Source organism: Bacillus sp. AM 13(2015), from assembly GCF_001518755.1.
Classification (GTDB): Bacteria; Bacillota; Bacilli; order Bacillales; family Bacillaceae; genus Bacillus; species Bacillus safensis.
In genome coordinates, this window is sequence record NZ_LKCP01000061.1 from 1 (window position 1) to 56,322 (window position 56,322).

At 41.3% G+C, this 56,322-nt stretch carries 60 protein-coding genes, 4 tRNA genes and 3 rRNA genes (1 of these 67 only partly in view); 45 read left to right on the forward strand and 22 right to left on the reverse strand.

The window, feature by feature from the left end; all coding sequences use genetic code 11:
- Positions 1-765: NAD(P)-dependent alcohol dehydrogenase (locus AOQ70_RS10085; RefSeq protein WP_059376078.1), on the reverse strand; the 765-nt coding region annotated here is incomplete at its 3' end.
- 208 nt (positions 766-973) lie between these two features.
- Here AOQ70_RS10085 and AOQ70_RS10090 point away from each other — a divergent pair.
- Positions 974-1,375: a MerR family transcriptional regulator gene (locus tag AOQ70_RS10090; RefSeq protein ID WP_059376080.1), complete on the forward strand. Its 402-nt coding sequence runs from the start codon at positions 974-976 to the stop codon at positions 1,373-1,375.
- Between the two features lie 43 nt (positions 1,376-1,418).
- Here the strand turns inward: AOQ70_RS10090 and bglS are convergent, their stop codons facing one another.
- Complete coding sequence (bglS, locus tag AOQ70_RS10095) at positions 1,419-2,147, reverse strand: beta-glucanase (RefSeq protein WP_039176748.1); 729 nt, start codon at positions 2,145-2,147, stop codon at positions 1,419-1,421.
- Positions 2,148-2,382: 235 nt separating this feature from the next.
- Between bglS and AOQ70_RS10100 the strand changes: the two genes are divergently transcribed.
- Both AOQ70_RS10100 and AOQ70_RS10105 read left to right on the forward strand, forming a co-directional pair.
- Positions 2,383-2,979: a TetR/AcrR family transcriptional regulator gene (locus tag AOQ70_RS10100; protein ID WP_224930346.1), complete on the forward strand. Its 597-nt coding sequence runs from the start codon at positions 2,383-2,385 to the stop codon at positions 2,977-2,979.
- A gap of 79 nt (positions 2,980-3,058) precedes the next feature.
- Positions 3,059-4,498 (forward strand): DHA2 family efflux MFS transporter permease subunit, encoded by a 1,440-nt coding sequence (locus tag AOQ70_RS10105; RefSeq protein ID WP_059376082.1) that lies wholly within the window; start codon positions 3,059-3,061, stop codon positions 4,496-4,498.
- A gap of 138 nt (positions 4,499-4,636) precedes the next feature.
- On the opposite strand, the gene AOQ70_RS10110 is transcribed toward AOQ70_RS10105, so the two are convergent.
- From AOQ70_RS10110 to AOQ70_RS10120, 3 genes are all read right to left on the reverse strand, one after another.
- Positions 4,637-5,944 (reverse strand): aspartate aminotransferase family protein, encoded by a 1,308-nt coding sequence (locus tag AOQ70_RS10110; protein WP_059376083.1) that lies wholly within the window; start codon positions 5,942-5,944, stop codon positions 4,637-4,639.
- Positions 5,945-6,194: 250 nt separating this feature from the next.
- Positions 6,195-7,328 (reverse strand): aminotransferase, encoded by a 1,134-nt coding sequence (locus AOQ70_RS10115; RefSeq protein ID WP_025093566.1) that lies wholly within the window; start codon positions 7,326-7,328, stop codon positions 6,195-6,197.
- A 100-nt stretch (positions 7,329-7,428) separates the two neighbouring features.
- Positions 7,429-8,484: an ornithine cyclodeaminase family protein gene (locus tag AOQ70_RS10120; protein ID WP_058837397.1), complete on the reverse strand. Its 1,056-nt coding sequence runs from the start codon at positions 8,482-8,484 to the stop codon at positions 7,429-7,431.
- Between the two features lie 366 nt (positions 8,485-8,850).
- Between AOQ70_RS10120 and AOQ70_RS10125 the strand changes: the two genes are divergently transcribed.
- From AOQ70_RS10125 to AOQ70_RS10150, 5 genes are all read left to right on the forward strand, one after another.
- Positions 8,851-9,732 (forward strand): LysR family transcriptional regulator, encoded by an 882-nt coding sequence (locus AOQ70_RS10125; protein ID WP_059376086.1) that lies wholly within the window; start codon positions 8,851-8,853, stop codon positions 9,730-9,732.
- Between the two features lie 306 nt (positions 9,733-10,038).
- Positions 10,039-10,932 carry an alpha/beta hydrolase gene (locus AOQ70_RS10130; protein WP_059376088.1) on the forward strand — a complete coding sequence of 298 codons (894 nt, stop codon included), beginning with the start codon at positions 10,039-10,041 and terminating at the stop codon, positions 10,930-10,932.
- A 140-nt stretch (positions 10,933-11,072) separates the two neighbouring features.
- On the forward strand, positions 11,073-11,450 hold the full coding sequence (locus tag AOQ70_RS10135; RefSeq protein WP_059376195.1) for an MmcQ/YjbR family DNA-binding protein: 378 nt from the start codon (positions 11,073-11,075) through the stop codon (positions 11,448-11,450).
- Positions 11,451-11,562: 112 nt separating this feature from the next.
- Positions 11,563-12,324 (forward strand): SDR family NAD(P)-dependent oxidoreductase, encoded by a 762-nt coding sequence (locus AOQ70_RS10140; RefSeq protein ID WP_059376090.1) that lies wholly within the window; start codon positions 11,563-11,565, stop codon positions 12,322-12,324.
- A 783-nt stretch (positions 12,325-13,107) separates the two neighbouring features.
- Positions 13,108-14,256 carry a type II asparaginase gene (locus AOQ70_RS10150; RefSeq protein WP_058837402.1) on the forward strand — a complete coding sequence of 383 codons (1,149 nt, stop codon included), beginning with the start codon at positions 13,108-13,110 and terminating at the stop codon, positions 14,254-14,256.
- 35 nt (positions 14,257-14,291) lie between these two features.
- On the opposite strand, the gene AOQ70_RS10155 is transcribed toward AOQ70_RS10150, so the two are convergent.
- Together AOQ70_RS10155 and AOQ70_RS10160 are read right to left on the reverse strand one after the other, a co-directional pair.
- A complete protein-coding gene (locus tag AOQ70_RS10155) occupies positions 14,292-15,185 on the reverse strand; it encodes an alpha/beta fold hydrolase (RefSeq protein ID WP_059376094.1) in 894 nt (297 codons plus the stop codon).
- Between the two features lie 56 nt (positions 15,186-15,241).
- A complete protein-coding gene (locus AOQ70_RS10160; RefSeq protein ID WP_059376098.1) occupies positions 15,242-15,694 on the reverse strand; it encodes a MarR family winged helix-turn-helix transcriptional regulator in 453 nt (150 codons plus the stop codon).
- 309 nt (positions 15,695-16,003) lie between these two features.
- Between AOQ70_RS10160 and AOQ70_RS10165 the strand changes: the two genes are divergently transcribed.
- From AOQ70_RS10165 to AOQ70_RS10175, 3 genes are all read left to right on the forward strand, one after another.
- A complete protein-coding gene (locus tag AOQ70_RS10165; protein ID WP_059376099.1) occupies positions 16,004-16,609 on the forward strand; it encodes a TetR/AcrR family transcriptional regulator in 606 nt (201 codons plus the stop codon).
- Between the two features lie 31 nt (positions 16,610-16,640).
- A complete protein-coding gene (locus tag AOQ70_RS10170; protein ID WP_059376102.1) occupies positions 16,641-17,843 on the forward strand; it encodes an MFS transporter in 1,203 nt (400 codons plus the stop codon).
- A gap of 139 nt (positions 17,844-17,982) precedes the next feature.
- On the forward strand, positions 17,983-18,768 hold the full coding sequence (locus AOQ70_RS10175; protein ID WP_059376104.1) for a GNAT family N-acetyltransferase: 786 nt from the start codon (positions 17,983-17,985) through the stop codon (positions 18,766-18,768).
- Here the strand turns inward: AOQ70_RS10175 and AOQ70_RS10180 are convergent.
- Positions 18,763-19,236, reverse strand: a complete 474-nt coding sequence (locus AOQ70_RS10180; RefSeq protein ID WP_039176786.1) for a GNAT family N-acetyltransferase — start codon at positions 19,234-19,236, stop codon at positions 18,763-18,765. The two genes, AOQ70_RS10175 and AOQ70_RS10180, sit on opposite strands and share 6 nt — an antisense overlap.
- 53 nt (positions 19,237-19,289) lie before the next feature.
- On the opposite strand from AOQ70_RS10180, the gene AOQ70_RS10185 reads away from it, so the two are divergent.
- On the forward strand, positions 19,290-19,559 hold the full coding sequence (locus AOQ70_RS10185) for a YesK-like family protein (protein ID WP_039176789.1): 270 nt from the start codon (positions 19,290-19,292) through the stop codon (positions 19,557-19,559).
- Here the strand turns inward: AOQ70_RS10185 and AOQ70_RS10190 are convergent.
- From AOQ70_RS10190 to AOQ70_RS10200, 3 genes are all read right to left on the reverse strand, one after another.
- Positions 19,556-20,095, reverse strand: a complete 540-nt coding sequence (locus AOQ70_RS10190) for a GNAT family N-acetyltransferase (protein ID WP_039176793.1) — start codon at positions 20,093-20,095, stop codon at positions 19,556-19,558. The genes AOQ70_RS10185 and AOQ70_RS10190 overlap by 4 nt on opposite strands.
- Positions 20,092-20,487: a VOC family protein gene (locus AOQ70_RS10195; RefSeq protein ID WP_024425420.1), complete on the reverse strand. Its 396-nt coding sequence runs from the start codon at positions 20,485-20,487 to the stop codon at positions 20,092-20,094. The genes AOQ70_RS10190 and AOQ70_RS10195 overlap by 4 nt, the downstream gene beginning before the upstream one ends.
- 68 nt (positions 20,488-20,555) lie before the next feature.
- Positions 20,556-21,179: a GNAT family N-acetyltransferase gene (locus AOQ70_RS10200; RefSeq protein WP_047204138.1), complete on the reverse strand. Its 624-nt coding sequence runs from the start codon at positions 21,177-21,179 to the stop codon at positions 20,556-20,558.
- 148 nt (positions 21,180-21,327) lie between these two features.
- On the opposite strand from AOQ70_RS10200, the gene AOQ70_RS10205 reads away from it, so the two are divergent.
- The 6 genes from AOQ70_RS10205 (at position 21,328) to AOQ70_RS10230 (ending at position 25,410) form a co-directional block, all read left to right on the forward strand.
- A complete protein-coding gene (locus tag AOQ70_RS10205; protein ID WP_048240359.1) occupies positions 21,328-21,879 on the forward strand; it encodes a TetR/AcrR family transcriptional regulator in 552 nt (183 codons plus the stop codon).
- Between the two features lie 85 nt (positions 21,880-21,964).
- A complete protein-coding gene (locus AOQ70_RS10210; RefSeq protein WP_058837410.1) occupies positions 21,965-22,507 on the forward strand; it encodes a dihydrofolate reductase family protein in 543 nt (180 codons plus the stop codon).
- Between the two features lie 108 nt (positions 22,508-22,615).
- Positions 22,616-23,089 (forward strand): MarR family winged helix-turn-helix transcriptional regulator, encoded by a 474-nt coding sequence (locus AOQ70_RS10215; RefSeq protein WP_059376106.1) that lies wholly within the window; start codon positions 22,616-22,618, stop codon positions 23,087-23,089.
- Positions 23,073-23,696, forward strand: coding sequence for a nitroreductase family protein (locus AOQ70_RS10220; RefSeq protein WP_059376109.1), 624 nt, complete (start codon positions 23,073-23,075; stop codon positions 23,694-23,696). Before AOQ70_RS10215 ends, AOQ70_RS10220 begins: the two co-directional genes overlap by 17 nt.
- 17 nt (positions 23,697-23,713) lie before the next feature.
- Complete coding sequence (locus AOQ70_RS10225) at positions 23,714-24,766, forward strand: LLM class flavin-dependent oxidoreductase (protein WP_059376111.1); 1,053 nt, start codon at positions 23,714-23,716, stop codon at positions 24,764-24,766.
- A 350-nt stretch (positions 24,767-25,116) separates the two neighbouring features.
- A complete protein-coding gene (locus AOQ70_RS10230; protein ID WP_059376112.1) occupies positions 25,117-25,410 on the forward strand; it encodes a hypothetical protein in 294 nt (97 codons plus the stop codon).
- 33 nt (positions 25,411-25,443) lie between these two features.
- Here the strand turns inward: AOQ70_RS10230 and AOQ70_RS10235 are convergent, their stop codons facing one another.
- Positions 25,444-26,007: a helix-turn-helix domain-containing protein gene (locus tag AOQ70_RS10235; RefSeq protein ID WP_059376113.1), complete on the reverse strand. Its 564-nt coding sequence runs from the start codon at positions 26,005-26,007 to the stop codon at positions 25,444-25,446.
- Between the two features lie 119 nt (positions 26,008-26,126).
- Between AOQ70_RS10235 and AOQ70_RS10240 the strand changes: the two genes are divergently transcribed.
- Positions 26,127-26,714, forward strand: coding sequence for a LysE family transporter (locus AOQ70_RS10240; RefSeq protein ID WP_058837416.1), 588 nt, complete (start codon positions 26,127-26,129; stop codon positions 26,712-26,714).
- 4 nt (positions 26,715-26,718) lie between these two features.
- On the opposite strand, the gene AOQ70_RS10245 is transcribed toward AOQ70_RS10240, so the two are convergent.
- Complete coding sequence (locus AOQ70_RS10245) at positions 26,719-27,270, reverse strand: GNAT family N-acetyltransferase (protein WP_059376115.1); 552 nt, start codon at positions 27,268-27,270, stop codon at positions 26,719-26,721.
- A gap of 124 nt (positions 27,271-27,394) precedes the next feature.
- Here AOQ70_RS10245 and AOQ70_RS10250 point away from each other — a divergent pair, with 124 nt between their 5' ends.
- A complete protein-coding gene (locus AOQ70_RS10250) occupies positions 27,395-27,580 on the forward strand; it encodes a CsbD family protein (protein WP_034665964.1) in 186 nt (61 codons plus the stop codon).
- Between the two features lie 148 nt (positions 27,581-27,728).
- On the forward strand, positions 27,729-28,391 hold the full coding sequence (locus tag AOQ70_RS10255; RefSeq protein ID WP_059376117.1) for an O-methyltransferase: 663 nt from the start codon (positions 27,729-27,731) through the stop codon (positions 28,389-28,391).
- Positions 28,392-28,439: 48 nt separating this feature from the next.
- On the opposite strand, the gene AOQ70_RS10260 is transcribed toward AOQ70_RS10255, so the two are convergent.
- Positions 28,440-28,766 (reverse strand): AzlD domain-containing protein, encoded by a 327-nt coding sequence (locus AOQ70_RS10260; protein ID WP_039176830.1) that lies wholly within the window; start codon positions 28,764-28,766, stop codon positions 28,440-28,442.
- Complete coding sequence (locus AOQ70_RS10265; protein WP_058837422.1) at positions 28,763-29,488, reverse strand: AzlC family ABC transporter permease; 726 nt, start codon at positions 29,486-29,488, stop codon at positions 28,763-28,765. The genes AOQ70_RS10260 and AOQ70_RS10265 overlap by 4 nt, the downstream gene beginning before the upstream one ends.
- Before the next feature lie 299 nt (positions 29,489-29,787).
- Here AOQ70_RS10265 and AOQ70_RS10270 point away from each other — a divergent pair, with 299 nt between their 5' ends.
- Complete coding sequence (locus AOQ70_RS10270) at positions 29,788-30,663, forward strand: DMT family transporter (protein ID WP_059376120.1); 876 nt, start codon at positions 29,788-29,790, stop codon at positions 30,661-30,663.
- Between the two features lie 78 nt (positions 30,664-30,741).
- Positions 30,742-31,761, forward strand: coding sequence for a S66 family peptidase (locus tag AOQ70_RS10275; RefSeq protein ID WP_059376122.1), 1,020 nt, complete (start codon positions 30,742-30,744; stop codon positions 31,759-31,761).
- A 35-nt stretch (positions 31,762-31,796) separates the two neighbouring features.
- Here AOQ70_RS10275 and gltP read toward each other — a convergent pair whose 3' ends face one another.
- Positions 31,797-33,047, reverse strand: coding sequence for a glutamate-aspartate/proton symporter GltP (gltP, locus tag AOQ70_RS10280; protein ID WP_039182997.1), 1,251 nt, complete (start codon positions 33,045-33,047; stop codon positions 31,797-31,799).
- Positions 33,048-33,417: 370 nt separating this feature from the next.
- On the opposite strand from gltP, the gene AOQ70_RS10285 reads away from it, so the two are divergent.
- The 12 genes from AOQ70_RS10285 (at position 33,418) to tsaD (ending at position 42,609) form a co-directional block, all read left to right on the forward strand.
- Positions 33,418-33,494 (forward strand) — tRNA-Arg (locus tag AOQ70_RS10285).
- Positions 33,495-33,505: 11 nt separating this feature from the next.
- Positions 33,506-33,579, forward strand: a tRNA-Gly gene (locus AOQ70_RS10290).
- Positions 33,580-33,711: 132 nt separating this feature from the next.
- A 16S ribosomal RNA gene (locus tag AOQ70_RS10295) occupies positions 33,712-35,259 on the forward strand.
- A 181-nt stretch (positions 35,260-35,440) separates the two neighbouring features.
- Positions 35,441-38,370, forward strand: a 23S ribosomal RNA gene (locus AOQ70_RS10300).
- Positions 38,371-38,431: 61 nt separating this feature from the next.
- A 5S ribosomal RNA gene (gene rrf, locus AOQ70_RS10305) occupies positions 38,432-38,547 on the forward strand.
- The 16S, 23S and 5S rRNA genes sit together here with 4 tRNA genes alongside, the layout of an rRNA operon.
- A gap of 18 nt (positions 38,548-38,565) precedes the next feature.
- Positions 38,566-38,642 (forward strand) — tRNA-Met (locus AOQ70_RS10310).
- 4 nt (positions 38,643-38,646) lie between these two features.
- Positions 38,647-38,723: transfer RNA gene (locus tag AOQ70_RS10315), tRNA-Asp, on the forward strand.
- Between the two features lie 273 nt (positions 38,724-38,996).
- Positions 38,997-39,974, forward strand: a complete 978-nt coding sequence (gene thiL, locus AOQ70_RS10320) for a thiamine-phosphate kinase (protein ID WP_059376125.1) — start codon at positions 38,997-38,999, stop codon at positions 39,972-39,974.
- 13 nt (positions 39,975-39,987) lie between these two features.
- Positions 39,988-40,464, forward strand: coding sequence for a tRNA (adenosine(37)-N6)-threonylcarbamoyltransferase complex ATPase subunit type 1 TsaE (gene tsaE, locus AOQ70_RS10325; protein ID WP_059376127.1), 477 nt, complete (start codon positions 39,988-39,990; stop codon positions 40,462-40,464).
- Positions 40,445-41,134 carry a tRNA (adenosine(37)-N6)-threonylcarbamoyltransferase complex dimerization subunit type 1 TsaB gene (tsaB, locus tag AOQ70_RS10330; protein ID WP_059376130.1) on the forward strand — a complete coding sequence of 230 codons (690 nt, stop codon included), beginning with the start codon at positions 40,445-40,447 and terminating at the stop codon, positions 41,132-41,134. Before tsaE ends, tsaB begins: the two co-directional genes overlap by 20 nt.
- Before the next feature lie 25 nt (positions 41,135-41,159).
- Positions 41,160-41,588 carry a ribosomal protein S18-alanine N-acetyltransferase gene (rimI, locus tag AOQ70_RS10335; RefSeq protein ID WP_047202836.1) on the forward strand — a complete coding sequence of 143 codons (429 nt, stop codon included), beginning with the start codon at positions 41,160-41,162 and terminating at the stop codon, positions 41,586-41,588.
- On the forward strand, positions 41,581-42,609 hold the full coding sequence (gene tsaD / locus AOQ70_RS10340) for a tRNA (adenosine(37)-N6)-threonylcarbamoyltransferase complex transferase subunit TsaD (RefSeq protein ID WP_059376131.1): 1,029 nt from the start codon (positions 41,581-41,583) through the stop codon (positions 42,607-42,609). Before rimI ends, tsaD begins: the two co-directional genes overlap by 8 nt.
- Positions 42,610-42,879: 270 nt before the next feature.
- Here tsaD and AOQ70_RS10345 read toward each other — a convergent pair whose 3' ends face one another.
- Positions 42,880-44,802: an ABC-F family ATP-binding cassette domain-containing protein gene (locus AOQ70_RS10345; protein WP_041086992.1), complete on the reverse strand. Its 1,923-nt coding sequence runs from the start codon at positions 44,800-44,802 to the stop codon at positions 42,880-42,882.
- Positions 44,803-44,940: 138 nt separating this feature from the next.
- Between AOQ70_RS10345 and moaC the strand changes: the two genes are divergently transcribed.
- The 4 genes from moaC to tatC are packed head-to-tail and all read left to right on the forward strand — an operon-like array spanning position 44,941 to position 47,073.
- Positions 44,941-45,432 (forward strand): cyclic pyranopterin monophosphate synthase MoaC, encoded by a 492-nt coding sequence (gene moaC / locus AOQ70_RS10350; RefSeq protein WP_039176857.1) that lies wholly within the window; start codon positions 44,941-44,943, stop codon positions 45,430-45,432.
- A 15-nt stretch (positions 45,433-45,447) separates the two neighbouring features.
- A complete protein-coding gene (locus AOQ70_RS10355; RefSeq protein ID WP_008355687.1) occupies positions 45,448-46,101 on the forward strand; it encodes a redox-sensing transcriptional repressor Rex in 654 nt (217 codons plus the stop codon).
- Between the two features lie 27 nt (positions 46,102-46,128).
- Positions 46,129-46,308 carry a twin-arginine translocase TatA/TatE family subunit gene (locus AOQ70_RS10360; RefSeq protein WP_008355689.1) on the forward strand — a complete coding sequence of 60 codons (180 nt, stop codon included), beginning with the start codon at positions 46,129-46,131 and terminating at the stop codon, positions 46,306-46,308.
- Positions 46,309-46,314: 6 nt separating this feature from the next.
- Positions 46,315-47,073: a twin-arginine translocase subunit TatC gene (tatC, locus tag AOQ70_RS10365; protein WP_098676753.1), complete on the forward strand. Its 759-nt coding sequence runs from the start codon at positions 46,315-46,317 to the stop codon at positions 47,071-47,073.
- 39 nt (positions 47,074-47,112) lie between these two features.
- Here the strand turns inward: tatC and AOQ70_RS10370 are convergent, their stop codons facing one another.
- The 3 genes from AOQ70_RS10370 to AOQ70_RS10380 are packed head-to-tail and all read right to left on the reverse strand — an operon-like array spanning position 47,113 to position 48,718.
- Positions 47,113-47,736 carry an NUDIX hydrolase gene (locus AOQ70_RS10370; protein ID WP_059376132.1) on the reverse strand — a complete coding sequence of 208 codons (624 nt, stop codon included), beginning with the start codon at positions 47,734-47,736 and terminating at the stop codon, positions 47,113-47,115.
- 56 nt (positions 47,737-47,792) lie between these two features.
- Positions 47,793-47,987, reverse strand: a complete 195-nt coding sequence (locus tag AOQ70_RS10375) for a YdiK family protein (RefSeq protein WP_003213897.1) — start codon at positions 47,985-47,987, stop codon at positions 47,793-47,795.
- The gene (locus tag AOQ70_RS10380) at positions 47,984-48,718 is read right to left on the reverse strand and encodes a CPBP family intramembrane glutamic endopeptidase (RefSeq protein WP_059376134.1); all 735 of its coding nucleotides are present in this window, start codon (positions 48,716-48,718) and stop codon (positions 47,984-47,986) included. The genes AOQ70_RS10375 and AOQ70_RS10380 overlap by 4 nt, the downstream gene beginning before the upstream one ends.
- A 211-nt stretch (positions 48,719-48,929) precedes the next feature.
- Between AOQ70_RS10380 and groES the strand changes: the two genes are divergently transcribed.
- The 4 genes from groES (at position 48,930) to AOQ70_RS10395 (ending at position 53,436) form a co-directional block, all read left to right on the forward strand.
- Positions 48,930-49,232, forward strand: a complete 303-nt coding sequence (gene groES, locus AOQ70_RS19290; protein ID WP_082700841.1) for a co-chaperone GroES — start codon at positions 48,930-48,932, stop codon at positions 49,230-49,232.
- A gap of 57 nt (positions 49,233-49,289) precedes the next feature.
- Positions 49,290-50,924: a chaperonin GroEL gene (gene groL / locus AOQ70_RS10385; RefSeq protein ID WP_024424467.1), complete on the forward strand. Its 1,635-nt coding sequence runs from the start codon at positions 49,290-49,292 to the stop codon at positions 50,922-50,924.
- A 656-nt stretch (positions 50,925-51,580) separates the two neighbouring features.
- Positions 51,581-52,762, forward strand: a complete 1,182-nt coding sequence (locus AOQ70_RS10390) for a hypothetical protein (RefSeq protein ID WP_059376136.1) — start codon at positions 51,581-51,583, stop codon at positions 52,760-52,762.
- A 374-nt stretch (positions 52,763-53,136) separates the two neighbouring features.
- Positions 53,137-53,436 (forward strand): hypothetical protein, encoded by a 300-nt coding sequence (locus tag AOQ70_RS10395; protein ID WP_231730862.1) that lies wholly within the window; start codon positions 53,137-53,139, stop codon positions 53,434-53,436.
- A gap of 184 nt (positions 53,437-53,620) precedes the next feature.
- Here AOQ70_RS10395 and AOQ70_RS10400 read toward each other — a convergent pair whose 3' ends face one another.
- Positions 53,621-54,088 carry a hypothetical protein gene (locus AOQ70_RS10400; protein ID WP_059376139.1) on the reverse strand — a complete coding sequence of 156 codons (468 nt, stop codon included), beginning with the start codon at positions 54,086-54,088 and terminating at the stop codon, positions 53,621-53,623.
- Between the two features lie 126 nt (positions 54,089-54,214).
- Entirely contained in the window at positions 54,215-54,889 is a 675-nt protein-coding gene (locus AOQ70_RS10405) for a hypothetical protein (RefSeq protein ID WP_059376142.1), read from the reverse strand.
- Positions 54,890-55,098: 209 nt separating this feature from the next.
- Between AOQ70_RS10405 and AOQ70_RS10410 the strand changes: the two genes are divergently transcribed.
- Together AOQ70_RS10410 and AOQ70_RS10415 are read left to right on the forward strand one after the other, a co-directional pair.
- On the forward strand, positions 55,099-55,467 hold the full coding sequence (locus tag AOQ70_RS10410) for an RlpA-like double-psi beta-barrel domain-containing protein (RefSeq protein WP_024424478.1): 369 nt from the start codon (positions 55,099-55,101) through the stop codon (positions 55,465-55,467).
- Positions 55,468-55,540: 73 nt separating this feature from the next.
- Positions 55,541-56,322 carry the 5' portion of a hypothetical protein gene (locus tag AOQ70_RS10415; protein WP_059376145.1) on the forward strand. The gene runs 268 nt beyond the window's last position, so only the first 782 of its 1,050 coding nucleotides appear in the window; its start codon is at positions 55,541-55,543; its stop codon lies off the right edge, out of view.

Here is a 56,322-nt window from a genome sequence, read left to right on the forward strand (position 1 = left end):
ATCCACATTAATGTTGGCAGAGACCGTATTGAGAATGAGGTCATACTGACCGGCTAGTGTCTGAAACGTTTCAGGATCACTTGTAGCAAAATAGTCTTTTGCGCCAAATGATAGTGCTTCTTCTTTTTTATTCAAAGAGCGGCTTAAAACCGTTACTTCAGCACCAAGTGCGCGTGCGAATTGAATGGCAACATGGCCGAGTCCGCCCATTCCGACGATAGCAACCTTTTTGCCAGGGCCTGCCTTCCAGTGCTTTAATGGAGAATAAGTTGTAATGCCAGCACAGAGAAGAGGGCTTGCGGCATCAAGAGGCAGTTGTTCAGGAATGCTGACGACAAATCGTTCAGTCACGACAATTTTTTGACTGTAGCCGCCATAAGTCGGTTCCCCGTCATAGTCACGGCTGTTATACGTTTGGACGACTCCTTTTGTGCAATACTGCTCGTCTCCATTTTGACAATATTCACAGGTGCCGCAGGAATCCACAAAGCAGCCAACACCTACACGGTCACCGATTTGAAACTTCGTCACATCATCCCCTACAGCTGCAACGACCCCAGTAATCTCATGACCAGGAACCATCGGGAAAATACCGCCGCCCCATTCATCAAAAGCGCTGTGGATATCTGAATGACAGATCCCGCTAAATTGAATATCAATTAAAATATCATGTGGACGAAGTGCTCTTCGTTCAATGGTCGTCCGTTCAAAATTCGCTTTTGCGTGTGAAACACTAATAACATTTGATTGGTGCGTCTGACACATTCTTGATCATCCTTTCAAAAATAAGATTCGATTCTTTCTTCTATACTGTACTTCTTAAAGTGAACTATAAGTCAACAGAAAACCTTCTGTAATAACGAATTCAACATTCTTGAATCAAGAATTGAGCCAAAAGCATCTTGCTTTCTTTTTTAAAATGGAGATGATGAGGAAAGGGAGATCGGAAGGTAAGAGAAAGAGGGAGGGCACAATGAAAATAGCACAAGCAGCAAAACAGCTCGATTTATCCACTGCGACACTTAGATATTACGAAAATATTGGTTTGATTAGAGAAATCAAACGTGACGATCATGGGATTCGTGATTATACAGCGGATGATCTTCAATGGATTGAATTTATCAAATGTATGAGAAATGCTGGGCTCTCGATTGATGCGCTTAGAGAATATACAGCCTTATTTTTTGAGGATGATGATCATACGTTATCTTCGCGAAAAAACATTTTGGTCAATGAACGAGAAAGACTCGTCCAAAAACAAAAGGAAATCGAAGAGACCATTAAACGATTGGATTTCAAAATAGAAAGTTATGAAGATATTATCCACAATCATGAGAAAAAACTCGCTCATCAGCTGAAAACTAGTTCAAATTAAACGAAGAAAAACCTGTGACAAGTCACAGGTTTTTTTGATAGAGTTATCTTTTTGTGTAACGCACCCAGTTATAATGTGCGTGGAGTGGTGTAACACCGTTGTAGGAACCAAGCCATTCATCGACACCTGCACCATTCCACAGGTTCATCATAATTTTCCCTGGTGTTTGAGGAATTTGTGTGGTGGCGGTATGCTTTAATTGTCCATCGACATACCATTTGATGGAGTTTGGCTGCCAGTCAAATGCATACGTGTGATAAGAGTTCGCTGCATCGAAACCAAGGTTGACGATCTTTTCATGATTTCCTACACCATTGGTATAGTAGTTAAACTGTACCTTTGTCGTATCTTTTCCTAGAAATTCAATGTCAATCTCATCCCAAGGCGTGCCATCAGTCGGTCCCGTATAAGTGAAGAAAGAAGAGACGATCCCCACATTTTTGGCGGGCTTCATGTTGACTTCATATAGCCCATAGCCGTACGTTTGAACGGAGCGGTTTTCTCCGCAGTCAAACTTGTTATAGGAGGGACTTGTGAGAGATAAACGCATTTCACCTGCTGAGGTCATAGACACATTATTTGCACGCCACGTACAGTTAAACATGTTTCCATTCGAGTATCCATCGGCTTTTTGCCATAACCCCGTATTATAGTTATTAAAAGGTTCATAAAACGATCCACCCGTTTGTGCCGAGGCACCCGCAGTAAATGTGGACAAACTCAAGACTAATCCAGTGACAACCAGCATCAACATTCGTTTCATACGGTACATATTCGCATTCTCCTCTCCTTTTATGGAAGCGCTTTCTTAATTGATCATACATGATTCTTTCAAAAGGGAAAATCGGTCTAAATAATGATAAACTGTGTGCATCATTTAATAGAATTGAAAGAAAAAAATAATGATTGACAATGCGGACAGTTGTCCGTAAGATAATATCGGGACAATTGTCCTAAGAAAAACCTAAAGTGTTTTGATTTAACACATAGAGATGAGTGTCATGTGGATGAAGGTAAAGAAGGTGTGTATGGTGGAAAAGGATATTGGTGAGGAAATTGAAGAGATCGCATTCTCCTTGTTTCAAGAATTTGGTGTAGAAAATGTCAGCATGCATAAAATTGCGAAAACAGCTGGTGTTGGACAGGGCACTCTATACCGCCGCTACGCCAATAAAAGTGATTTGTGCCTTTCTATCCTTGGGGAGAGATTTGAACAGCTGATCCCAGCTTTGCATCTTTACTTGAGCAAAATAAGTGATCAGCCGGTTCGTGAACGTTTACGCTATGTTCTCGAAGAAATTCATCTGATCGTCGGTCACCATTTAGACTGGATTCGGATGCTCACAATCTCTGGGAATTTAGAGCAGACAAGTAAAGTGTATGATAGTCATTACAGTCAATCACTCAGACAAATCATTCGTGAATTGCTTGAAGAAGCGAGAGAAAAGGGAGAAGCGAATATACAGGATATAGAACTGACAACGTTATGTATGTCTTCTCCAATGACGCCTGAGCTCATGTTTTATATACATGAATCTGGCTATTCGATCGACAAAATTGCTCAATTTGCTGCAGAAAAACAGATTTTATCCGTCTTTCAATAGACATGAAAGTGGCTCATTTCTGACCACCCTGACTTCCTAAGGTTCATCTAAATTGAAAAAGAAAAGGAGCCAACTTAATATGAACAAACAGCAAGCAGCAGCTTCTGAAATTCGAACGCTGCCCATTATTATTTCTTTTATCACAGCTGGATTTATTGGCCTGTTCAGTGAAACGGCATTAAACATGGCGCTGAGAAGTTTAACGTTAGACTTTGGAATTGAAGCGACGACTGCTCAGTGGCTGACAACAGGATATTTATTAACACTTGGTATTCTCGTACCGATTTCAGGACTCATTCTTCAATGGTTTACAACAAGACAGCTTTTCATTACGTCGCTCGTCTTTTCGATCATCGGAACATTTATTGCGGCGGTTGCCCCGGTCTTTAGTATTTTAATGGTAGCACGTGTCGTGCAGGCAGTCGGTACAGCATTGCTTCTGCCATTGATGTTTAATACGATTTTGGTCATCATCCCGCCTCATAAACGAGGCAGATCAATGGGGATTATTGGTCTTGTGATTATGTTTGCACCAGCTGTCGGCCCGACAGTCTCTGGTCTTATTTTGAAATCGTTGACTTGGCATTGGATTTTCTGGATTTCACTTCCTTTATTAATGGCTGCACTTGTCTTTGGTTTTATCTTTATGCAAAATATTACAGAACCAACAAGACCGAAAATCGACATCTTATCGATTGTGCTTTCAACCATTGGTTTCGGTGGAATAGTATATGGCTTTAGCAGTGCCGGTGAAGGGGGCGGCTGGAGCAGTATGCATGTCATCGTTGCAATTGTAGTTGGTGTCATAGGGATTCTCGTGTTCTCTTTAAGACAGTTGAACATGAAAGAACCAATGCTGAACTTAAGCCCGTTTAAATATCCGATGTTTGTCATTGGTTTACTTCTGATTTTAGTGTGTATGATGGTAATGCTGTCTGCTATGATGATTTTGCCATTGTATCTGCAAACGTCCTTGGCGCTTTCTACATTTACAGCAGGTTTAATGCTGTTGCCAGGTGGAATTATCAACGGACTGCTATCTCCAATCATGGGGGGGCTATTTGATAAGTTTGGTCCAAAATGGCTTGTCATTCCAGGTCTTGTCATTGTCGCAGCGACGATGTTTGGCTTTACGAATCTAAGTGTGAATACGTCAATTGGATTCATTGTAACTCTTCATATTACCTTAATGATCGGAATCGCGATGATCATGATGCCTGCTCAAACCAATGGATTAAATCAGCTTCCGCCAGAGCTATATCCGCATGGTACAGCGATTATGAATACCTTGCAGCAAGTGTCAGGAGCTATTGGTACTGCGATCGGTATCTCGATCCTTTCATCAGGAACTCGCAGCTTTATGGAAAATGTATCTGACCCCGCAAATCCGGTGAATCAGTTGCTCGCCTTTACAAATGGTGTCCAGCATGCATTTATCTTTGCCGTGATCATGACCGTCATTGGATTGATTATTGCTTTCTTCATTAAACGAGTGAAGGTAGAACAGCAAGTATCATAAGAGAAATGAAAAGCACTGAGGACATAGCGCCGCAGTGCTTTTTTCAATAAATTAGTCTTTCATCAAATAATGATATCATTAAATATGAAAAAAAGAGTCGTACATAGAATAGCGGTGAATACTCGAAACGGCTTCTACTTAAAATTCTTTCTCAAATTGGTGCAATGCCTTTTCTAATTTTGAAAGCCCATCGTCAATCTGTTCTTTTGTGACGGTCAGAGGAGGGATCATTCTAATCACTTCTCCTTCGTTACCGCATAAGTAAAAGAGAACTCCCTGCTCAAGGGAATAATCTAAAATCTTCATGACGGCGCTTCCATCGGGTTTTTTTGTTTTTGGGTTTATCATTTCAATTCCAATCATTAAGCCTACCGAGCGTATCTCTCCAATGACTGGGTGATTTTTTTTCATTTGTTTTAGTTTTTCAGCAGCATATTGACCAACCACTTTTGCATTATCTAGTAATCTTTCTTCTTTCATTATTTCAAGAGTGGTCAACGCTACCGAACAGGCAATTGGATTTCCACCGAACGTTGTTCCATGACTTCCAGCAGGCCATTTGCTCATCAGTTCTTTTGAAGCTACTGTGGCACTTAAAGGTAGACCAGAAGCTATTCCTTTAGCGATAGCCATAATGTCTGGGGTGACTTCAAATGTCTGAGCAGCAAACCACTCTCCTGTGCGTCCAAAGCCAGTTTGTACTTCATCAAAAATAAGCAGTATACCATGCTGATCGCATATTTCGCGGATCTTTTTCAGCCACCCTTTAGGAGGGATGATGTAGCCGCCTTCTCCCAATACAGGTTCTAATATGACGCAGGCTACTTCTTCAGGTGTCACTTGGTGTTTAAATAATTCTTCAAAATGTTTTTCTAATTCGTTAATGCAGAAAGTTTCTGGGTCTTTACCTTCGGGGCATGCCTGCATATTAGCGTAAGGCAGATGATAAGTCAGGTGAGACGGATTTATATATTTTCTATATTTACTTTTTGATGTTGATACGCTTAAAGCACCTAAAGAACGGCCATGAAAGCACCCCGTAAAAGAAATAGCATAAGGTCTCTTTGTTGCATATTTAGCCAATTTTAAAGCTCCCTCAATTGCTTCAGCGCCACTATTGGCAAAGAAAAAACAATTTAAATCTCCTGGCAGAATTTCACCTAGAGATTTGGCCAGCTTTAAAATAGATTCATACATAATGACTCCCGAAGGGCCATGAGTTAATTGATCTGCTGCATCCTTGATACTTTGTACGATTTTAGGATGGCGATGTCCTGTATTAGCTACTGCAATCCCGGAAGTAAAATCTAAATAGGTTTTCCCATCCAGCCCGTAGTAATAACAACCTTCTTCTTTTACCACAGGTAAGTTTGGATGATCTTTGGCCATGCTAGGTGCTAAATAATCACTCATGTTCTCAACTAAGGAACTCCAGTTGTTGCTCATAAAATCTCCCCCCTTAAGCATTTTACACCTCTACCTTTCCTCTGTTGCAGGTGTAGAATAACACGAAAATAATTAACTGAAAATTTTAACTTATTTATGGTAACTATTGAAATTAATGATGTGAGATAATCTGACAAGATGAGGTTTTTAAATATCTTTTAACTTTACAAAAAAACCGAACTAACCATTATTGGCAGTTCGGTTTTTTGTACGATCAGATATTCCAAATATTTATCTTAATGGTTTTTAATCAGCTATTTACTTTAAGGGTACGCAAATATTCAGAGAATTTCTCAAGACCTGCTTTTAATACATCTGTTGAACATGCGTAACCGATACGAACGTATCCTTCCATATCAAAGCAAGAACCTGGCGTTAAGAATGTGCCATTCGTTTTAAATAGGTCAACGCAAAATTCTTCTGATGAAACAGGGTAATCGTATTTCAGCATAGATGTTGTGCCTGCACGTGGCTTTACGTAGGAGATTGAAGGTTCGTTTTGAACCCACTCATCTAAAATAGCCAGATTATCTTTGATAATTTTGCGGCTTCTCCCTAGGACTTTGTCGTAGTTTTTAAGAGCATGAACGGCTAACATATCGTCAAGCACACCACAGCTGATTGTTGTGTAATCACGGTGTTTTATGCATTCAGCGATCACATCACTTGGACCTGCAATCCAGCCAAGGCGCAATCCGGCTAATGAAAATACTTTTGACATACTTGATGTACTGATTCCTTTTTCATATAAATCAGCAACAGATGGCACAACAAGGTTATCTTCCTGTAATAGGTTTCTGTATACTTCGTCGCACAGCAAGTAAGCATCACTTGAGCGTGCAATTTCTACAATTTCTTCAAGCATTTCTCTCTCAATAATAGCACCTGAAGGATTATTCGGATTGTTGATAATAATCAATTTTGTTTTTTCGTTAATCAGAGACTTTAATTCGTTTAGATCCGGCAGGAAGTTATTTTCTGGTCTCAATGGCAGCAGATCTACATTCGCGCCAAATGAAGCAGGCACATCATATAACTGCTGGTATGTTGGGTGTACAGCAATTACATGATCTCCTGGCTCAATAAGAGAATAGAGCACTAAGAAGTTTGCACCAATTGCTCCATTCATGACAAGTACATTATCAGCTTCAACTGTCTCATACAGGCCAGATACTAAGCTTTTAAACTCTGGAGATCCTTCAATATGTCCGTATGTTAATTTTTTCTTTCCGACTTCATTGAAAAAATCTGCCGGATTTGAGCCGTCGATTCCAATCAACTCATTTACAGTGAAAGATTCAACACATGTTTCCGCGATATTATAAACGGCCTCTTGCTCGTATAAATTCATCCAATGTTCTACAGCAAATGTTTTAATATTCATCCGATTAACTCCTTTGTAAGTATGATCTTATTTTTTGATACATAGTCTTTTGGTAAAGAATACTTTCTAAAATCTGCTTATTTAAAAGGCTATCGATCAGTTACAGCTTTGTCGACATCCCAATTTGTTTTTCTTCTGCCTGTTCTAGAACATAGCTCGCTGTCAATAGATCTTGAAGAGAGATGCCTGTACTGTCAAAAACTGTGATGTCTTCTGGAGAAATGCGTCCTGGTGCTTGATTTGTAATCACTCCTCCAATTTCCGAAATGATGCTATCTTTTGCGATGATGCCTTTTTTGAATGCAGTTTCAAATTCTCCTACCGTAACAGACTGTTCATGGTCATCAACGAATATGCGAGCATCAGTTAAAATATTTTCATCAATTTCCTGTTTTCCTGCCATGTCTGCACCCACACATGAAAAATGAGTACCTGGCATTACCCATTCTTTTAGAATAATTGGTTGGCGTGCTGGAGTAGCTGTAATAATAATATCTGCATTTCTCGTAGCTGTTTCAATATCATTAACCGGCGTATACTCAATCTCTATCTTTTGAAGCATTTCTTCATAAACTTCCGGGTTTTGTTCTTTAGTTTGAGCTAACAGCTCTTTTAACTTGCCTTTGATGTCTGCACAAAACTGACCAGCTCGGTCAAATGAATGAGCATTATACACTCGAACTCTTTTGATATGGTTCATTGTCATTAAAACAGCTAAGATTTGATAAGCTGCAACATGACCTGATCCTACCATAAGCAATTCTTCTGAATCTTTTCTTGCTAAATATTTAGCTCCAATTCCACCAGCTGCTCCGGTGCGCATCATGGTCATATACTCACCGCTCAAGATACCGATTGGAAGGCCTGTACGGCTGTCAAGAACTAAGACAGTTCCAACAACAGCAGGAAGGTTTTTAGAAGGGTTGTCACCGAACCAGGAAACAAGTTTTAAACCGAAAATGCCTGCTCCTGACAATTCTCCTGATTTAATATCCATGTCCGCTTTACCAGGTTCGAACTCGTGAAACACCATTGGGAATAAAGAAGCTTCTTTATTTTCTTTTAAGACGTAAGCTTTTTCTACGATATCGATTACAATTTTCATATCAAGAATAGCTTTGATATCTTCATGATTTAATACTTTAAATGGGTACATAATATTCTCCCTTTCCCTTACTTCGTTAAGCTCTTTATCAAATCTATCACAGGATGAAGCAAGCTAAAAATTAATTAATTTAATAGTATGCATTAGAAAACTTTAGCGATATATCATAACCTTAAGAGTAAGGAGATGATTTGGTTTTTATTGGTATTTTAAATTAGGCGATTCAATAGTTACCAATAAAAAATGAATGATTCGTATCAAACTTTTAGATTTTCTCGTTAAAATTTTTGATATAATGATTTGATTACTATTCTCTTCAGAGCATCTTGTCTATGGGGTTATATGGTTAACCTTATATCCTTTTGGTTAGTAGCTTTTGTAGGCTATAAAAAATATAGATAGTGAGATGAAGGTTAAATGGAACTCAGGAATCTAAAAACTTTTCAAGTAGTAGCCAATGAATTGAATATGACCAAAGCTGCAAAGATCTTAAAATATACTCAACCCACTATTACTTTGCAAATTCAAGTATTAGAAAGGGAACTAAACCATTCTCTATTCACCCGTATTGGAAAAAAAACGTTTTTGACGCCTGCTGGAAAAAAATTAAAGCAGCATACAGATAGATTATTTGAATTAATGGAATATATGGAAAGAGACATGGAAGAGTTAAATGGTCCTTCCGGAAGTCTAACTGTGACAGCTTCAGAATATTATTGTACGAATCACCTTTCCCTACTGCTTAGTTCTTATACAAAATTGCATACACAAGTTAAGCTGCGCCTCATGCCAGCAAACAGCCTTATAGCTGTCGATAAAATTTTAAATAATGAAGCAGATATTGGGATTGTTGCAGGGGAAGTTGATTCCTCAGAATTAGAAAAGTTTGTTTTAGAAAGGGAAAAGGCGGTGTTGGTTGTCTCCGCCGATCTTACAAAAAACCGCTCTAAAGAAGAGATTATAGAATCTTTTCCGTTTCTTGCTTATCATGAACATTGCGGTTTTAGCTCAATTACAGAGCAGTGTTTTTCTGAAATTAACACCCGTCCATCTTCTATCATTGAATGCGGGGGAAGTGATGAAACGATTAGGCGGGCAGTTTTAAATAAAACCGGAATCGCCTTGCTTGGTGAAAATATGATTAAAGAAGAATTAGCAGAGGGTATTCTTATCCCATTGCATTACTGTGAAAAACCAATTGAAACATCTGTCGTATATTTAAAAAGTCGTTCAGAAGGACCAACCATTCAATCTTTCTGTGAATTGCTCAAAGAAACTTGGTTTGCAGTTACAGATTGATCATTTTTTCTTAAAAATTATTTATTTTTATAGGTTTTCAGCTGTGATATAAAAACGAGTTTTCCCATTTACATTAAACATGGACAACTCGTTTTCTTCGTTTTTTCATTCTCTTAGTATCGTGTGTTAAATTCAGTGCGTTACTTAGCTTTATTGATAAGTTTAGCTAATAAACGTATACCTTCTTCAATGTCTTCTTTTTTTATTTTGATTATTCCAGTAAGGTGCTGCTGATTCAGTAGAAGGAAAAGAGGAAAAAGGAACGAATGAGTTAAGAAGAAATGAATAAGATAGGAGTCTGAGATCATGAACTTAGAAGAACAAATCAAAATCGCTGCTTCATTACGCCAGCCATCTGAAGGTTCATTAGCGAGTCAATCGGAACTAAAGCCAGTAAATCCTCCTGATGTGAACAAAATGGAATATGACATTCCAACAAGTGCTGGCGAAACAAAGGTGTGGGTGTTTAAGCCAGTGAACACATCAAAGCAGCCGCTTCCGGTTTTTGTGAATTTACATGGTGGCGGATTTATCATGGGCAGTGCTGAAATGGATAATCCATGGTGTCCAGTCATTGCAGACCGGGCGCAATGTATCGTGGTCAATGTCGAGTATCAGCTTGCTCCTGAGCACCCTTTCCCAGCGGCTCTTCATGAATGCTACGATGTACTGAAGTGGTTGTATGAACATCCTGACGAGCTTCAAATCGATCGGAATGCATTAGCCGTTGGCGGACATAGTGCAGGAGGAAATTTGGCAACGGCTGCTTGTCTATTGAATATTCAAAAAGGAAATACACTCCCAATTGTTTATCAGGTGCTTGATTATCCGCCGCTTGATCTAGCCACTGATCCAGCAGAAAAGCCAGCGTTTGATGAAGCGATTCCAGTTGAATTGGCGAGACTCTTTAATTCCTTCTATCTGCAAGGCCAAGATCCGCGCAATCCGCTCGTTTCTCCGGTTTTTGCAGATCGTACATCCTTGGCACAAATGCCTCCAGCTCTCGTCATCACAGCAGAGAAGGATTCGCTGGCTGAAGAAGCTGAGCAATATGCTGCCAAGTTAAAAGAAGCTGGGATAGACGTCACGTATAAACAATTTAAAGGAGTTCCACACGGCTTCACGCACGCCGGAGATTTAGCCATAGCTGAAGAAGCTTGGCATTTGATGGGGGATAAGCTAAAGAAGGCGTTTGAATAAAAAAAGCAGTGTGATTCAAAAGCACAGGAGACAACGGGCCTGTGCTTTTCTTATTGTTTCTGAAAAAAAGCGTCAGATATCTTTCCTCATTGTCGATATAATAGAGAAAATAGATGATTTCTAAAAAAGGAGCTAATGAAATGAAAAAAGAACAGCTGCAGGCATTTTGTCTTTCTTTAAAAGGAACAACCCATGATTATCAACCTGAGTGGCAGGCAGATCGTTATCATATTGGCGGAAAGATGTTTGCTATGATGGGGGGAGATGCGAATCGAAAGCCTGTCATCACTTTAAAATGTGATCCTCTTCGTGCTGAAGAACTAAGAGAGATGCATGAAGGAATTATCCCTGGCTACTATATGAATAAGACTCATTGGAATTCCATTTACCTTGATGCAGAGATTCCATCCTCATTTGTAGAGGAGCTAATCGAACATTCCTATCAATTGGTTTTTCAAAAATTAACAAAAAAATCTCAGCATGACATCCTCCAAAATGATTCAAAAGGAAGTAACTGAGGAGCTGTATCTAAGTTGACATGATGCCCTTTGACTCTCTTCAAAATTGACTTGAGCGAAACGCTGTCGTTATAATTTAACCAGTTAGAAGACGCGAATAGGGGGATGTAAAATGGGCTATACAGTCATTACAGGAGCAAGCTCAGGTATTGGATATGAGGCGGCTCTCGCCTTTGCAGCACGAGGGAAAAACCTTATATTAGCTGCACGCCGGCTCAATAAACTCCAGGAATTGAAGAAAAAGATTCATGATCAATTTCCCGATATCAAAGTAGTCATACAGTCAGTTGATTTAACAAACATAGAGCAAGTGTATTCATTTTATGAATCATTGTCAGATTATGAGCTGGATACGTTCATTAATAATGCAGGGTTTGGTCACTTTGGCTCTATAGGAGAACAAGATTTAAGTAAAATTGGGGATATGCTTCATCTGAATATCGAAGCATTAACGATTCTATCCACCTTATTTGTTCGTGATTATGAGCAAGTAGAGGGAGCTCAGCTCATTAACATTTCTTCACGAGCAGGCTATACAGTCGTTGGCAATGCCGTCACCTATTCAGCAACGAAGTTTTACGTGAGCGCCTTTACAGAAGGACTGGCCCTAGAATTGAAAGAAAAAGGTGCCAAATTACAGGCAAAAGTATTAGCGCCATCCGCGACAGAATCAGAATTTGCAAAACGTTCATTGGATGTAGACGAATTTGAATATGAAGGCAATTTCAAGAAATATCATACATCAAAAGAAATGGCTGCTTGTATGCTTGAGCTTTATGACAGTGAAAAAACAGTCGGTATTGTGGACGGAAAGACATTCGAATTTGAATTGAAAGATCTAATCTTTTCACACGCAGGTTCAATGAAGAAATAACGATTCCCATCACTGAGGTACATTTCCTCAGTGATTTTTTTTTGGCATGATTGACTGTGTGGTCAAGGATAGGAGGTATGTAACAAGATATATACCCTTCGTCTCTATATAGAACAGGAGCTTGTACGTCCTGCGCATTATGTGGTTTTTTCATACATTCTTTGATAAAACAAAGAATCACAGGTCCAGTAGATAAGACTGCTCATGATGATGATGGGTAAAGACGCCGGGCTCCCAATACCATCAACGAAAAAAAGCATGACAACCAATGCAATCAGTAAATAAGCAGCTAAATAAAGAGGGTGAAAAGCCTTTGGCTGTAAAGAAAACAATAACTGCAAAGGAACCGCAAAGACGAAATAATAAACAAAAAAGATAGGAATATAAAATATCAAAAACGCAGGCTCAGCTTGAATAAGTGGAAATAAGCATACAAACAAGCCGAGTAAAGTAGAGCTGATGAATAGTGTGATAAGGATTTTGTGAAAGGGTAGAAGTGAATGCAAAATGTATACTCCTTTTTTGTAAAATTTACTATATTTTATCATAAATTCAGTGTCAAGCATCGGTTATTTTTTAAATACGCAACCGTCAATACTCAATTTAATTACAGCAAATTTAGGTATTAAGAATTGAATAAACTCTTAATATAATGCCCTTTTTACCTTTATTTGGTTCTATATCTTTAGCCTCATGCCGATGAATGAAGGTATGGTATAAAGTAAAGCCTATAGAAAGAGATTTAGCCATGAAATCCATCAAATGAGGAAAAGAGATGATCCAATGAACATGACAAAATGGTTAGGTGCTGTCCTTCTTTCTGTTTTATTACTAGTGACAGCAGCTTGTGCGAACACAGGCACTCAAGAGAATAGTCAAAGCGAAAAAGAAAACGTATCCAGTGAAACAAAAGAGAAAAACAATGCGGTTGAAACAGGGAATAAGTCCTTATCAAATATTAAGGTATTAGCCACAGGCGGGACGATTGCTGGCAGTTCAGACAGTGATACAGATACGACGGGCTATAAATCTGGTGCACTTGGCATCGATAAAGTCATTGCTTCTGTTCCACAGCTGAAGGATATTGCAAATGTCACTGGTGAGCAGGTTGCGAATGTTGGAAGTGAAAATGTTGATGACGCTCTTCTTTTAAAATTAGCCAAACGAGTCAATGAGCTATTAAAAGATGATCAAGTGGATGGCATTGTCATCACGCATGGAACAGATACACTTGAAGAAACAGCTTACTTTTTAAATCTGGTGGTCAAAAGTGATAAGCCTGTTGTGGTTGTTGGCTCAATGAGACCAGCATCGGCTATCAGTGCAGATGGCCCGCTTAACTTGTATCAGGCGGTGAAAATTGCATCCACCAAAGAAGCGAAGGGCAAAGGGGTCATGGTCACATTAAATGATCGAATTGCATCAGCTCGTTTTGTTACGAAAACAAACACAACCACAACTGATGCCTTCAAGTCACTTGAGCAAGGATACATCGGAGTAGTTACTGGTGAAGTGGTGTCCTTTTATAACGAACCGACAAGAAAACATACAACTGAAAGCGATTTTGATGTATCGAAGATAAAAGAATTGCCACAAGTTGATATTTTATACGGCTATCAAAATGATCAAAAATATATGTATGATGCTGCAGTAAAAGCAGGAGCAAAAGGGATTGTTGTAGCCGCAGCAGGAAATGGAACGATGTCAACAGAAGCCATCAAAGGAGCAACAGATGCAGTGAAAAAAGATGTGGTTCTCGTGCGATCAAGCCGTACGGGTAATGGAATTGTCACCCATGAAAAAACGGATGATGAACATCACTTTGTGTCGTCTGATTCATTAAACCCGCAAAAAGCACGTATTCTGCTCATGCTGGCACTGACGAAGACAAAGGATCCAGATAAAGTGCAGAGGTATTATGAACAATATTAATGAAGAAAAAGACCCGAGTCATATTGGGTCTTTTTTTATGCATGTTTCTGATGTTCAGCACGCTCCTTTAAAGAGCGTAAAATATCTCGCCAAATATCGTCTACATCAGTAAGAAAGTGCCCTGCTTGATCTATATAATGCGTTTTGACGTTTGGAATCGCCTGAGCTATTTTTTCTATTTCTACAAATGGAGCCATCGTATCTTCTTTTCCATGCCAGACATCAACAGGGATTTGAATATCTTTCATATCGAATGCCCATGGTTTCGAAAGTAAAATGGGTTCACGAATACACTCATCCACCGATTGACGAGTCGCTTCGTGTAAATGTGTCATCATCATTTCTAACTGCTCATCGGTTTGAAGGAATTGCCGATCCCACGGATGTAAATGCTTGTTCCCGTTTTTGGCCAGCTTCTTAAATTTCTCTGGTTTGTTCTCAATCATTTTTTTCTGGGAACGATAGCTTGTTTTCAATAGCCAAGGAAACTTCTTACTAAGGAAAAAGGCTAATTTATTTTCTTTCAGCATGCTTTTTGGTGGTTTTCCACCCTCAAAAGGAGTTGTACTTGAGATCAGAGCGGCAGAAAGAACGCGATCCGGCAATTGATAGGCACAACCAGCAGCGAATGCACCGCCTCCAGATACACCCATCACTGAAAAATGTTGAATACCAAGATTATCTGCCACTTCCTGCACGTCTTTTGCCCAGTCTAAAATTGTGCGATCGGGTAGTGGGGTGGATAAACCAAATCCAGGTCGATCCAAACAGATGAGACGAATGCCGAGCTTTTGAGAGATTGGATCATCATCTAAAAACATCACTCTTGATCCAGGTGTTCCATGAAAAAAGAAAATTGGAAACCCCTCAAGATCACCGTATTGAATCAAACCGATGTGCCGGCCATCTTGTAAATGAATGCTTCTCATATTTTCAACCCCTTAATAGTTTAGTTAACTTAAATATTAGGGAGAGAAACACCGTATTAAGGCGCTTCTTTCGCAATCTGATAGATTTTTTCGTATAGAGATAGTAATGTTTTTAAATCTTCTTTTGGAAGCTTTGCATAATATTTTTGAATTAGATGCAATTGAATGTCTTCTGTATTCTTGTGATAGTCATGTCCCTTTTGAGCACAATCAACAATGATTTCTCTTCGGTTATGCGGATTAATTTCTCGTGTGACATAGCCGAGCTGCTCAAGCCTTGATACAAGCTGGCTAGCTGCACTGGCAGAAATCGAAAAGTAATCAGCTAATTCATTGATCGTTCTCGTTTTCGTACGCAGCAACTCAAGCGTCAGCTCTTGTTTGGCTGATAAATCTGCATACTCATGTTTTAAAAATCGCTGATACTCTTCTACATAAATTGAGCCTAGAGCATTCGAGTATTCTATGATTTTTTTACTGTAAAGAATAATTTCCTCATCCAATGACATCACCTCTATTCTATTATAGGCAATTTTTATATTTAAGTGAAGTTAAATATAAAGTGAAATTAAATGAATGATGAACACGTAGTAGGTCAAGGCAGTCATGAAAAGGCCGCAGAAGAAAGATGCGTATAAGTCCTTTTTAGTGATAACGCAGATGACTGTTTTGTTTGTTTTCACATGAATTACGCCTTATGAATCGATGCCTTTTTCATTGTATTATGAGGAAAATCCATTTATAATGAAAAAATAAACCAACTGGTCGGTTTTATTTTTTCACATTAAGAAATGTAGGGTAGAAAGGGATTGTGACACATGACAAGTACACAAAGCGGGGCTGGAAAGAGTGAGAAGACGAAGCAAAAAATCGTCACCGCTTCTCGTGATTTATTCGCGAAAAAAGGTTATTCAGAAACATCCGTACGCGATATTTTAGAGGCTGCTGAGGTGAGTAAAGGTAATCTCTATCATCATTTCAAAGGAAAAGAGTTTTTGTTTCTTCATATTATGGAAGAGGATCATCGTGTGATGATGGAAACGTGGCATGAGGAAAAGAAAACACTGAACCGAGCTATTGAAAAGCTTGCCGGATTTGCAGAGCTGCTCAGTCAAATGGGGATTAACTACCCATTAATGAGAGCGAGTGAGGAATTTTGTGCCAGCGCCTTTACATCAGATGAAGTCATGGAACGGCTGAACAAGATTGATGTCGATTTTGATGATGTGATGAGAGATATCTTACTTGAGGGAAATGAAGATGGCAGCTGGTCGATCCAGCATGTGGAGTCAAAAGTGAAAATATTACTTTCCGTTTTTTATGGATTAGACGTGTTATATAAAAATGACACCATTGAGCAGAAGAAAGAGTTACAAAAAGAGGCGATCTCATTGTTTATTCACGGAATCAACCATCATGAGTAACAAGTGAGTCAGTAAAGGGGAAACAAACATCATGCAAAAACCGATTCGTGAGCAAAAAGCTGTACTCGTTATTTTATTGAGTAATATTTTTATTGCGTTTTTAGGCATTGGTCTCATTATTCCTGTCATGCCGCTATTCATGAATGTGATGCATCTAACAGGAAGTACGATGGGATACCTTGTGGCGGCGTTTGCCGTTGCTCAGCTCATCGCATCACCGATTGCAGGTAGATGGGTAGACCGCTACGGAAGAAAGATAATGATTGTGTCTGGGCTGTTCCTCTTCGCGTTATCGGAACTCGTTTTTGGTCTTGGAACACACGTGTATGTTCTGTATGTTGCAAGGCTTCTAGGCGGAATTAGTGCGGCATTTATCATGCCGGCTGTCACTGCGTATGTCGCAGATATTACGACCGTTCAAGAAAGATCAAAGGCGATGGGCTATGTTTCTGCGGCCATTAGTACTGGTTTTATCATTGGCCCGGGAATTGGCGGGTTTATTGCAGAATACGGCGTACGCCTGCCATTCTTCTTTGCAGCAGGGATTGCGTTTATTGCCGTCATTTCGTCTATGTTTATGCTGAAGGAGCCTTTAACAAAAGAAGAGCGAGAGAAGCAAATGATTGAAGTGAAAGAATCGACTTTCTTTAAAGATTTGAAAAAATCGATTCATCCTAGCTACCTCATTGCCTTTATCATTGTATTTGTCCTCGCATTTGGACTATCTGCATATGAAACAGTCTTTAGCTTGTTCACAAATCATAAGTTTGGATTTGGTCCAAAAGATATAGCCGTGATTATTACCGTCAGCTCAATTGTGGCAGTCATCATCCAAGTACTTGTGTTTGGTAAACTGGTAAATACCCTAGGAGAAAAAAGAGTCATTCAGCTATGTCTGATTATCGGGGCTGTCCTTGCTTTCGTTTCAACCGTTGTGTCAGGCTTTTTGGTTGTATTGATTGTCACATGTGTCATTTTCCTTGCGTTTGATTTATTGCGTCCAGCATTAACCACCTTCTTATCCAAAATCGCTGGCAATCAGCAAGGATTTGTCGCAGGAATGAACTCTACCTACACAAGCCTAGGTACGATTTTCGGGCCGGCACTTGGCGGCATCTTATTCGACCAAAATATTCACTTCCCATTTTTATTCGCAGGTGTTGTCTTATTTCTTGGATTAGGCTTAACCCTGATTTGGAAGGGAAAAGTGACAGAAGAGGCAGCTGCAGAATAATGTCATGCAGAAGTAAGAGACCTTTTAACTAAGGTCTCTTTTTTAAATTCCGCCATTGATGCAGAAGATTGCTTTTGCTGAAAAGAGTCCTGTATGTCAGCAGCTTTTTCTTTATAATGGAAGGAAAGGAGGAAAAATCGTGCATCTCTTGGAACGGAAAAAGATACCATCAATGAAAAAAGGAATTAAGCAGATCGATCCGGCATATCCAGTGTTTGTAGATGCAGTCATGGATGGCGTCATACAAGGGCATCTTTATGTAGATGATGAAGCGCATCCGCTTGTATATTTTCTCGAAGCTTCATGCGGCATTTATTATGTGGCAGGAAGGAGTGAAGCGGAGCTGTTACGCTGTTCAGCCTTCATTGTGGATGTGTACGAAAGGCAGAAAAGACAAAATGCCCGATTCACCATATTTTCAGCAAACCCCTTAACAGATGCATTGATGAAAAAATGTCTTGGGTTATATCTGAATGAAATGGAAAGACATGCGTACGTTTATTCACAGGCACATTCTCATGTCTCTGCGCCTTATCCAGGCTATAGAGTAGAGCGGACAAATGAGCAGGTGATGACTGCAAGCAGGGCTTTTCCTCCCAGCTATTACGAAGTCTATTGGGGTGAAACAGCTCGCTTTCTTTTAAAGGGAATCGGGATTGCCATTTTAGATGGAGAGAACGTGGTGAGTGAATGTGTCTCTATTTTTTCAAGTAAGGATCGTGCAGAGATAGATATTTGGACAGATGAGACTTATCGAGGAAAAGGTTTGGCGCTGCTGGCAGCTCAGCATATGCTCAGCATCTGTCTTGAAAAAAAGAGGACACCGCATTGGGATTGCGATGTCCATCACCAAGCTTCAATCAAACTAGCAGAGAAGTTAGGCTTCCGGAGGATCAAAACCTATCGATTGTTTTATGGTTCATGATGAGAAGGTCTTGAGATACCAAGCATCCATTGCAGAATGCTCGGAGCCTTCAAGCGGTTCTGAAAGAAGAGAAAAGCCGTATCGCTGATAAAGGCCTATAGCCGCTGTTAATTCTCGGCGGGTTTCTAAATAACACGCTTCGTAGTATGTAGAGGCATATTCCAGCGCCGTATCCATCAGTTTTTTGCCCGCACCTTTTCCTTGTGCTTTTGGACTTAAATAAAGCTTTTGTAATTCACATACTCCATTTGTGAATGGAGCAATCCCTACACCACCCACAATCTCACCATGCTCTTCAGCAATCCAATAGGCTGCATGAGTCAATGATTGATAATATTCGAAAAGCTGGTCAAGCTGGGGGTCAGTGTAGGCTGTTCCTTCAATTGCTAGATTCGCTGATTCTAGTGACTGGCGGATAATTGCTGCGATATACGGATTGTCTTTTTGCTCGATGGGTCTAATGTTCATTTGAAGTACCTCCGTTGTCATGGGATCAAAAAGAGAAAGGGAGTTGATATCATATGTTCTGGCTGCAAACAGCTATTTTTACAATCGTTATTTTGTGTCTCTCATGGTGGGCAGGGAAAAGAAGCCGGCAGCGTCATGCGGGGTTCATTGTCCCTATATGCTTGATTTTATTTGGTTTGGTTTTATTGATTGTCAGTCTCTTTATTGGTAGATGGGAAGGCATGGCGCTCAGTCTATCAAGCGTCTCTATCGTTCTCTCTTCCATCATTTGTTTAATCATCGTCACTGGGATTCAATTTTTTAAAAAAGATGACCCTTCTTAAGCAGGAGCATCTGTATTCATCATGTTTTTATATTCTTCACGAAGGATGCCCATGATGATGACATCTGAGTATGTACCGTTGAAATAGAGCGCTTGGCGTCTTTTTCCTTCATATTGAAATCCGGCTTTCTCATAGCTTCGAAAGGCTCTTGGATTGTGGGAAAAGACTTCAAGCTCAAGACGGTTGAGTTCTAATGTGTCAAAGGCAAATGCTTGAACCATCCGAACAGCTTCAGTGCCATAGCCCTTTTGAAAATGCTCCGGCCCGTGAAGCGCAATGCGGAAGCTTGCCGTATGATTGATTGGATCAATGTCCACAATCGCCGCATCTCCAATCATCTCTTTCGTATCCAGCAGACAAATGGCGAAATCTCGTCTGCTGTCATCTTGCAAAAAACGGGTATAGGCGGATCGAATTTCTTCTAGTGTGAACGTTTTGCGTGTGCCAGTCATATGAAGTGTTTCTGCATGCTGACACCCTCTTTGAATACCAGGATAATCTTGCTCTTCAATCGGTCTCAAAAATATACGAGTCATGACGGATCACCCTCCTCTATATATCGAGAGATTTCAATTAAATTCAGATCAGGATCACGGATATAAACAGATTCAATTGGACCTAATGTACCGGTGCGTCTGACCGGCCCCTCTTCAATCGGGACCACTTGCTTCCGGAGGTGCAGCAGCAAACTGTCCATGTCTAAATCGGTGATAAAGCACAAATCATGAGATCCAGGAAGAGGATGAGCCGCTTTTGGCTCAAATTCATGACCTGCTTCATGAAGGTTGATCTTCTGTAAACCAAAACGAAGCGCTTTACGGCCTTCACCAAAAGTTTCTTCCTTCATCCCTAATACGTTCGTATAAAAGCGAATGGTGTCCTCCATATGTTGTACAGTCAACACGATATGATCAAGTCGTCGTATCATCAGTCTCTCCTCCAAGTATGATCATTGATTGAACTGACTCTATTATATCATCACCTGAAGAGGATACCTTATTTAATCACGGTTTTATAGCTCCAGCTTTCCAAGGACATTTCCTTTCCGCGCAATACCCTTTCATCAAACTCCATCCAGCCATTTTTCCGGTAGAAATGACGATTGGCCTCGTTGTGTGTAATCAGTGTGAACAGTCCGCCGCCTTGCCGGGCGATAAAGGGAAAAAGGCATTGCTTTAACATGCGGCTTCCGAGTTTTTTTCCTTGTTGGTCTTTTGCCACGACAAGTGCTTCTAAATACCAGTAAGGCTGCTTTAAGGAAGAACACGCTTTTTTTGCCTCCTTTAAAACACGGAACACATGCTGAATGGCCGATATACCGCCAGTGAAGAGTAGCTTTAACCCACCTGACAATACATAATTCATGACGCCTGGTTCAGGAAGATGCGGATGCTTTAAAAGGGCAGCAGACACAACCTTCTCGTTCTCAACCCCGACAAAACAGATTTGATGCTGAAAATACACCTTTGTATTGACCAAATGCAGCTGACGAGCGAAAGCAGAGCGCTTTGAGACCTTTTCACATAATAAGTCAAAAAATGAATAGTCCTGAAACGAATCATCTAACAACTCTGCCACTTGAGGCAGTTCATCCTCTCTGGCAAGTCTGAAATGAAGCATATGATGGCCTCCTTTTTTGAACAGATATATATTATTGAACATGTGTTGATTATAATAAGAAATAAAGAGATCGAACATCGGCAATGGATGATAACCTGTTCATAATTAGACAGTTAGCGCCTGATTGTTCAAAAACGGAGGGGATTTCATGAAGGACAGACGAACAATCAAAACAAAAAGAGCCATTCGGGAAAGCTTCCTTGAGCTGTTAAAGGAAAAGGAAGTCCAGCAGATTACGGTATCAGAGCTATCAAGGAAAGCGGATTTAGGCAGGGGAACCTTTTATTTGCACTATCAAGATGTGTTTGATTTATATGAACAGCTTGAGAAAGAACTATTCGATCAGCTCGGTGGGTTATATGATGAAACCTTTCCAAGTCAGGATCCTCTTGATATGCTTTCCTTTTTAAACAAAACGACTGAATACTTGAAAGAGAATCAGTATATGTTGACGTTATTTGTAAAACCAAATGGCCCAACGACCAATCAATTCAAAGCCTTTTTCAAAGAAAAAATCATGAAAGAGTGGCAGCTTGATCAGCGTCCTATTACAGAGAATGAACAAATAGAGGCCTCTTTTGTCGTGTCTGGTGTCGTGGGGGTGCTAGAGGAATGGATTCATGAAGAAATGACCATTGATGCCGGCAAGCTCGCGCATAAATTATACGAGCTTCTCGTCAAGGTGGAACAGGAATCGTAAAAAGGGAGAAAGTTATGTAGTCTTTGTCTTTCCTTTTTGATAAAATAGAATATATGTTCTTATTTGAAGTAAGGGAGTGGTGGGATTGAGTGAGAAAAGGAAACTGCTTTTTTATGGGGCGATGAGTATCGATGGATATTTAGCGAGAGAGGATCACCGGCTCGATTGGCTAATAGGGACAGAGGGTGAAGATGAAACGAGCTACGACACCTTTTATGCGTCAGTCGATACACTGATCATGGGGCGCAATACATATGAACAAGTTCTTCAACTGTCACCAGATGAGTTTCCTTATGAAGGAAAGACATGTTATATCATGTCACGTACGTTACAAGACAGTCTGGAAGGAACCCATATCATTCGCGAAGATGTCTTATCATTTGTGAAAAAATTAAAGAATGAAACAGGCCGGAATATTTGGATTGTCGGCGGCGGGGGACTGCTTCAATCTTTCATAAAAGAAAGATTGGTGGATGAGCTTTTTCTTCAAATCGTACCTGTCATCATTGGAAGAGGAATTCCTCTCTTTTCGCCAGCGGACCTGGAATCCAAGTTTTCATTACAGGAAGTACATCAATATAAACAAATTGCTGAAATGCATTTCACCTTAAAAGAAGAGGACCACTGAACCAAGGTGGTCTTTTTTTCATGAAACAAACTCATTGACAAGAAAATATCCTAGTGTTAGGATAAATTTATCCTAGTTTTAGGATTTCTTGAAAAAGGAGTAGTTGCCATGGTGCAGCATGATCATGAATTAGATTTAAGGCTATTCCGCGTATGGATGAAAGCCTATCAAGCCCTTTTTACAAATATCCAAAAAGACATTGAACGTTATGATATCGGATTTGAAAACTTTCAGATCCTTGAATTGCTCTACAGTAAAGGGCCTCAGCCTGTTCAAAAAATTAGCGACATCTTGTCAATCCCAAGTGGTAGCATGACATATGTCGTGAACAAGCTAGAAAAACAAGAACTGGTGAAAAGGCAATGTGCGCCTTCAGATAAGCGGGTATTCCATGTACAGCTTACGGAAAAAGGGAAGCAATTGTTTGACGACATTTTCCCTAAACACACAGAGGTCATTTCGCAAAATCTATCCTTTATTGAAAAAGAAGAAAAAGAGCAGCTCATTGAATTACTAAAAAAAATCGGTTTAGGTGCAAAACAACTTCGCGAAAAGGGGAAACAAGATGACACTCAGCTTTGATACATTGGTACGTGAAAGACGATCCGCATCAAATTTTTTGCCAAATATCTCGATTTCGAGAGAAGAGCTTAACAGCATATTTGAAGAGGTCAAGCTGGCACCATCTGCTTTTAACTTACAGCACACACAATATGTTGTCGTCCAAACAGAAGAGCTGAAAGAACAAGTAAGAGAAGCGGCATTTGGACAATATAAAGTGCACTCTGCTTCAGCAGCGATCATCGTACTCGGAGATCCAAAAGCTTATGAGCATGCAGGGGACATATATGAAGGCCTGAAAATGCTAGGCATTTTAAATACGCAGCAATACGAAGAAATGGTCAGAGAGACCGTGAGCTTTTATGAGCAGAGAGGGGCAGATTTCCAGAAGGAAGAAGCGATCCGAAATGCTTCCTTATCTGCCATGCTGTTTATGCTTGCCGCTAAAAATAAAGGCTGGGATACTTGCCCGATGATCGGTTTTGATCCCGAAGCAATGAAAAATGTATTAAACATTCAATCAGATTTAGTTCCTGTGTTAATGATTACACTTGGAAAAGAAAAAGTAGAAAGCAGACAAGCGAGAGGTTATAGAAAGCCAGTTTCTGAATTTGTGACATATTTATAAGATAGGGGGTTCCAATCATGGAACTAGGAATTAGTACATTTGTCGAAACAACACCTGATTTTCAAACAGGAAAAACAGTCAGTCATGCACAGCGTATTCGAGAAGTAGTAGAAGAAATTATTTTAGCAGATCAAGTCGGTCTCGATGTATTTGGCGTAGGTGAGCATCACCGTGAGGATTTCGCCGCATCGAATCCAGCTGTCGTCTTAGCGGCTGCAGCAACACAAACGAAAAATATTCGTCTGACAAGTGCAGTGACAGTCCTTTCATCAGCAGATCCTGTACGTGTATTTCAGGATTTTGCAACGCTAGATGGACTATCAAACGGACGTGCAGAAATTATGGCAGGCCGTGGTTCATTTATTGAATCATTCCCGCTCTTTGGCTATAACCTTGATGACTATGAAGAATTATTTGAAGAAAAGCTTGATTTGCTGTTGAAGTTGCAGCAGTCAGAGCGTGTTACATGGAGCGGCAAGCACCGCCCAGCCATTCAGGATGTTGGGGTATACCCAAGACCTGTTCAAGATCCGCTTCCGATCTGGATCGGCAGTGGAGGAAACCGTGAATCCGTCGTACGTGCTGGATTATTAGGATTACCGCTTGTACTTGCCATCATTGGCGGAAGTCCAAGACAGTTCGCACCGCTCGTTCAGCTGTACAAGCAAGCGGCAGTGCACGCTGGGCATGACCCTGAAAAATTAACTGTAGCATCACATTCTCATGGATTTGTTGCGGCAGAAACAGAGCTGGCAGCAGATCAATTTTTCCCATCCACACAGCATGTGATGAACACATTAGCGAGAGAGCGAGGCTGGGGACCTTATACTCGTTCTACGTTTGACGCAGCGAGAACTTTAGAAGGTGCGCTATATGTAGGAGATGCAGATACGGTGGCAGAGAAAGTCATTCATCTTAGAAAAAATGTAGGCATCACACGTTTTATGCTTCATGTACCGGTTGGTTCAATGCCGCATGATCAAGTGCTAAAAGCCATTGAGCTATTTGGAAAAGAAGTGGCTCCTAAAGTAAGAGAAGAGGTTGCCCGCTGGGAAGCAGAGCAAAAATAAATAAAAAGGCCGATCAAGAGAATAGGCTTGATCGGCCTTTTCTTATGCTTAAGGATCAGTGATACATGGTTTTACTGTAGGACATTTAGCAGCAGAAGCAATTGGTGTGATCGCCAAGGTGAAGAGGAAAACAATTTGAAAACAGATGAGCCATTTTTTCATGAAATCACCTCCGTTCACAATTGTTTCACTAGATTGAGATGAGGACAAAAGCATAGAAGTATGTAACACACTCTATCCAGCATAAGACAATGATATCATAATTTTCAAAAAAATGAAAAAATAAACTTACAAAAGTTCTAAATTATGGTATAGTTTATACGTTCAACAAAAAAAGGAGGGATTTTTTTATGAAAAAGGTCATATCTTCTGTTTTGGTTGGAGCAATTGTCTTAACGGGTGCTGGGGTCACAACTGCTCCAGTGGAAGCAAAGGAGCAAACAAACAGTGAAGTAACGGCTCAGGCCAGTCGAACTGTTTCAGTAACAAGAACATATACGACATCAAACATCCCAGACAGTATTGTATATGCACAGGATGGCTGGGTCGGTATTTTAAAACGAACATCTATTGAAGAGTTAGGATTAGGAAAATATAGAGTCACATTTACTGGCACAGTGGTACGCGATCCGGGATTTAATTAAATAAAACAAAAAGCTGACAGATGGACAAGCCTGTCAGCTTTTTTCATGAGGATAATAAAGAATCATTTGCATCCGGACCATTTGTTCTCCAGTTTGTTTATACGTGTGCGTCCGGTCCGCTTTAAAACGAATGGAGTCTCCGGCTTTTAAGGTGTATTGTTCATCGCCAATGGATAAATCAAGGACTCCCTCAAAAACAGTGATCAATTCCTCTGTTCCTCCAATGTGTTCAGTCGCACGCAGCGACCCGCCACGATCAATTTCTACTCGGTACATTTCAAATTTCCCCCGGTCATCGAAAGGAAAAGTCGTGTATACGCGATAACGGCCGTCGTCCTCAGTTAAAACCTGCGCATCCTCCTTGCGTACCACCTTGATTTCAGGCTGTGGTGCGTAAATGAGCTCACTAAAAGATACTTTTAATCCGTTGGCGATTTTCCACAAAGTCGTGATGGTAGGGGTTGATTCTCCTCTTTCAATTTGTCCAATCATCGTCTTGCTGACACCAGTTAATTCTGCCATCTTTTCGAGGCTTAATTTTTTTTGATCTCTAAGAAGCCTCACGTTTTTAGAAATAATCGATTGTACGTCTTCCATGAAAAAAGCTCCTTTCTCTATTTACTTTATAAAGACCGAACGTTACAATAAAACGCAATATACGCAATATACGCAATAAAGTAATTAAAGTCTAAATAACGTATAAGGGAGGCGGCATCTTGATTGTATCTATGTTGATCTATGCTTTTGTTAGCAGCTTTACCCCAGGGCCAAACAACATCATGGCCATGGTCTTTACGAATAAATATGGGGTCAAGCAAACATTTCGATTTTGTTTAGGTGTGGGTATCGGATTTCTCGTTATTTTGTGTTTGAGCTGCTTCTTTAATATCATTCTTTATCAAGTGATGCCGAAAATAGGCTGGGTCATGGCGTTCATCGGAGCCGCATACATGATTTATTTAGCGGTCAAAATCATGAAAAGTAAAGGCGGTGATGACGAAACACTTGATCGCTACAATCATTTTATCCCTGGTATGATGCTGCAATTTATCAACCCAAAAGCGATCTTGTATGGATTGACTGTGATTTCAACATTTGTTTTGCCATATGGACAATCTAATATGCAGTATGTCATATGGACGCTGATTCTCGCACTTATTGGCTTTCTCGGTACATTCAGCTGGAGCTTATTTGGCTCTTTGTATAAGCGCTTTTTGACTGCTTATGAAAGACCGTTCCAGTATGTGATGGGGATGCTTCTGATATACAGTGCGATTTCGATGATATGGGGCTATGTGATGTAAGCGGTCAGGAACTTGGCCGCTGCCTGCCCATCACAACAGTATCATAATATAATCCGTCACTCAGCCGTTTATCGTTTTTTAATACACCTTCAATCAAAAAGCCATGGTTCTCATATAACCGGATGGCTTTTTTGTTCGTTTCAAGCACATGAAGAGACATCTTCTGAATGTCCTGCTGATCTGCCCAGTCAATTGAAGCGGCTAAAAGCTCTTTCCCAATGTAATAGCCCCAAGCATCTTTCTGGATGGCGACGCCAAATGCCACTTTGTGAGCAGAGCGCTTGAGTGAATGGCCCTCGCATCTTGAAAAACCGACAATCTTTCCTTCAATAGCAGCGACCAAAAATAAATGCCGGCTTTGCTTGGTATCCTCTTGAATCAAAGTCTCAAATGCTTTTTCATCAAGAAAGGCTTCGCCTGGTTCACGGTCTAAATATTCTGTTTCACCATCGATTTTCAGTCTGAGAGCTGATAACTGTTTGGCATCGGCCATTGAAGCGGACCGAATATGATAGGTCAGCCCACGAACTGTGAATATCTTTTCAGAGATGATCATTGATGAATACCCACCCTTCTTTCCAGTATGTCTATCATACCTGAAACGTGTACATCGCACACTCAGATGTTTTGTATCTGTCAAAAAGGCTAAATGAATAGTATCAAACGTGGAGGTGGAACAAATGAGTGAAGAAAAAGGACATATGGATAAAGCGAAAGGAAAAACAAATCAAGTCAAAGGGCAAGTCAAAGAAAAGCTTGGGGAAGCAACGGATCATCAAAACCTGAAAGCAGAAGGGAAAAAGGATCAAGCAAAAGGAAAACTTCAAGATAAAAAAGGCGATGTCAAAAATAAGCTGAACGAGTAGATCCGAAACCAGTGCGTTGCTTCATGTATTCATCATCACATGTCTTTCATCAAAAAAATGAATAGATGTGTGAAAAGAATTGATTATACGCTCTCACGATCATCATGTAGACTTGAGATAGAAGACATGATCAAGGGAGATGGATGAAATGGAGCACGTGTGGGAGAAAGTTGACGAGTATATTAAAGACAAGTTGATTCCTAAAGATGACGTATTGGAGCAAGCTCTTACTAATAATAAGCAAGCAGGTCTGCCAGCAATTGATGTGTCACCAGCTCAAGGGAAAATGCTTTATTTATTAGCAAAAACGAAGAATGCAAAGCGCATTTTAGAAATCGGGACACTTGGTGGATACAGTACTATTTGGCTTGCGCGTGCTCTTGAAGAGGATGGAGAACTCATCACATTAGAGGCTGACAGCCATCATGTACAAATCGCACAGCAAAACATCAGCAGAGCGGGCTTATGGGAACAAGTGAGCATTTTGCAAGGAAAGGCATTAGATACGTTATCTCAGTTAAAAGAAAGGGCTGAGCTTCCATTCGATTTGATTTTCATTGACGCAGATAAACCAAACAATCCGAAATATCTAAAGTGGGCGTTAGATTTCTCAAAAAAGGGAACAGTCATTATTGCGGACAATGTCGTCAGAAATGGAGCAGTCATTCATGACTCTAGTGGGGATGAGCGAGTGCAAGGAACTCGTGAATTTTTTGATCTACTCAAACAAGAACCGAGAATAGAGGCAACAGCGATTCAAACTGTTGGTGAAAAAGGTTATGATGGATTTGTATACGGAATCGTCAAATGAAACAAAGCTTAACCACATGTGGTTAAGCTTTTTCTTTTAGAAAAACCATTAAAAAAACCATCTAGCAGTGCCCATCAGCATGACGCCGACAAGAACAGTAAGTGACAAGCTTTTTGTCCAAACAGCGATGAGTACAGTGGGAGTCAAGACAGCAAGATACATCCAATGGATAGTGACGCCTGTGCCTGTTGTTGTATGGATGAAGAGATGCTCTGCAATCAAAGCTGTAAAGATACAAATAGGAATAAACGATAACCATTTCAGCACCACTTCAGGCAGCTGAATACTTCGTACAAATATAAAGGGTACCACTCTTGGAATGATGGTGACGATCATACAACCAACAATGAGCCATAACATAAAGCTGCTAATCATTTATCTGTCACCACCCCAATGGTTGCGACAATCATGGTGGCTAACAGAACAGCCACGTGTGAAGGAACGAAATGAAGCAGAACAAACATGGCAATGACCATATACAAAACAAGTGACAGGCGATGAGTTAACTTATTTTTGGGAACTGTCTGTAACGAAAGGACTAGCAGTGCAGCAAACATCGCTGATAAAGCAAAATCAAGACCAAGCGCTTCAGGATTTGAAATCCAGTGTCCAAAAATGCCGCCAAGTATGCAGGCCGCAATCCAGCATAAATAAGCCGTTATGTTCAGTCCGTGCATCCACCGGTTATTCAGCTTTCCATGCTGAGCTAATTTATTCATGGCTACGCCAAAGGATTCATCAGTCAGCAAGAGACCGAATCCGATATTTTGTTTTAAAGAGTAGCGTGTAAAATGAGGAGCCAGCGTCAGGCTGAGTAATAAATGACGCAGATTCACAATAAATGTAGTGAGAATAATAGCGGAAAGGGGACTTCCCGTGACAAGCAGTGCACAGATAATGAACTGTGAAGCACCTGCATAAATAAAGATTGCTAGAAGTGCAATGTCCCATAAGCTCAACTGTGCACTAATTCCAACAATTCCAAAGGCAAACCCGATACTCATATAACCAAGCAGGGTTGGCACACAATCTTTTATTCCCTCGAGAAATGGTTCATGTTCCGTGCGGGGAATATGTTTCCTTGCTTCAATATCCAACGACCTCTACTCCTTCTCTGCATGACGATCTATAGTTTTAATTACTATATGAAAACGAATTCATCATGTCAAGACCCGTTTATCTTCTATTATTATATGAAGAAAAATGGTGAAAAAAAGGATTGAAGTCAACCAGAATTTGTTATAAAGTAGTCTGAAAATAAAAACAAATGAGGTGACGACAATGCAATGGAAGCCTTTATTTGAACATGATGTACCAAACACCCTCCGTCCATAACGGAGAGTGATCTCCGTTTGTGGATATGGCGATCAATATATCCAGTAACGGAGGGGAAAAGATGAATGAAAAATATATAGGCGCCCTTTACCTAGCAATCGCTGCAAGTATTTGGGGCGGCATGTACGTTGTTGTCAAAGTAACAGTAGCGGTGGTTCCGCCGCTTGAGCTCGTATGGATGAGATATGCTGTAGCAGGAATTGTGCTTGTGTGCACCATATGGCGCTTGGGCTATTCCTTTCGATTAGATAAAAAAGATATCCCGCTTGTTGTAATGATCGGATTGATCGGAAATTTCCTATCAATTGTGACCCAAGAAATCGGCACCATGTATACATCTGCACAAATGGGGGCTGTGATTACATCTGCGACCCCTGCTTTTATGGTGCTGTTTGCGTTCTTTCTATTAAAAGAAGCCATGACTGTTAGAAAATGCGCATCCATCCTGCTTGCTACAGCAGGTGTATGGCTCATGATTGGACCAGTCGCAGTGCAAACAGATGAATTTATTGGCGGTCTCTCACTCGTCATCGCTGCTTTTACATGGGCACTCATGTCTGTTTTGCTTAAACGGGTTCCAGGAAAGTACCCTCAAGTGGTGACGACCACATATGCGATCATGATTGCATTCATTGTCTTAACACCACCTGCTTTATTTCGTTTACCTCACCTAGATGTGGAGCAGATGGCAAGACCGGAGATTTGGGGCGGTATTCTCTATCTAGGCATCATCTCAACAGCTCTTGCATTCTTTTTGTGGAATAGAGGGCTTCAATTGATGGATGCCTCGAGCGGCGGTTTGTTCTTCTTCTTTCAACCGATTGTAGGGGCAGCTCTTGGCTGGCTGCTTTTAGGTGAAGAGATGGGGATACGCTCATTCATTGGGATTCTATGTATCTTTGCAGGAGTCTATACTGTACTGCGCCAAAAAGAATAAAAAGAGATGTCCCTTATAAAAGGGGCATTTTCTTTAAAATGGATAGGGTAAGAGAGATAGAGATGGGAGGGAAGCAGAGTGATACAATTTCCGCATTTGCAAAAAGGACAAACAATTGGTGTCACTGCACCTTCCTCAGGTGTACAGCCAACTTTACATGATATGTTTAAGCTTTCATGTGAACGAATGAAAAATAGAGGCTATGATGTCATATGTGGAGAGACGGTCTGGCAGCAGGAAAAGGCAAAATCTGCTCCTGCGATAGAACGAGCAAACGAACTTCAGTACATGATGACATGTGATGAGATTGATCACATCATCCCGCCATGGGGAGGACAGTTGCTTATGGAAGTGTTAGAGCACCTCGATTTCTCATCGATGCAGAAAAAGTGGATTCTTGGTTACTCAGATACGAGTGCACTCCTGCTCGCGTTGACATTAAAAACAGGCATTGCCACTGCACATGGACCGAACTTAGTAGATCTTCAGGGAGAAGAACTTGATCAAACGACTGTCATGTGGGAAGAAGTGCTTTCAACAAAGGGAGAAATGGACATCAGTCAGTTTTCTTCATCTATGTATCAAAAGGAATGGAAGCGTGACGATCCGATTAAACATGTTTTTCATTTAACAGAATCGACCGCATGGCATACGGTTGATCAACAAGAAAAAATAGTAAAGGGAAGACTGCTGGGTGGCTGCATTGATGTCATACGTCATTTAGCAGGGACACCTTATGGGGACGTCAAAGCTTTTCAGAAAACATTTATAAAAGGCGAACCGATTCTCTGGTATTTCGAAAACTGCGAATTAAATGCTGCAAGTGTGAAGAGATCGCTTGTTCAATTAAAACTCGCAGGGTGGTTTGATCACTGTTCAGGTATGTTGTTTGGGCGAAGTGCAGTAGATGTGCCTGTTGAAGGGTATCAGTATCAGGATGTATATGAAGAATTACAAAAGGAACTACAAATCCCCATTATTTACGATATAGATTGTGGGCATGTCCCGCCGCAAATGACGCTGATTAATGGGGCATATGCAGAAGTGCAGCTGCATCCTCAAGGAAAAGCCGTACTAAAACAAACGTTTTTAGCATAAAAAAGGAAAGGGCGAACCCTTTCCTTCATATAACATTACATCCCTTTTGTTTCTTTACCTGCTTTTGGAACTTCCCAAGCTGACTCACGGAATACTTTTTCCCATTTAGATACGACAATACAAGCAACGGCATGCCCTGGAACATTCACGCCTGTTCGTGCCATATCCATAATTCGGTCAACACCGGCTATAATGGCAACGCCTTCTGCTGGAAGACCGACTGCATGAGCGGTTGCCAAAAGAACAACGAGTGAACCGGATGGCACAGCTGCAATCCCTTTACTCGTTAACACAAGAACAAGCATCATCAAAAGCTGCTGTGACAGACTCATGTCGACACCAAACGCTTGTGCAAGGAATACGCAGGCAACTGATAAATATAAACTCGATCCATCACAATTGAGAGAAAGGCCAGATGGAATCACGAAGGAAACGATTCTTTTTGGACACCCGTATTTCTCCATTCGTTCCATCAATTGAGGAAGGACAGTTTCAGTACTCGTAGTAGAGAAGGCAACAAGGAACAAATCCCAAATCATTTTTAATACTTCGAAGTAGTTAAAACGGAAGATCAGTGCGACCAGAGGGAATAAAGCAAAGAGAATAATGAATAATCCTAAAAAAACAGTCCCGACAAGCTTCATCATTGGGATTAATAAAACAATGCCATATTGGCCGACAGAAGCAGCCATTAATGCAAGAACCCCAATAGGTGCTGTTACCATCACCATCTGTGTGAGCTTAAACATGATTTGTGCCACTGATTCAAAGAAGGTGAGAACAGGAGCAGATGCTTTACCGATGCCGCTTGCCGCTACACCAAATAATATGGCGAAGAAAATAACAGCAAGTAAATCATTCTGAGCCATAACATCGACGATATTGGTTGGAATGATATCTAATACCATTTGTTTAAAGTCAACGACCTTCTCAGTATAACCATCTAATTCCCCAATATCTTTCTTAGCTAATTTAGAGAAATCGAGACCAACGCCAGGCTTTAGACCATTTGCCAATAATAGACCGATCCCAAGAACGATGGTTGTGATGACCTCAAACCAAATGATCGTCTTTAATCCAAGGCTGCCCATTTTCTTCATGCCGCCGCTGCCGGCTGCACCAATAACAATGGTAGAGAAAACGATTGGAACAACGATCATTTTAATCAGCCTGATGAATCCATCTCCAATTGGCCGCAGAGCCATTCCGAAGTCAGGGAAGAAATGGCCGATAAGAGCTCCTATCACCAAAGCGATCATGATCTGAAAAGCGATAAACTTTTTCATCATCTCCTACCTCCTTTAAATGCTTGGAAAAATATTAAGAATTTTCCAATAAATAAAAATTCTATGTGGCCATGTTTTGTCCTCCTTTGTATTTAGAAAGATTTTATTTAAGAATCATTGGAATTATGAAGAAAGAGAAGAAAATAGGGCTATTACATGTCTATTGATCTAAGAAAAAATCAATTTTAAAAAAACATGAAACTTTTTTAGAAAAATGTATTGACCCTTTTATGTGATCCATGGTATATTTTTATTCGTCGCTGATGACGTATTTGAAACACAGATGTTCACACGGATGCGGCAAACAAATTTTAAAAAGATGTTGACTTAATAAAAACGATATGTTAAGATAATTAAGTCGCCTGATTAAGCGCCCGTAGCTCAATTGGATAGAGCGTTTGACTACGGATCAAAAGGTTAGGGGTTCGACTCCTCTCGGGCGCGCCAATACAAACCACGCGGGTGTAGTTTAGTGGTAAAACCTCAGCCTTCCAAGCTGATGTCGTGAGTTCGATTCTCATCACCCGCTCCATTTTGAACATGATCTTTGAAAACTAAACAAGACAAAACGTACCTGTTAATTCGAGTTTTATAAAAAAATCCTATGATACTTCATAGGTAGTCAGTCAAACGCTGACGAAAAACAAAACTTCGGTTTTGTACTTTTTCGGAGAGTTTGATCCTGGCTCAGGACGAACGCTGGCGGCGTGCCTAATACATGCAAGTCGAGCGGACAGAAGGGAGCTTGCTCCTGGATGTTAGCGGCGGACGGGTGAGTAACACGTGGGTAACCTGCCTGTAAGACTGGGATAACTCCGGGAAACCGGAGCTAATACCGGATAGTTCCTTGAACCGCATGGTTCAAGGATGAAAGACGGTTTCGGCTGTCACTTACAGATGGACCCGCGGCGCATTAGCTAGTTGGTGGGGTAATGGCTCACCAAGGCGACGATGCGTAGCCGACCTGAGAGGGTGATCGGCCACACTGGGACTGAGACACGGCCCAGACTCCTACGGGAGGCAGCAGTAGGGAATCTTCCGCAATGGACGAAAGTCTGACGGAGCAACGCCGCGTGAGTGATGAAGGTTTTCGGATCGTAAAGCTCTGTTGTTAGGGAAGAACAAGTGCGAGAGTAACTGCTCGCACCTTGACGGTACCTAACCAGAAAGCCACGGCTAACTACGTGCCAGCAGCCGCGGTAATACGTAGGTGGCAAGCGTTGTCCGGAATTATTGGGCGTAAAGGGCTCGCAGGCGGTTTCTTAAGTCTGATGTGAAAGCCCCCGGCTCAACCGGGGAGGGTCATTGGAAACTGGGAAACTTGAGTGCAGAAGAGGAGAGTGGAATTCCACGTGTAGCGGTGAAATGCGTAGAGATGTGGAGGAACACCAGTGGCGAGGCGACTCTCTGGTCTGTAACTGACGCTGAGGAGCGAAAGCGTGGGGAGCGAACAGGATTAGATACCCTGGTAGTCCACGCCGTAAACGATGAGTGCTAAGTGTTAGGGGGTTTCCGCCCCTTAGTGCTGCAGCTAACGCATTAAGCACTCCGCCTGGGGAGTACGGTCGCAAGACTGAAACTCAAAGGAATTGACGGGGGCCCGCACAAGCGGTGGAGCATGTGGTTTAATTCGAAGCAACGCGAAGAACCTTACCAGGTCTTGACATCCTCTGACAACCCTAGAGATAGGGCTTTCCCTTCGGGGACAGAGTGACAGGTGGTGCATGGTTGTCGTCAGCTCGTGTCGTGAGATGTTGGGTTAAGTCCCGCAACGAGCGCAACCCTTGATCTTAGTTGCCAGCATTCAGTTGGGCACTCTAAGGTGACTGCCGGTGACAAACCGGAGGAAGGTGGGGATGACGTCAAATCATCATGCCCCTTATGACCTGGGCTACACACGTGCTACAATGGACAGAACAAAGGGCTGCAAGACCGCAAGGTTTAGCCAATCCCATAAATCTGTTCTCAGTTCGGATCGCAGTCTGCAACTCGACTGCGTGAAGCTGGAATCGCTAGTAATCGCGGATCAGCATGCCGCGGTGAATACGTTCCCGGGCCTTGTACACACCGCCCGTCACACCACGAGAGTTTGCAACACCCGAAGTCGGTGAGGTAACCTTTATGGAGCCAGCCGCCGAAGGTGGGGCAGATGATTGGGGTGAAGTCGTAACAAGGTAGCCGTATCGGAAGGTGCGGCTGGATCACCTCCTTTCTAAGGATATATGGAGCAGCATACGTTTTCGTCTTGTTTAGTTTTGAAGGATCATCCTTCAAAACATGTCTCTAGCGAGACAGGATTGTTCTTTGAAAACTAGATAACAATAAGTAATACATTCACATTGAATGCAATGCAAAGTTCATCACACATAGTGATTCTTTCTAAAGTAAGAAATGGTTAAGTTAGAAAGGGCGCACGGTGGATGCCTTGGCACTAGGAGCCGATGAAGGACGGGACGAACACCGATATGCTTCGGGGAGCTGTAAGCAAGCTTTGATCCGGAGATTTCCGAATGGGGAAACCCACTACTCGTAATGGAGTAGTATCCATACTTGAATACATAGAGTATGAGAAGGCATACCCGGGGAACTGAAACATCTAAGTACCCGGAGGAAGAGAAAGCAAATGCGATTCCCTGAGTAGCGGCGAGCGAAACGGGAACAGCCCAAACCAAGAGGCTTGCCTCTTGGGGTTGTAGGACACTCTATACGGAGTTACAAAGGAACGATATAAGCGAAGAGGTCTGGAAAGGCCCGCCAAAGAAGGTAACAGCCCTGTAACTGAAATGTTGTTCTCTCCAGAGTGGATCCTGAGTACGGCGGAACACGTGAAATTCCGTCGGAATCCGGGAGGACCATCTCCCAAGGCTAAATACTCCCTAGTGACCGATAGTGAACCAGTACCGTGAGGGAAAGGTGAAAAGCACCCCGGAAGGGGAGTGAAATAGATCCTGAAACCGTGTGCCTACAAGTAGTCAGAGCCCGTTAACGGGTGATGGCGTGCCTTTTGTAGAATGAACCGGCGAGTTACGATCCCGTGCAAGGTTAAGCAGAAGATGCGGAGCCGCAGCGAAAGCGAGTCTGAATAGGGCGCATGAGTACGTGGTCGTAGACCCGAAACCAGGTGATCTACCCATGTCCAGGGTGAAGTTCAGGTAACACTGAATGGAGGCCCGAACCCACGCACGTTGAAAAGTGCGGGGATGAGGTGTGGGTAGGGGTGAAATGCCAATCGAACCTGGAGATAGCTGGTTCTCTCCGAAATAGCTTTAGGGCTAGCCTCAAGGTAAGAGTCTCGGAGGTAGAGCACTGATTGGACTAGGGGCCCCTACCGGGTTACCGAATTCAGTCAAACTCCGAATGCCGATGACTTATCCTTGGGAGTCAGACTGCGAGTGATAAGATCCGTAGTCGAAAGGGAAACAGCCCAGACCGCCAGCTAAGGTCCCAAAGTATACGTTAAGTGGAAAAGGATGTGGAGTTGCTTAGACAACCAGGATGTTGGCTTAGAAGCAGCCACCATTTAAAGAGTGCGTAATAGCTCACTGGTCGAGTGACTCTGCGCCGAAAATGTACCGGGGCTAAACGTATCACCGAAGCTGCGGACTGTTCTTACGAACAGTGGTAGGAGAGCGTTCTAAGGGCTGTGAAGCCAGACCGGAAGGACTGGTGGAGCGCTTAGAAGTGAGAATGCCGGTATGAGTAGCGAAAGACGGGTGAGAATCCCGTCCACCGAATGCCTAAGGTTTCCTGAGGAAGGCTCGTCCGCTCAGGGTTAGTCGGGACCTAAGCCGAGGCCGAAAGGCGTAGGCGATGGACAACAGGTTGATATTCCTGTACCACCTCCTCACCATTTGAGCAATGGGGGGACGCAGGAGGATAGGGTAAGCGCGGTATTGGATATCCGCGTCCAAGCAGTTAGGCTGGGAAATAGGCAAATCCGTTTCCCGTAAAGGCTGAGCTGTGATGGCGAGCGAAATTTAGTAGCGAAGTTCCTGATTCCACACTGCCAAGAAAAGCCTCTAGCGAGGTGAGAGGTGCCCGTACCGCAAACCGACACAGGTAGGCGAGGAGAGAATCCTAAGGTGATCGAGAGAACTCTCGTTAAGGAACTCGGCAAAATGACCCCGTAACTTCGGGAGAAGGGGTGCTTCTTAGGGTGTTAAAGCCCCGAGAAGCCGCAGTGAATAGGCCCAGGCGACTGTTTAGCAAAAACACAGGTCTCTGCGAAGCCGTAAGGCGAAGTATAGGGGCTGACGCCTGCCCGGTGCTGGAAGGTTAAGAGGAGCGCTTAGCGTAAGCGAAGGTGCGAATTGAAGCCCCAGTAAACGGCGGCCGTAACTATAACGGTCCTAAGGTAGCGAAATTCCTTGTCGGGTAAGTTCCGACCCGCACGAAAGGCGCAACGATCTGGGCACTGTCTCAACGAGAGACTCGGTGAAATTATAGTACCTGTGAAGATGCAGGTTACCCGCGACAGGACGGAAAGACCCCGTGGAGCTTTACTGCAGCCTGATATTGAATGTTGGTACAGCTTGTACAGGATAGGTAGGAGCCTTGGAAACCGGAGCGCTAGCTCGGTGGAGGCATCGGTGGGATACTACCCTGGCTGTATTGACCTTCTAACCCGCTGCCCTTATCGGGCAGGGAGACAGTGTCAGGTGGGCAGTTTGACTGGGGCGGTCGCCTCCTAAAATGTAACGGAGGCGCCCAAAGGTTCCCTCAGAATGGTTGGAAATCATTCGCAGAGTGTAAAGGCACAAGGGAGCTTGACTGCGAGACCTACAAGTCGAGCAGGGACGAAAGTCGGGCTTAGTGATCCGGTGGTTCCGCATGGAAGGGCCATCGCTCAACGGATAAAAGCTACCCCGGGGATAACAGGCTTATCTCCCCCAAGAGTCCACATCGACGGGGAGGTTTGGCACCTCGATGTCGGCTCATCGCATCCTGGGGCTGTAGTCGGTCCCAAGGGTTGGGCTGTTCGCCCATTAAAGCGGTACGCGAGCTGGGTTCAGAACGTCGTGAGACAGTTCGGTCCCTATCCGTCGCGGGCGCAGGAAATTTGAGAGGAGCTGTCCTTAGTACGAGAGGACCGGGATGGACGCACCGCTGGTGTACCAGTTGTTCTGCCAAGGGCATCGCTGGGTAGCTATGTGCGGACGGGATAAGTGCTGAAAGCATCTAAGCATGAAGCCCCCCTCAAGATGAGATTTCCCATTCCGCAAGGAAGTAAGATCCCTGAAAGATGATCAGGTTGATAGGTCTGAGGTGGAAGCGTGGTGACACGTGGAGCTGACAGATACTAATAGATCGAGGACTTAACCTATATTCATTTGTGAAGCATGAACATTGTTATCTAGTTTTGAGAGAACATTCTCTCCATCAGGTTTGGTGGCGATAGCGAAGAGGTCACACCCGTTCCCATACCGAACACGGAAGTTAAGCTCTTCAGCGCCGATGGTAGTTGGGGGTTTCCCCCTGTGAGAGTAGGACGCCGCCAAGCTTGTAATATTTATATCATCGCGGGGTGGAGCAGTTCGGTAGCTCGTCGGGCTCATAACCCGAAGGTCGCAGGTTCAAATCCTGCCCCCGCAACCAAAATGGTCCGGTAGTTCAGTTGGTTAGAATGCCTGCCTGTCACGCAGGAGGTCGCGGGTTCGAGTCCCGTCCGGACCGCCATTTTTATAACTTGTAAACGAAAACGTATAGTTGCGTTTTTTTTTATGTCTTTTTCTTTCTATAAGTACCAACGATGCAATGAAATGATTTGTGTTTGGCTACACTATATGAAAGAATAGATAGATTACTTCAACCCAGCCTGGTTTTTACACACCAGGCTTTCTTTATACCATTTTTAGTTGGAACTGAGACTTATATTCGCTACACTAATACTAACTGTGTTTGACATCATGTCTACTTAACCAATTGATTGCAAGAAGGGGCTGTCTTTTTATGGATGAATTTGATCTTATTCGCCGAATCACACCAAAAGATACATATCAGCGCTCTTTGATCATGGGCATCGGTGATGATGCAAGTGTTTATCAACCTCATTCACATTGTGAAGAGGTCGTTTGTGTTGATACAATGGTGGAACATGTTCATTTTCGTTTTGACTTTTCCACACCTTTTGAAGTTGGCTTTAAGGCACTGGCAGTCAATGTCAGTGATATCGCTGCAATGGGAGGCACCCCAAAGTATTATCTTGTTTCAATTGCAATCCCGCCTCATGGTGATGAAACAATCGTCACGGCTCTTTATGAGGGAATGAAAGCGTTGGCTGACACCTATCGTATGGATTTGATTGGTGGAGATACAGTAGCCACCCGCAGTGACTTTGTCATTACCGTGACGGTCATTGGTGAGGTGTCAAAGGGAACGGCTTGTTATCGTCACAGTGCTCAAACTGGAGACGTCGTCTTTGTCACAGGTGAACTCGGTTCGTCGGCTGCTGGGTTATCAATCTTAATGAACGAAGTAGCCCCTTCTAAGGCGGTCGATGCTGATTTCTTTCTTAAGCGTCATAAAATGCCTCAGCCTCATATTGCTGCTGGTCACATTTGTTCAAGTTTCCCGCGGGTCACCTTGAATGATGTGAGTGATGGATTAGCGAGTGAGTTGAATGAGATAGCCGAAGCGAGCGGTGTGAGGATCGAGATAGAAGCTGATAAGCTTCCAATTCATCCAGATTTACAGGTGCTGCGCAAAGACTGGCATGAATGGGTGTTATTTGGGGGAGAAGACTTTGTTTTAACTGGTACGATACCAGAATCTGATTGGGAAAGCTTTGAATCTCAATGTCAAAAAGAAGGCATTCAGATCACACGTATTGGACAAGTCAAGGATGATCAAGCAGCTAGTGTTATGTTAAAAGACAATGATCAACAAACAATGTTAATGAAAAAAGGATATAATCATTTTAAGAAATGAGGTGACATCAACCGTGAAATTAACATGGACAACAAAAGGTGCGGATGAGACGAAACGAATTGCCGCTGCTTTGGCCAAACTTGTGATGCCAGGCGATGTATTGACATTAGAAGGAGATTTAGGCGCAGGCAAAACCACTTTTTCAAAAGGTTTTGCGGAAGGCTTAGGAATTACCCGTATCGTCAACAGCCCCACCTTTACAATTATTAAAGAATATACTGATGGCAGACTGCCACTTTACCATATGGACGTGTACCGCATGGAAGATGCGGAAGAAGACATCGGACTAGAAGAATATTTTGAGGGTGAAGGTGTATGCTTGGTTGAATGGGCACATCTGATTGAACCTCAATTGCCTTCTTCCTATTTAAAAATTGAAATGCTGAGAACAGAACGTGAAGAAGAACGGCATCTCACGTTTGATGCAAAAGGGGAGCGTTATGAGTCCCTTTGTAAGGAGATGAAAGAATTTGACCATACTGGCCATTGATACATCAAACCATACACTAGGAATTGCTCTTGTAAGAGACCTCACTGTGATTGGCGAGAGCATTACGTATTTAAAAAAGAACCATTCCGTCCGAGCGATGCCCACTGTTGAAGCATTGATGAAAGAATGTGGTGTAGCACCAAGCGAACTAAGTAAAATCGTTGTGGCAAAAGGACCTGGTTCTTACACTGGCGTCAGAATAGGTGTTACTATAGCAAAAACACTTGCGTGGACGCTGTCTATCCCGATATCGGCTGTTTCGAGTTTAGAAGCGCTTGCGGCAAATGGCCAATATTTTGATGGGTATATCTCACCTCTATTTGATGCGAGAAGAGGACAAGTTTATACTGGGCTATATACGTTTGAAAAAGGTAAGATCAAAGAGGTCGAACCAGATCAAAATATCCTGCTCACGGATTGGCTTCAAGAGCTGAAGAAGACAGGAAAGCCTGTTCTATTTCTTGGACAAGATGTGCACCTTCATGAAGAGAGCATTCGCTCCATTTTAGGAGAAACGGCTGTACTGGCAGAGGGGACATTTCATAACCCAAGACCTTCAGTGCTTGCATTTTTAGGCGCAGATCGTCCTGCTGAAGATGTTCATCAGCTTGTTCCTAACTATATTCGTTTGGCAGAAGCGGAAGTGAAATGGCTTGAAGGACAAAAATAACCTTAACATAGCAGAAATACGACAAATGACAGTAGCGGACATTCCAGAGGTGTATACGATTGAAGTGCATTCGTTTACAGCGCCTTGGAAAAAGGAATCGTTTGTCTATGAGATTCTTCATAACCAATACAGCCATTATTTCCTCATCGAAGAAGATCAGCAGCCTGTTGGATATTGCGGGGTCTGGATTGTCATGGACGATGCACAAATTACGAACATTGCGATTCTCCCTGAGCATAGAGGAAAAGGCTACGGGGAAGCATTGCTTCGATATGTCATGGAATTTTGCAAAGAAAAAAAGACAGATCATCTTTCTTTAGAGGTGCGGGTTTCAAATACACCAGCACAATCCCTCTATGAAAAGCTCGGTTTCAGACCAGCTTCTATTCGAAAGAATTATTATACGGATAATGGAGAAGATGCATTAGTCATGTGGGTGAATATAAATGAGTGAACAAACAGATCGATTCATATTAGGAATAGAAACAAGCTGTGATGAAACAGCTGCATCCATTGTGAAAAATGGAAAGGAAATCGTGGCAAATGTGGTCGCCTCTCAAATAGACAGTCATAAACGATTTGGCGGTGTTGTACCTGAAATTGCTTCGAGGCATCACGTGGAGCAAGTCACCATCGTATTAGAAGAAGTGATGACACAGGCGGGTATGAGCTTTAAGGATTTGGATGCGATTGCTGTTACGGAAGGACCCGGTCTCGTCGGTGCCCTGCTGATTGGCGTCAATGCTGCAAAGGCACTGAGCTTTGCCCATCAAATTCCTCTTGTTGGTGTTCATCATATTGCAGGGCATATTTATGCCAACCAGCTTGTTGATGAATTGGAGTTTCCATGTTTAGCTCTTGTTGTCTCTGGCGGACATACTGAGCTTGTTTTAATGAAGGAGCACGGATCTTTTGAGGTCATCGGAGAAACATTAGATGATGCAGCTGGAGAAGCCTACGATAAAGTGGCCCGGACGATGGGTCTCCCGTACCCAGGCGGACCTCATATTGATCGGTTAGCACATGAAGGAGAGCCGACAATTAAGCTTCCTCGTGCATGGCTTGAAGAAGGGTCTTATCACTTTAGCTTCAGTGGTTTAAAATCAGCTGTGATCAACACGTTACACAATGCGTCACAAAAGGGAGAAACGATTGCCCCAGAGAATTTAGCCGCAAGTTTTCAAGCAAGTGTCATTGAGGTGCTTGTTGGGAAAACATTGAAAGCAGCAGAAGCCTATGGTGTGAAGCAGGTTGTTCTAGCTGGAGGAGTCGCTGCCAATAAAGGACTAAGAGAAGCTTTAACATCAGCATTCACGAAACTGCCAGACGTGAAGGTTATTATTCCGCCATTATCACTTTGTACAGACAATGCAGCCATGATCGCTGCCGCTGGAACCATTGCGTTTGAAAAAGGAATCAGAGGCGATATGGCGATGAATGGCCAGCCAGGATTGCCGCTAGCCTCATATAAATAAAACTCCTGTGGATTACAGGGGTTTTTATTTTTCTATGAAAGCGATTTATTCACATGTAAACGCTAAATATCCACAATTGTTAGAAAATTTTGTTTTAAAGCCAAGAGGATGTGTATAAATACGACCTTTTTTGTGGATATGTGATTAAAACTCTGTGGATAATGTGGGTAAGTCCCAAGTGATTAAGAATAATCAAGAAGTTATTGTGGGTATCATTGTGGATAATAAATTTTCATTGAAAGGAAAAAAGAGTACCCTTTAGGGCACTCTTTAAGAATCTGACAGCTCTTCCCACTCCGCAAAAAGTGATTCTAACTCTTGATTGAGCGTATCATTTTCTGTTTGAATGGCTTGAACCTTCTCGTGATCTTGGAAAATATCAGGATCACATAACAGCTCTTCATTTTCACCGAGCTTGTCTTCAATGACAGCAATCCGTTTTTCAATTTCTTCAATCCTGCGCTGCTTTTGTCTTTCTTTCTTTTTCAGTTCTTTTTCTTCCGCATAAGAAAGTTTTGTTGTTTCTGCTGGCTGGGCAGCTTGTTTTTTAACCGGTTCATTTTCTTGAAGTGCCTTCAGCTCTAGTTGTTCATTTTTCTTTTCGAGGTAGTAGTCATAATCACCGAGATATTCTTTAGTTTCTGTAGGCGACAGCTCAAATACTTTCGTTGCCAGACGATTGATGAAATAACGATCATGCGAAACAAATAAGATGGTTCCTGGATAATCGATCAGTGCATTCTCTAAAATTTCCTTACTATCTAAGTCCAGATGGTTTGTCGGTTCATCGAGAATAAGGAAATTGGCTTTTTGAAGCATCAGCTTTGCCAGCGCAAGGCGTGCTTTTTCCCCACCGCTTAATGCATGGACAGGCTTTAAAACGTCATCCCCTGAAAAGAGGAAGTTTCCTAAACATGTCCGAATTTCTTTTTCATTCATATGAGGATAATCATCCCAAAGCTCATTTAGCACTTTTTTCGAGGATGTCAGTTTGGCTTGCTCTTGGTCATAGTAGCCGATCGTGACATGAGATCCAAAAGTGATGTCGCCTTTTACTGGTGTTAATGTGTTCGTTAACGTTTTTAAAAGAGTTGATTTCCCGATCCCGTTAGGACCAATGAGTGCCACACTATCCTCGCGTTTAATCTGAAAAGAAAGAGAGGATAGGAGCGGTGTTTTTTCATCATAACTAATATCGAGATCATGTACCTTCAGTACATCATTGCCGCTTTGTCTCGTAATATCAAAATGAAAGTTTGCAGATTTTTCATCTCCTAAAGGCTTATCTAAACGATCCATCCGTTCGAGCTGTTTGCGTCTGCTTTGAGCGCGCTTTGTGGTGGAGGCTCTTGCCAGGTTGCGGTCCACGAAATCCTGGAGCTTTGAGATCTCTTCTTGCTGCTTTTCGTATAGTTTCATATCCCGCTCGAGCTGCTCTGCTTTCAGATCCAGATACTTACTATAGTTCCCTGCAAACTTTTTCATCGAAGTTCTTGAGACTTCATAGACGTGGTTTACGACTTTGTCTAAGAAATAGCGGTCATGGGACACGATGAGAATGGCACCTGTATAATTTTGCAAATACTGCTCAAGCCATGATAAGGTATCAATATCTAAATGGTTGGTCGGCTCATCCAGAATTAAGAGTTCTGGTTTCATTAACAAGAGCTTTCCAAGTGCTAAACGGGTTTTCTGGCCGCCGCTTAAAGATTGGACGGTTGTCTCATCTTCAAAATGACTAAAGCCGAGTCCATGAAGAATGGAGCGGACATCTGCTTCATATTGATAGCCGCCTTGATCTTTAAATTCCTGCTGAAGCCTGTCATAGGTTTTCATCAGGGCTTCCAGCTCAGAACCTGTGGAAGAAGCCATTTTCTCCTCAATGGTTCTCATCTCTTGTTCCATCTCTTTTAAATGATCAAAAACCGATAATAATTCGTCTTTTAGCGTACGTGTAGACGTCACATCGGTATGCTGTGCTAAATAGCCGATCGATAGGTCTTTTGGTTTGATGATCTCACCTTGCTCGTAAGACATTTGACCGGCAATGATTTTCAAAAGCGTGGATTTGCCTGCGCCGTTACGACCTACAATGGCAATTCGATCCCTTGCTTTGACTTCCAATTTTATATTCGTTAAAACGGTATCAGCGCCAAACGATTTGGACAGCTGATTCACTTGTAGAATCATCATGTAACTTCACCTCTGCTATAATATGTTAAGTGTAGCTTATCAGCAGTAAACCGGCAAATGTTACATACAATCGCCATATTCAAATGAAAGACAGATAGGAAAAAATAGTGTATCATTTGAGTGAGGGAGCGTTGAAAGATGAGTCAATTTAGCCACTTTAACGAACAGGGAAGAGCAAAGATGGTCGACATTAGTGACAAATCGTCTACAGTGAGAACCGCCGTTGCTGTTTCAAGTGTTCGTATGATAAAAGAAGTGTTTCATAAAATACAACAGCATGAAATTGGAAAAGGGGATGTGCTGTCTGTTGCACAGGTTGCTGGCATCATGGCAGCAAAGCAAACATCTACCATCATTCCAATGTGTCATCCGCTTGCACTAAAAGGCGTGGATATCTCCTTTAATTGGGAGGAAGACGGAAATGCGCACATCCTGAACATACAAGTACAGGTGAAAACAAAAGGAAGTACGGGTGTGGAGATGGAAGCGCTCACTTCTGCTTCAGTATGTGCACTGACCGTTTACGATATGTGCAAAGCGATTGATAAAGGCATGATCATCGGTCCAACCTATCTAATTGAAAAGACAGGCGGGAAAAACGGTGATTTTCACAGAGCATCTGATATTTAAGTTGGAGGACCTTATATGAATATAGATCAGTCAAAAATTCCACAAGCGACAGCCAAACGTTTGCCGCTTTACTACCGTTTTTTAAAAAATTTGCATGCATCAGGAAAACAAAGGGTGTCATCAGCTGAGCTTAGTGATGCAGTCAAAGTGGATTCTGCTACCATTCGCCGAGATTTTTCGTACTTTGGTGCACTTGGGAAGAAAGGATATGGCTATAATGTCGATTATCTCTTGACCTTCTTCAGAAAGACCCTTGACCAAGATGAAATGACCAATGTCATGCTCATCGGTGTCGGGAATTTAGGGACTGCTTTTTTACACTATAATTTCATAAAAAATAATAATACAAAAATTTCAATGGCTTTTGACGTCAATGAGAGTAAAATAGGAAGTGAGATAGGCGGCGTGCCTGTCTATGATTTGGATAAGCTTGAAGAGCATGTTCAAGAGGTAGGAGATATCCCTGTTGCAATTTTGACAGTACCTGCCGTAGCAGCTCAATCCATTACAGATCGTTTGATTGCCCTTGGCATCAAAGGAATCCTTAACTTTACGCCGGCTCGATTGAATGTGCCGGAACACATTCGAATTCATCATATAGATTTGGCGGTTGAACTTCAGTCTCTTGTGTATTTCTTAAAGCATTACTCTGTTACGCAGGAGGACTGACGAAAAGGGGTAAAGGGGGTGGAGCAAATGGGTCCGATCGGTCCTGGGAGTTTGATTCTGATTGCGATTGTAGCGCTCATTATTTTTGGGCCGAAAAAGCTTCCTGAATTAGGAAGAGCAGCAGGAGATACATTACGTGAATTCAAAAATGCCACAAAAGGCTTAGCTGATGATCAGGAAGAAAAAAAGAAAAAAGAAGATCAGTAGAATAGGATGAGCTTCATGAATGTCAAAGATATGCCGCTTATGGAGCATATTGTGGAACTGCGAAAACGCCTAGTGATCATTGCGATGTTTTTTGTCGCCTTTATGGTGGCTGGTTTTTTTCTCGCTAAGCCGGTCATTGTGTATTTACAAAATACCGATGAAGCGGCAACACTGACGCTGAACGCATTTAAGCTTACAGATCCACTGTACGTGTTTATGCAGTTCGCATTTGTCATTGCTTTGGTTTTGACGTGTCCCGTTATTTTATATCAGCTGTGGGCGTTTGTGAGTCCTGGCTTATATGAAAAAGAAAGAAAGGTGACACTTGCTTACATTCCGATTGCACTGCTTTTATTTTTGAGCGGTGTGGCTTTCTCTTACTTTATTTTATTTCCGTTTGTCGTCGATTTTATGATGCGAATGTCGAATGATTTAAATGTAGAGCAAGTCATTGGGATTCATGAGTATTTTACATTTCTAATGCAGCTAACACTTCCATTTGGCTTTTTGTTTCAGATGCCCGTCGTGTTGATGTTTCTCACCAGACTCGGCATCATCACACCGATGTTTTTATCAAAAATACGGAAGTATGCCTATTTTGTCCTCCTTGTCATTGCCGCACTCATTACACCGCCAGAGCTTGTTTCTCACCTCATGGTCACCTTGCCAATGCTCGTTTTATACGAAGTGAGCATTATCATTTCAAGAGTGACCTATCGCAAAATGCAGCAAACAGAGGAGAAAGAAAAACATTATGTTTCATAAAAAAGCATCATGATCCAATAAGGGATCATGATGCTTTTTCTATTGTGTAAATTGATTGATCGCGTGAAAGAGGTGCTCATAATAGGCAGGCTCATGCGGGACAAAATTATGAATACCCACTTCGATGCTTTCCTCACGTCGTTCTCCGTTTGCATCAACTATAAAGCCCTCGATACGAATTCTTTCACATGATCCTGTTAAAAGCTGCTGTGCATCAGGCAGCTTTGCTCTGTACAGACCAGCGACTTCTTCTTTCTGTAGATGAACTTCCATGTGCTTTTCTTCATTCATATAAAGATACACATGACAGAACTCACGGTCGATGAAAGAAGGCAGGTGAATTTCATCTTTTATGATTCCTGTATAAGTAAGGTCCTCAAAAAGGATAGAAAGACCAAGTTCTTCTTCTACCTCTCTTAAGCCATCAGAAGGCTGTTCATCTGCGAGAAGGTGACCTGCTGCGGTGATATCAAACAGTGAAGGAAAATCCTTTTTTGCAGGACTCCTTAGCTGAAAATAGAGATACACGGTGCCAAGCTCCTTTTTAAGAAGCCAGAAATGAAATGTTTCATGCCAAAGACCTTGGGCGTGGACATCTGAACGAGCGGCAGCTCCAATGGTTTCATGCTGATCATTGAAGAAACGAAGTTTTTCATGTTCCATGAAGTTACATCCTCCATAAAAAAACCATTTTCCAAACGCGGAAAATGGTTTTTAATTTATTTTTGTTGCTGTTTTTTGAGTTTGACAGAGAAGGCAAACATTTTAAGCGCGATATTGATATTATAGGCCGCAAACACCATCAGCAAAATGCTGTAAAATGACCACATGTCACCTGGGTTTTGAATGGCCATATAGGTGAAAGCGACACCTACGGCAAAATAAATGATGCCCCATACGACTGGGTTTCTCATGAGAAAAAGCCTCCAATAATCATTTGCATGGTTTGAGATTGTTCTTCAATCATTTTTTTCACTGGCTCAATCTGCACAAGAACGACAAGTGAATTCATCAGCATATGAGCGCCGATTGGAACAATGATTCGTTTTGTTTTCGCATATAAAAAGGCAAAGGTAAAGCCCATTGCGGTATAGAGTAAGATATGGGGAAAATCATTGTGTACAGCAGCGAAAACCACTGAACTGGCAAGTGCTCCAATGAAGAAATTCGTTTTTTCATAAATCACACCAAAGATGATTTTACGGAAAATGATTTCCTCTAAGATTGGACCAATCAGGGCGATGACGATCACAAGCCAAGGAACGGCATCCATAATGGATAAAATAGTTTGCGTATTTTCTGACTCACGGCCAATTCCGAATGCATATTGTTCAATCACGCCTGCAATCGATTGTGCAAAGAGAGAAAGAAAGAAACCGCCAATGATCCATGCGATAGCAGAACCGATTGAAGCAGGCGCTTCATTTCGCAGTGAAGCTTTTGGGACGGTTCGAAGGATGAGCAGAATAATGATCAATCCGATACAGAAACTGATGATTGTCCACGTTCCTGATAATTTTGAAAGCTCTGTTTGAGTCATCGGTGTTTGAATGAATCCCAGCCATTTCATTATGAGAAAATAAGGAAACGCAGATACCTGTACCAATATATACGTTAAGATGATGTACCAATATTGTTTTTTCAAGTAACGAAAACCCCTTTACTAAAAGAACTAAATTTATTGTAACATAAGTCTTCTTTTTCGATGAAAAGGAAAGAATCTGAGATTCAAAAAGATCGTGAAAGCGTAAAAATTTTTAAAGGTTTTCACTTGAAATTGCAGAAGACATTCTTTATTATAATAAATGTGTTAGCACTCGCTGGTGATGAGTGCTAAAAAAGACTACATATAAAAAATTGAGGAGGTTGTTTCTTATGTTAAAGCCATTAGCGATCGCGTAATCATTGAACTCGTTGAATCTGAGGAAAAAACCGCTAGCGGTATTGTTTTACCGGATTCTGCAAAAGAAAAACCGCAAGAAGGTAAAATTGTTGCAGCAGGTTCAGGGCGTGTACTTGAAAGTGGTGAGCGCGTTGCGTTAGAAGTAAGCACAGGCGACCGCATTATCTTCTCAAAATATGCAGGCACTGAAGTGAAATATGAAGGAAAAGAATATTTAATCCTTCGTGAGAGCGACATTTTAGCTGTTATTGGTTAATCACATAAAAAAGCATTGAGATATATTTTCTAAAAAGACTGAGGAGGTTTCGTTATTATGGCAAAAGATATTAAGTTCAGTGAAGAAGCACGTCGTGCGATGTTACGTGGTGTAGATGCACTTGCAGATGCTGTAAAAGTAACTTTAGGACCAAAAGGACGTAACGTGGTTCTTGAGAAAAAATTCGGTTCTCCACTTATCACAAATGATGGTGTAACGATTGCAAAAGAAATCGAATTAGAAGATGCATTTGAAAACATGGGTGCAAAACTTGTGGCTGAAGTTGCAAGCAAAACAAACGACGTAGCTGGTGACGGTACAACGACTGCAACAGTTCTAGCTCAAGCGATGATCCGTGAAGGTCTTAAAAACGTAACAGCTGGTGCAAATCCTGTTGGCGTTCGTAAAGGGATCGAAGAAGCAGTAAAAGTAGCACTTGAAGGCTTGCACGAGATTTCTAAACCAATCGAAGGTAAAGAATCAATTGCTCAAGTTGCGGCTATTTCTGCAGCAGACGAAGAAGTCGGTAGCCTAATCGCTGAAGCGATGGAGCGCGTTGGCAACGACGGAGTTATCACAATTGAAGAATCTAAAGGTTTCACAACTGAGCTAGAAGTGGTTGAAGGTATGCAGTTTGACCGCGGATATGCTTCACCATACATGGTGACAGATTCTGATAAGATGGAAGCAGTTCTTGAAAATCCTTACATCTTAATCACAGATAAAAAGATCACAAACATTCAAGAAATCCTTCCTGTACTAGAGCAAGTTGTACAACAAGGAAAACCATTATTGCTTATTGCTGAAGATGTAGAAGGTGAAGCACTTGCAACTCTTGTTGTGAACAAACTTCGTGGTACATTCAACGCAGTAGCAGTAAAAGCACCTGGATTCGGTGATCGTCGTAAAGCAATGCTTGAAGACATCTCTGTTCTAACTGGCGGAGAATTAATCACAGAAGATCTAGGACTTGACCTGAAATCAACTGAAATCGGTCAGCTTGGTCGCGCGTCTAAAGTCGTTGTGACAAAAGAAAACACAACAATCGTTGAAGGTTCAGGAGATTCCGCTCAAATTGCAGCACGTGTGAACCAAATCCGTGCACAAGTAGAAGAAACAACTTCTGAATTCGATAAAGAAAAATTACAAGAACGTCTTGCAAAACTAGCTGGCGGCGTCGCTGTCATCAAAGTTGGTGCTGCAACTGAAACAGAACTAAAAGAGCGTAAACTACGCATCGAGGATGCACTGAACTCAACTCGCGCAGCAGTTGAAGAAGGTATCGTATCCGGTGGTGGTACAGCACTTGTGAATGTATACAACAAAGTCGCTTCAATTGAAGCTGATGGTGACGTTCAAACAGGTGTAAACATCGTTCTACGTTCTCTTGAAGAGCCAATTCGTCAAATTGCTCACAACGCTGGTCTTGAAGGATCCGTTATCGTTGAGCGCTTGAAAAACGAAGAAATTGGCGTAGGCTTCAACGCAGCAACAAACGAATGGGTAAACATGATCGAAAAAGGAATCGTTGACCCAACAAAAGTCACTCGCTCTGCACTTCAAAACGCAGCTTCTGTTGCAGCAATGCTTCTAACAACTGAAGCAGTCGTAGCTGACAAACCAGAAGAAGGCGGCTCAGGCGGCGGAATGCCGGATATGGGCGGCATGGGTGGAATGGGCGGAATGATGTAATTTAGCCAAACCCAGAAACATCATGAAAAAAACTTATTTTAAAAATAAAAACCACTTCTCAATAAATTTTTGGGAGTGGTTTTTTGTTGTTACAATTTGCTTAAACAACTACCGAAAAAGGCCCAGATGTTGATATTCAAATATTTAAAGAAAAAGATTAATTTCAAAGATGTAAGGGTATCTCCTCTCAAATTCCACCATCGAATTGCAATGCCGGGAAATGACTTAAGGTAGCAGAATGCCAAATATAATCTAATAAATTCTATGGATATTTAAAGTGTGAAGGTAGATGAATTACACTTGTAATGTACCAAGTTGGTAGTGAATAAGTAATCCTATGTGAGGAAAATCTCTTCATAAAATCATTGCGAGAGTGAGAGAGTTTCCTCTTTTTTGTTTAGAAATCGTGTACTAATAGTGGAAGAATAGCTTTTTTGTATACAAGCTATATAATTATTGATTTAAATACGTTTTTATATTTAGCTGCATAAAATAGCAGCTAAATATAAAAACGTTATAAATAGCTAAAAATAAACATTTTTCGTTTCTTTATTTAATTTTATTAATTAGCAGCTATTAAAATAAAAAAAAACATTTGTATAAAAATTTAGCTTGTGATAAATTAAGCTTAAAGATTAAGTTAAGGAGAAAATGGAATGACCATTACAATTAATAAGAAGCTAGATTATTTTTCTAGTTTTGATCCTACTAAAGAGTCTAAACCAATGTCTTTAGGAAATTTATGCAAGGATATAGAGGAAGAGCGTTTAACACTTCCTATTTTTCAAACTGGTATTAGATGGAAAGTGGAGAAGTCGATCGAGTTGTTTAATTTTCAATTAACTGGAAAGGCTGCTGTGGCCCCTATTTCAATTAATGTTATTGAGAATAAAGCTTTGGCAGTTCCGCAAGTTACTTTCATTACTAGAAATTTGGTTCCGGAAGAGGAGTTATCTGGAAAACAATCTGTTAATGATGGTCAACAACGTTTAACTTGTAATTACAAGGCCTATACCGATGACGATGAATTTCGAAATGTGTTCTTAGATATTGCTACTGGTAAGTTTGTGTTAAATAGTGGTACTATGCGTAAGTCCCAAATTCCAGTTGGAAAGTTATATAATAAAGACCCAAAGGTATTTGAAGAATTTGTTCGTGAAAATCCAGAAATGCAAACATTTGAAGTACAAAGCTTACTGACAAGAATACGTAATAAGTTCCTTGCCTACTACTATACAGTTAATTATGCTAAGGACTTATCTGAAGCGGAGCAGCGAGAATGGTTTGAGGTTTTAAATCTAGCTGGAAGTAAGGTTACAGAAACGGAAGTCTATTTAACTGAAATGTTAGTTAAAGGTGTGGACTATTACAAAGAATACGCTGAAAAGTTTGGGGAAAAATTAAAGGAATCTGACTTTGAAAACCTATTTGTACAAAAAGCTACAGAAATTTCTATCCCATTGGCAGCATTGAATCCAGCTTATGAAATTTTACAGGAAAAGCCTCATTCAGCTAACTTTAGTCCGATGCCTTCAGATGTTAAAGCATCTTTAATGAGTAAATTAAATGCGAATGAATTACGTACTATCTTTGCTTGGACACTAGAGGCTCTTGATAAAGCTTTAGCATTTATTGAATTAAAGGAATTAGTTGTACCAAAACGTATTGATTATATAACATATCTATTGGGAGCATTTGTGGTTTTACAAAATACTGAGTTAAATCCTGATCAAGAAGCTTACTTGATAGATTGGTACGAAAATGTAGAATTTGCTAAGAAAGACAACGGTGCACGCCGAAAGATATTTGATGATTTGATTGAGGTGGCTACACTATAATTCTTCTACCATGAATTAAAATAAATTTCCTAAATTAAGGTTGCTTCCGATAAACAAAGGGATTGGAAGGAATAAGCTTCAAAATATTTAAGGATAAACGTTGGGAGATACCAATATTTCATATTTACAAAATCCAGCTCTTAAATACGGATGCCATACCTGTAAAAAATAAGACTACCTATGAAAGTTGGTTAAAAAAATATTAGCCTGAGCACTCTTATGATCAAGAGTGTTTTTTTGTTTTGAGAGATATGACATATCTTGGCTCATAAGTCACATTTTCTTTAAAATTACATAAAAAAATCCACTATTTCCATAAAAGATCAGATCAATTCCTTATAATAAAGGTATCTGAGAATGGGGAGTGAGTCGAGATGGACCAAAACTTGTTGCAAATGGATCAAGTAAGATCAGAGGACGAATTAGCGGTTGTGAATATTTCTTCTACAGAGATTGGTGCGCTATCAAAAGAAACAGCGGAGCGGATTTTACAAACGCAGGATACGGATTATATTCATCAGTTGATGTATGTTCCGATTGAAAAGAAAGAAGATTTGAATTGGTTGATTCAAAGTGTTGGAGAGGCGTTAGACGATGAAAATGAAGATGATGCTGCACTTGAATTCGCTGATTTGCTCTATTTCTTTGTCATTCCGTTATATGAGGATATATAATGAGAGATCATCATTTGTATGAATGTTTAGAGGGTTTGCTGGTACGATTAGCATCAAGGGCTCACTCAGATATTCACGCACTGGTCAATGTTATGAGAGATGATTTAACCGAGATGAACATTAAAAAAAGCTTGTAGAGTGATTCTCTACAAGCTCTTTATTTATAAGAAAATCCATCAAGCAGTTATTGGGCTCTTTCCCAAGTAATTTTTGTTTCATTTGTTTTTTTCGTTCCCTTTGCCAGCACCTTGCCGTTTTCTTGTTTCACGGTGATGTTTAGGTCATAAAAGGAATAGAGAGCGCCGAGGCTGTCGTTTTCTGGTTTATGAAGATTGTTTTCTTTTTCGGTTGATGCTCCAATGGCAAGCGTCTTGGCAAAGTTTAAACCGATGACTTCAGCGTAATCACTATTGGTATCAGATGAAGCTGTTACGTTTAAAGAAATGATTTTTTTCTTTTGATCAACGGTGATGTCAGTGTCTTTGATGAGCTTAGACTGCTCCATCACTTCTTTCGTTTCCTTTTGAATGCGTTCATTAATTGTTGGAAGTGCCTTCGTTTCTGTTTTTTGTTCTTTCGTCGTATTTGAGCAAGCTGCTAGAATGCAGAGAATTACAGCTAGACTCATGAAAACAAGTAGACTTTTTTTCACGTTCGATCTCCTTTTTTCTTCGAAGTATGTATGCTTATGTTACCACGAATCCTTGTTTTGATTAAAAGAGAAGTGTTGATAAGCTGTGAACAATAAAAAGCACCCTCTATCGGGTGCTTTATTTTCTTATTGTGCTGAAAGGCTTGTACTTAATGGAATAGAAGACATAACAGTGAATTTAGGAGTGGCAGCACCAGATTCTAAATTTTTACGTAAAAGCGATGATTTGATTGACCCATCCCATTTTTTATAGACACTTCCTGATGTATTTGCTCGAAGCTGTACATTTGAGAAGCTTGCTTGTGAATAGCTGTTTGTTCCATTATCCTGTACGCCGTGTACCATTTTGACAACATCAAGGTTTTTCAGACGGCTAGGGTTGTAAACAGGCTGCTTATAACGCAGTTTTCCATTGACGTATAGTGACACTGTACCATCACCGTTGTTGATGAGCTTTAAGTTGACGCGTGCGCCATCTTTAATACTTGAATCGTATTCGCTGTTCCAGTATTTACTGCCGCCTTGTGAGCCGCTGCCTAGAAAGACCTTATAGCCAGAAGACGTTTTTGAAATACCGCTCTCTACAACGGCAGAGCCGAGACCGAGATACCAGTCCGCATAGCCGTTTTTAATGGTGGCTGTTTTCGGCAGGACAATATCGGCAGAGATACCTGACCATTTGGCTTCATCCGTTTGTGTCACAATGGCGCCGTGACGAGGACTAGCCGCTGAGGCAGGAAGGCTTGAAAACATCAATACGAAGGCCAAGCTTACAATCAAAACAGTGAACCACTTTTTCATGAAAATTCCCCCTTAAATTTGATTCACCTTCATTATATAAAATGAAAGAGGGGAGCTGCTTACAATGTTCTAGCTGATTTTGGCAGTATTTATGAACTTAATCGGTCATAAAGTGGTCAACTTGTATTTGAATTGTAATGTGTCTGTAAAATAACTGGGTTCATCTTCATGTATAATAAGTGCAGAAACCAAAAACGGAGGATTTCTTAATGAATAAAAAGCTTATCACGACAATCGTAACAGTAGCTAGTTTATTTTTAGCATTCAGTTTCTCACATGGAGCAAGTGCAAAAAAAGTAAGCGGCAATATTACTTGGTATAATGGTGTCGGCAAAAAAGGCGCAGATGGAAAAAAACTCGGTCATTGGGATGCAGCAACTAAAATGGGCTTTGACGTACCGAAAAAAGGTACAAAACTAAGAGTGACAACAAAAGCGAAACCACATAAAGTGATTACAGTATATAAATATGATGTAGGCAGAATGCCAAACGCTGTACTAGACGTAAGTCCAAAAGCATTCAAAGCACTTGGGTATAAAACAAGTAAAGGTGTCGTAAAAGGGCATTACACTTATTAATACATAGGCATGCAAAGAAGCGGGAAAAGTTCATTTTCTGGCTTCTTTTCTTGTAGAGAGGGTCTGAAAGGCAATGAAAAAATCAACATGGTGGATCATCACAGTCGTTGGCGTCGCAGTGATTGCGGCAGTTATTTTCTTCATGATGAAGCCGGGGCAAGAGGCAAAACATGCAGGGAAAGTCAAAACAAACCAAGATGCAAAAGACGAATTGCTCGTTTCATTTACAGATCAAAAGTTAAACAATACTTATTACTTGCATGATCGGGCGCTTCATACGGAGAAACTGACAGCATATCCTTCGATTGCTTATGATTCTACGAAACAGGTTTTATATTACACGTATACAGATGAAGATACGCAAAAGGTGAGTATTCGGGAATTAAAGGTGAAATCTGAAGAAGAAAAAACACTGTTTACGAGTGATGATTCCATCGACAGTATGAGGCTGTCTGGTGATGGGAAGAAGTTATTTCTTAGGTATAACAAGGATTCTGGAGAGCAATTTTATGTCGCATCTTTTGATTTGAAAACACACAAAATGAAGGAGCTGTATCCAGAAAAAAGCAAGGACGATACGGTGAGTTCTTTTGCATATGATCCGACTTCAAATGATTTGGCGATCCAGCATTATTCTTTAAAAGAAGATTATCAAAAAACCGATGAAGCGAATGAAAAGGGCAGAGATCCTGAACCAACAACCATGAAGATCACCCTTCAAACAGGTGAGAAGGGGAAACGCATTGCACGTATCTCACAAACGATCAATGATATTTCATTTTCTCCAGATCATAAGAAATTGATTTATACAGAAGTAAAGGTTCGTAAAGAAAAAGAAATATCCTCTATTAAAAT

Coding starts and splice junctions, on each gene's coding strand:
- tatC (WP_098676753.1), top strand. CDS start 46,315: ATGAGCTTCATGAATGTCAAAGATATGCCGCTTATGGAGCATATTGTG.
- AOQ70_RS10250 (WP_034665964.1), top strand. CDS start 27,395: ATGAGTGAAGAAAAAGGACATATGGATAAAGCGAAAGGAAAAACAAAT.
- AOQ70_RS10215 (WP_059376106.1), top strand. CDS start 22,616: ATGGTGCAGCATGATCATGAATTAGATTTAAGGCTATTCCGCGTATGG.
- tsaD (WP_059376131.1), top strand. CDS start 41,581: ATGAGTGAACAAACAGATCGATTCATATTAGGAATAGAAACAAGCTGT.
- rimI (WP_047202836.1), top strand. CDS start 41,160: ATGACAGTAGCGGACATTCCAGAGGTGTATACGATTGAAGTGCATTCG.
- AOQ70_RS10345 (WP_041086992.1), bottom strand. CDS start 44,802: ATGATGATTCTACAAGTGAATCAGCTGTCCAAATCGTTTGGCGCTGAT.
- AOQ70_RS10355 (WP_008355687.1), top strand. CDS start 45,448: ATGAATATAGATCAGTCAAAAATTCCACAAGCGACAGCCAAACGTTTG.
- AOQ70_RS10220 (WP_059376109.1), top strand. CDS start 23,073: ATGACACTCAGCTTTGATACATTGGTACGTGAAAGACGATCCGCATCA.
- AOQ70_RS10395 (WP_231730862.1), top strand. CDS start 53,137: ATGGACCAAAACTTGTTGCAAATGGATCAAGTAAGATCAGAGGACGAA.
- AOQ70_RS10190 (WP_039176793.1), bottom strand. CDS start 20,095: ATGACTCGTATATTTTTGAGACCGATTGAAGAGCAAGATTATCCTGGT.
- AOQ70_RS10165 (WP_059376099.1), top strand. CDS start 16,004: ATGACAAGTACACAAAGCGGGGCTGGAAAGAGTGAGAAGACGAAGCAA.
- AOQ70_RS10100 (WP_224930346.1), top strand. CDS start 2,383: ATGAAGGTAAAGAAGGTGTGTATGGTGGAAAAGGATATTGGTGAGGAA.
- AOQ70_RS10130 (WP_059376088.1), top strand. CDS start 10,039: ATGAACTTAGAAGAACAAATCAAAATCGCTGCTTCATTACGCCAGCCA.
- AOQ70_RS10390 (WP_059376136.1), top strand. CDS start 51,581: ATGACCATTACAATTAATAAGAAGCTAGATTATTTTTCTAGTTTTGAT.
- AOQ70_RS10230 (WP_059376112.1), top strand. CDS start 25,117: ATGAAAAAGGTCATATCTTCTGTTTTGGTTGGAGCAATTGTCTTAACG.
- AOQ70_RS10150 (WP_058837402.1), top strand. CDS start 13,108: ATGAACATGACAAAATGGTTAGGTGCTGTCCTTCTTTCTGTTTTATTA.
- AOQ70_RS10410 (WP_024424478.1), top strand. CDS start 55,099: ATGAATAAAAAGCTTATCACGACAATCGTAACAGTAGCTAGTTTATTT.
- AOQ70_RS10090 (WP_059376080.1), top strand. CDS start 974: ATGAAAATAGCACAAGCAGCAAAACAGCTCGATTTATCCACTGCGACA.
- AOQ70_RS10255 (WP_059376117.1), top strand. CDS start 27,729: ATGGAGCACGTGTGGGAGAAAGTTGACGAGTATATTAAAGACAAGTTG.
- AOQ70_RS10180 (WP_039176786.1), bottom strand. CDS start 19,236: ATGAACATTAGACCCATCGAGCAAAAAGACAATCCGTATATCGCAGCA.
- AOQ70_RS10260 (WP_039176830.1), bottom strand. CDS start 28,766: ATGATTAGCAGCTTTATGTTATGGCTCATTGTTGGTTGTATGATCGTC.
- AOQ70_RS10405 (WP_059376142.1), bottom strand. CDS start 54,889: ATGAAAAAGTGGTTCACTGTTTTGATTGTAAGCTTGGCCTTCGTATTG.
- thiL (WP_059376125.1), top strand. CDS start 38,997: ATGGATGAATTTGATCTTATTCGCCGAATCACACCAAAAGATACATAT.
- AOQ70_RS10270 (WP_059376120.1), top strand. CDS start 29,788: ATGAATGAAAAATATATAGGCGCCCTTTACCTAGCAATCGCTGCAAGT.
- AOQ70_RS10140 (WP_059376090.1), top strand. CDS start 11,563: ATGGGCTATACAGTCATTACAGGAGCAAGCTCAGGTATTGGATATGAG.
- AOQ70_RS10185 (WP_039176789.1), top strand. CDS start 19,290: ATGTTCTGGCTGCAAACAGCTATTTTTACAATCGTTATTTTGTGTCTC.
- AOQ70_RS10135 (WP_059376195.1), top strand. CDS start 11,073: ATGAAAAAAGAACAGCTGCAGGCATTTTGTCTTTCTTTAAAAGGAACA.
- bglS (WP_039176748.1), bottom strand. CDS start 2,147: ATGTACCGTATGAAACGAATGTTGATGCTGGTTGTCACTGGATTAGTC.
- AOQ70_RS10200 (WP_047204138.1), bottom strand. CDS start 21,179: ATGCTTCATTTCAGACTTGCCAGAGAGGATGAACTGCCTCAAGTGGCA.
- AOQ70_RS10155 (WP_059376094.1), bottom strand. CDS start 15,185: ATGAGAAGCATTCATTTACAAGATGGCCGGCACATCGGTTTGATTCAA.
- AOQ70_RS10115 (WP_025093566.1), bottom strand. CDS start 7,328: ATGAATATTAAAACATTTGCTGTAGAACATTGGATGAATTTATACGAG.
- AOQ70_RS10195 (WP_024425420.1), bottom strand. CDS start 20,487: ATGATACGACGACTTGATCATATCGTGTTGACTGTACAACATATGGAG.
- AOQ70_RS10110 (WP_059376083.1), bottom strand. CDS start 5,944: ATGAGCAACAACTGGAGTTCCTTAGTTGAGAACATGAGTGATTATTTA.
- groL (WP_024424467.1), top strand. CDS start 49,290: ATGGCAAAAGATATTAAGTTCAGTGAAGAAGCACGTCGTGCGATGTTA.
- AOQ70_RS10375 (WP_003213897.1), bottom strand. CDS start 47,987: ATGAGAAACCCAGTCGTATGGGGCATCATTTATTTTGCCGTAGGTGTC.
- AOQ70_RS10120 (WP_058837397.1), bottom strand. CDS start 8,484: ATGTACCCATTTAAAGTATTAAATCATGAAGATATCAAAGCTATTCTT.
- AOQ70_RS10235 (WP_059376113.1), bottom strand. CDS start 26,007: ATGGAAGACGTACAATCGATTATTTCTAAAAACGTGAGGCTTCTTAGA.
- AOQ70_RS10205 (WP_048240359.1), top strand. CDS start 21,328: ATGAAGGACAGACGAACAATCAAAACAAAAAGAGCCATTCGGGAAAGC.
- AOQ70_RS10225 (WP_059376111.1), top strand. CDS start 23,714: ATGGAACTAGGAATTAGTACATTTGTCGAAACAACACCTGATTTTCAA.
- moaC (WP_039176857.1), top strand. CDS start 44,941: ATGAGTCAATTTAGCCACTTTAACGAACAGGGAAGAGCAAAGATGGTC.
- AOQ70_RS10125 (WP_059376086.1), top strand. CDS start 8,851: ATGGAACTCAGGAATCTAAAAACTTTTCAAGTAGTAGCCAATGAATTG.
- AOQ70_RS10170 (WP_059376102.1), top strand. CDS start 16,641: ATGCAAAAACCGATTCGTGAGCAAAAAGCTGTACTCGTTATTTTATTG.
- AOQ70_RS10245 (WP_059376115.1), bottom strand. CDS start 27,270: ATGATCATCTCTGAAAAGATATTCACAGTTCGTGGGCTGACCTATCAT.
- AOQ70_RS10360 (WP_008355689.1), top strand. CDS start 46,129: ATGGGTCCGATCGGTCCTGGGAGTTTGATTCTGATTGCGATTGTAGCG.
- AOQ70_RS10160 (WP_059376098.1), bottom strand. CDS start 15,694: ATGTCATTGGATGAGGAAATTATTCTTTACAGTAAAAAAATCATAGAA.
- AOQ70_RS10370 (WP_059376132.1), bottom strand. CDS start 47,736: ATGGAACATGAAAAACTTCGTTTCTTCAATGATCAGCATGAAACCATT.
- AOQ70_RS10105 (WP_059376082.1), top strand. CDS start 3,059: ATGAACAAACAGCAAGCAGCAGCTTCTGAAATTCGAACGCTGCCCATT.
- gltP (WP_039182997.1), bottom strand. CDS start 33,047: ATGAAAAAGTTTATCGCTTTTCAGATCATGATCGCTTTGGTGATAGGA.